The following is a 57,671-nucleotide window of genomic DNA, read 5'->3' on the forward strand; positions in this document are numbered from 1 at the left end:
TTTTTGACACATACACATTTTCTATACTGTGTTTTTATAAATTTATTCCTATGTTTTTGCTGTTTTTCAACAACTTTTCAACTAATTTCTATGCTATACTTAGATTTAAAGCAAAAAGAATGGGGGTTCTACTATGCAATTTAAAACTGAAAAAATTTCAGAACACATTACAAGAATTCATGGATTCTGCACAGAATTTATGTATCTGATTGAAGGCAGCAAAGCAGCTGTCCTAATCGACACTGGATGCGGATTCTATAGTTTAAAAAACTGTATCCATAACCTGACTAACAAGCCATTAAAAGTCCTGATAACCCACGGTCATGTAGATCACGCCATGGGCGCCAATGAATTTGAAGAAATTTATCTGAATCATAAGGATAAATCCGTATATCAGCTTCATTCTGAAAAAGGCTTCCGTCTGGAAGGCGCGAAAGGATTGTGTCCTGAAAAAGGGCTTATCAAAGAAACAGATATGATACCATCTGCTCCATTTGAAAAATTTCATAACCTGCAGGAAAGTGATGTTTTTGAGCTTGGTGGAATTCATGTTGTTATTTATGAATTACCCGGTCATACCCTGGGCAGTGTTGTCATGCTGATTCCGGAAGAGCGGACAATTCTTCTCGGTGATGCCTGCAATCCATTTTTATTCCTGTTTGACAAATTTTCCACGGGACTTGCTTCCTATGAAAAAAATTTACGAGCGCTACAGAAAAAAATTGCCGGAAAATATGACCGAGTCCTGATCTCACATGGAAATGGAGATGCCAAGCCAACCACTTTAGAAGATGTGCTCAAAGTATGTCAGGATATTCGTTCTGGAAATGTTACGGATCGCAATTTTGTTTTTTCTGGTGAAACACATCCTCTCGCAGATAATGGAACTTATACCTTTATCTGCTATGACAAAAAACGAATAGAAGAATAAAATCAGATTACTCTATTATGTTTTTTCAACACTGTTCAATATACAACTGTCTCAATAATTGATGTGTATTAGCTGATAAGCTGTGAATAAATCATAAAAATCCCAGCTTATCAGCTTTTCTTTACTTAATGTCCCATGCACCGTATTATTTCCGGCATTAAATCGGTATTATTTGCCGACATTTTGTGTTGCAAACATCCTGTTCGCACTGCTCTTCATTTAAAATTAAAAGCACATTTTCTTCCTTGGAATTTATCAAAAAGACAGCTGTACACGAAAAAGACATAGGAAATGCAGAAAAAACGCACAAAAAGAGAGAACAGATTTCTCCATTCTCTCTTCAATAAATTTATTTTACTAAAAATTTTTTATTTACCGAAATATCTAGCCAGCAGACCAGCGAATGCTTTTCCGTGTCTAGCTTCGTCTCTTGCCATCTCATGCACGGTGTCATGGATTGCATCAAGATTCAGGCTTTGGCACGTTTTGCAAGATCTGTTTTACCAGCGGTTGCGCCGTTCTCTGCTTCTACACGCATCTGCAGGTTTTTCTTGGTGCTGTCGGTTACAACTTCGCCGAGAAGCTCTGCGAATTTTGCTGCGTGCTCTGCCTCTTCGTAAGCTGCTTTTTCATAGTACAGACCTACTTCCGGATATCCCTCGCGGAATGCTACTCTGGACATTGCCAAGTACATACCAACCTCGGAGCACTCGCCCTCGAAATTGGCTCTCAGGTCTTTTTTGATATCTTCCGGAACATCGGATGCTACGCCAACTACATGCTCTGCTGCCCAGGTCAGATCCTCGCCCTGCTCGATAAATTTCTCTTTCGGTGCTTTACAGATCGGACAGACTTCCGGTGCTTCTGCTCCTTCATAAACATATCCACATACGCTGCATACAAATTTTTTCATAGTCTTTCTTTCCTTTCTTTTTGTTGTGTATTTAATTTTATCATTTCCAATTTTGTGGTTTATAACAGTTTTTTATTTTTGATATTAGTAACTGTTACTGATATTACTTTAACATAAGCTTCCATTTTTGTCAATGCCTATTTTTAATTTTTTCTTTCTTCCTGGGGATGCTATACGTTCCCCGGGTGATTTCTGCAGTTCTCGCAGATGCCGTAAAAATTCACAGAGTAATCTTCGATCGTACCTCTGAAATTTTCCGCTGCTACGTTCTTGATTTCGCTGATGTCACGCATTGTAAGGTCTGTCACGCAGTGACATTTTCTGCAAATGAAATGGTGATGCGTGGAAGTATCTCCATCGAACCGGTCCGGGCCATCTCCTGTTGTAAGACGCTTGATCTCTCCTAATTCAGAAAGAAGAGACAGGTTCCGGTATACTGTGCCAAGACTGATATTGGGAAATTCTTTCCGTACATCGGTATAGAGCATATCTGCGGTCGGGTGATCCTTTCGCCCCTGAAGGCAGACTTTGATGCTTTCTCTTTGTCTGCTATACTTGAGTGTTGACATAGTTTTTTTCCTTTCGTATCTTTCGATAACAGTAATTGTTATTATATTTATACTATAAGGCTGCTTCTCGCAAAAGTCAAGAAAAAGATCACTACCCTGTCTACACAGATTTCCGTCTGTCCCAAGATCAAAAATTCCCCAAAAACGAGGAGTGCCCAGGAACCTCTCGGTGCCTGGGCTATTATTATGAAAAAATCTTAATTGTGTAGTGATTGCATACACGCTGTTCCTTTGGAACTGAGATAACTATACCAATTAATTATGAACAGATTATGAACGTGCAGTGAATCTTCTGTGAATCTGTACATTTTTTAGAATTATTTTATACTTTCTTTGTGTATTTATCACATATTTTATTTCTAATTCTGTCCCTTACTCTCTACTCTGTCTAGAAATCGTTTTTCTCCGTTAATTTTTCTATTCGTATTGCCCATCCCCGATTTTCCCTGTCATTTCTCTCTCATTTATGTTAAGATTGATGTACAGCCAATGCGGCAGAATGGAGGATTTTTTATGAGTACCGGAAATCAGGAATATATACGAGACATGAACCGCGCCCTGGTTCTCGAGGCAATCGCCAACCATCCGCCGCTTTCCCGCGCAGATCTGGCGAAAATGCTGCATCTGACAAAAGCAACCGTATCCACCATCGTCCAGGAACTGCTCGACCGCCAGCTCGTCATAGAACTCGGCAGCGCCGAAAAAACTTCCATGGGTCGAAAACCGATTCTGCTTACTTTTAATAATCGCTGCGGTTCCATCATCGCCGTCGATCTCGGCGTAAAAAAGATCACCATTCTCACCGGAGATCTGAAGGGAAAATCATGTACTGTAAAAGAATACCCGATTGATCCATCCCTCTCACTGGAGGAATACCTGATTTCCCTCCTCCACAAAACCAAATCCGACCTCCACAAGACTCCGTGCGGCCTCGTCGGAATCTCCATCGGAATCTACGGCGTCGTCTGCGACGACCTCGTTTTATTCACACCCTACTACGATCTGAAACACTCCAACCTGAAAAACTACCTCGAAGAAGAATTTCAGGTTCCTGTCATCGTAGAAAATGAAGCCAACCTCTCCGTCATCGGCGAAGCCGCCTGCGCAGAGCACTTTAAAAATATGATCTTCCTGAACATCCACGAAGGCGTCGGCATGGGAATCCTCATTGACGGCGAACTCTACACCGGCCAGAACGGCTACGCCGGCGAATTCGGCCACACCATCCTCTTCCCCGATGGCCGGCCCTGCCCCTGCGGCAACCACGGCTGCCTCGAACAGTACATCTCCGAAGCCGCCGTCCTGAACGATTTTGCCGCCGCCGAAGGCTTAGAAAACGTCTCCGTCGAACGCTTCATCCAGTATTACCAGGAAGGCAACCCCAACGCCCGCAAAGTAATGCAGGATTTCACCCACTACATCGGAATCAGCCTGAACACGGTTCTCCACACCTTCAACCCGGACGTCATCGTCATCAACAGCTCCTTCACCAACTACATCCCAGGTCTGATCGACGAAATCACCTCCGGAATCCAGAACCGCCTCCGCTGGTACCTCCACGTCCTCCCGGCTCACCTGCAGGATGTCTCCGTCCTCATGGGCGGAATCAGCCTCTGCTCCCGGAACTTCCTCGGAATTTCCACCTTTAAGCTGCTGGACCTGTAACTCAGAAATAAGTCCCTGTTCAGAGCCCCATCTCGATTCCGCTGCGCTGCATCTTGATGTGGCTTCTCGCCATATGAAATTTCAGAAAAAAGTGCTCATTCATGCAAGCATGATTCGCAATTTGTTCTGAAATTTCGCATGGCTCTGAATAGTCACAATTTGTTCATGATTTTTTTACAACATGAACACGCTTTCAACATAATTTACCCGTATACTAAAAGCATAAATAATGAATGCCAACATTATTTACACAATTTTCTTTTTCATATTGCCGATTAGAAAATCGGCTCTCCTTCCTTTAAAAATAAAAATGAAAGAAAGCACTGTTTCGCCAACGGTGCTTTTTTTCATGCCTTTTTCTCATTTTCTCCCATCTTCCTCACAACAATCTCACGCCGATCCGCCCATCCGGGCGGATCCAGACCTCCCCTCCCGCCCCCACTACCAGCCTCGCCGCCGCTCGTCCGTCCTTGCGTGATGCGGCATGGCAGCATTGGAAAAGCGGGCAGGAAAAACCAGAAAAAATGGAGGCCTTTCGAGAGACTGAAATCTGGTGCTCAACACCAGATTCAAGGCATTCTGAGCTGGGAAAGCATCAGGCTTTCCTGGCGAATAATGCCGGTGTCTGTCGAAAGACCTCCATTTTTTCTACGTTTTTCCCCCGCTTTTCCACCGCTGCCATGCGCATCACGCAAGGGCGGACGGGCGACGGCGAGGCGTCCCCTCTATTTACACAATTCATCCGTCAACCGCGCAAACTCCTGTAAATTCAATGCCTCCCCACGAATCGTAAGCGGCCAGCCGCAGGCTGTGATTGCAGCCTCAATCTCCTCTTTCGAAAAATGCAGCAGCTCCGAATTTTTCAGTCCGTTCGCCAGCGTCTTCCGTCTCTGATTAAACGACGCCCGAATAATGGAGAACATCAACTTCTCATCCTTCGTCTCCACCGGCATCACCTCATGACGCGTCAGCCGGATCACCGCACTTCCAACCTTCGGCCGCGGCATAAAACAGTTCGGCGGCACATTCGCCACAATATACGGCTCCGCATAATACTGCACCGCCAGCGACAGCGCCCCGTAATCCTTCGATCCCGGCCCCGTCTGCATCCGGTCCGCAACCTCCTTCTGAACCATAACCGTAATCGAATCCACCGGCACATGATTCTCAAATAATCCCATAATAATCGGCGTCGTAATATAATACGGAAGATTCGCCACAACCTTGATCGGCCGTCCGTTGTTCTTCTCCTTCGCCAGCGCCGCCAGATCCACCTTCAAAACATCATTGTTGATAACCTCAACATTATCATAATCCGACAGCGTATCCTCCAGAATCGGGATCAGATTCTTGTCAATTTCCACCGCACACACACTCCGCGCAGCATACGCAAGATACTGCGTCAGCGTACCGATACCAGGTCCGATTTCCACAACAAAATCGTCCGGCCCGATACCTGCAGCGGCTACAATCTTATCCAGCACATGTGGATCGATCAGAAAATTCTGACCATACTTTTTCTGAAATACAAAGCCGTACTTCTGCAGTACGGCTATTGTATTCTGCGGCTCCCCGAGCCACGGTTTTACTTTCTCCATAAATTCTCCATGTATTTAGAACTCAAAGTCTTTCTCGTAAAGAATCACGCGGTCGTCCGCATCGGTATGCTTTCTGGACATGCGTCTTCCGAATTTACGGGTTCCCTTTTCTGCATGGGCGATGGCACGATCCACCATATCTTTGACCTGTGAAATCGTCATCGGCTCGCCCTCCTTCTGATTATTGCCAATTTGTGTATACAGAGCAAGCACACCCATCTCGTCCATCTTGTATCCATTCTCACGCGCATACGTGCGGGCAAACGTAACAAGCTCGTCGTTCGTGAAAACAGGAATCGAAATGACCGTCTCAAACTTCTTCGCAAAATCAGGGTAATTCCGCAGAAGACCTCTCATGCTGACCTTCTCATCCTCGATGATCAGAACCAGACTGTCGGTACGGAAATCCATTGCCTGCGACAGCTTCTCGATCGTCTCCGGGTACATCAGACCGGCACGCTCGATCAGGAGGAAACCTCCCGCCAGCTTTGAAACAATCTGCGCACAGTCCTTTTTGTTCAGAACAGATGCATCCAGACGGGCCATCTTCGTTGCCGGAAGTTTTAAGTCAGCACAGATTGCACGGACGAGATCCTCCGACAGCTTCGTTTTTCCAGTACCGTATCCGCCCATAATGGCAATGTTTCCATGACGGGAAGTACGGTCGCCTGCGTAATGATAAACACCATGCATTGCATCCAGAATCTGGATATCCATGCCTGGAACTTTCGCAAAGTAAGTAAACAGCGCTTTCTGCTCATCACTCAGCTTATCCGGCTGGGTGTCGTTCAGGATGCGGAGTCTTGCCTCCTCCGGCGTCTCCTCGCGGAGCACCTCTTCAATCGATTTCGCAACAGTTCCTTCCGGAATGTTGTCGCGGATCAGCTGAACGGTGGCATCCGTTGTTTTTTCGATGCTCATGTTGATCGTCGCATCGGATACGCGCTCACGCTTTGGCTCGGTCGGAACTTCGATTTCGATTTCCTCCGGGGTAATCTCGATCGGCTGGGTTCCTGCCGGCTCAAACGGATCGGCTGGCTCAGTCTCGGCCGGAGTTTCCGGCTCTGTTTCGCTTTCCGGCTCGTCAGCAGGTTCTGCTTCCGCAGTTTCCGGCTCATCCGGCAGTTCGATTTCCGATGCTTTTTCAGCTTCCTGCACTTCTGCGTTCAGCGCTGCCTGAAGCTCACTAAAATCGATGGTCGGCCGTGTCTCCTCTGCCGGTTTCAGATCCGCGATGACAACCGTTGCATCCATGGACGGTGTCTCCGCCGGTTCTACGGTTTCCTCAATTTCGGCTTCCGCCTGAGCCTTCTCGGCTGCTTCTGTTTCAGCTTCCACTGCTGGTTCTGTAACTTCTGCTTCTTCGATTTCAGCCTCGGCTGCCGGTTCTATAATCTCTTCGATCTCAGCTTCATCCATCGGCTCTGTAGCTTCTTCGGTTTCAGCCTCATCCGCCGGTTCTGTGATCTCTTCGGTTTCCGCTTCATCTGCCGGTTCTGCATCTTCTTCCGGCTCAGCTTCCGCCTGCGGCTCCTCTGCCGTTTCCCGTGCCTCTGTCTCGGACTCCGGATCCATCGGCTGCTCTGCGGTTTCGGCTTCTGCTGCCGGTTCCACTGGCTCTTCTGCTTCTTCCTCCGCAACTTCCTCCGACAGGTTTGCTGCGGTCTCCTGGAACAGTGCTTCGAGGTCCGGCTCTTCGTATTTCTTCTCCGGCTTCGGTGCTTTCGGCATTACCGGCTCGGCTTTTTCCTTCGGTTTTGGCTGCGGTCTTGTCTTGATTGTCGTGTTGGCATCCGGGGATACCTCTACGTTTACATCAAGCTGCTCCGGCTCCAGATCTTTTACTTCGTACTGTACCGGCTCTTCGCTTGTCTCTTCCTCGACTGCCGTCTCTTCCTGTTTCTTTCCGCGGAAGGAGAAGACATCGCGGATGCTCTTTGCAAGCTCTGCGTGAAGATCGATCGTATTTCCAAGGTACGTCGGCGTGCTGTCTGCATACGCCTGCTCTTCCGGAATCTCCTCGATCGGCTCCTCTGTCTGCTGCAGTGCTTCGTACTCCTGCACCTGCTCTGCATCTGCCTCGGCCTGCTGTGTTTTCTCATATGCTTCGTACGGCGAACCGGCTTCTTTTTCTTCTTCACCGGCCACATACTGGCTCATCACACCGCCGTTTACCGGTTTTACTTCCGGCGTCTCTGCCGGCTCTTTCGTCGCAGCCATTTCACCGGCTCCGCTCTCTCCGGCTAACCGCACTTTAAGTGCTTCCGGATCCTCGGACGGCTCTTCATTCTTTTTGTAGTCAAAACGATGCTCGTATTTGATCTGCTGGGACGGTGACAGCGGCTCGTACTTCATTTTCAGATCCATTGCCTTTGTTACATATTTGCCCTCGCTGAACCACAGGATCAGCTCATCACAGGCATCGATGCATTTCTGCGTCTCTCCGGCTTTGCTGTAAAGGTTTGCCAGTTCATATGCCCATCTCTCGGTAAATTCCCGCTCTTTGTATTCCTCCAGAAGGGAAATCTGCTCCTCAAGCGGCGCTTTCTGTCCTCTTAAAATCTTGTATTTCAGCAGATACCGGGAATTATCGTGACGTGCGACTGCTTCAAACTCGTTGTAAAAGTCAATCGCCTCATCAAAGTCTTTCATTTTTATGGAGACCTCTACCAGGCGATACAGAATGCCCTTTCCGATGGAGGAACGGTCATACGCCATCAGCAGAATCTTCTTCGCCTCCGGATATCGTTTGTTCGCCTCATAGACATCCGCTACCATGCCGAGCGTGCGCAGACTCTTGACACGCCGCCAGTCAACGGCTTCTACAACTGCAAGTGCCCCCTCATAGTCCTCTTTTTTTACCAGACTGTTCAGCTCTTCCAGCCGGCTTTGATATTCAGCTTTATCCAATCTTTTCACCTCAATACATTTCAGATTGTTTTAGTTCATAGACACGAACAGTGTACCACACTCCCCGTAGAATGTCAAAAGAATGCCTGTTTTGCAGGCATTTTTCGGGATGCAAATCCTTCCAGCGGGCATCAAAAAAGAACACCCGCCCCTCCGGTTTTTCCCGGAAAAGCAGGTGTCCCCTAACTACTTATATTTGATTCCGATTACTTTCTGACAGTAATCTTGTCCAGATGCCAGATATCATCTACATACTGCTGGATGGTACGGTCGGATGTGAATTTGCCGCTGTGTGCGGTATTCAGGATCGCGCTTCTTGCCCATGCAGAAGTATTTCTGTATTTATCCTCAACACACTCCTGTGCTGCCGCATAGGACTTGAAGTCTGCCAGGGTAAAGTACATATCCGGGCGCGGAGCATTCTTCGGTGTGAGCAGGGAGTCATACAGATCACGGAACATCATGGTGTCGCCGTTTGAGTATCTTCCGCTGATCAGATCCATCACTACGTTGTGGATGTCCTGATCGTGGATGAAGTAGCTCATCGGATCGTAGGTGTAGTTGTTCTCATATTCGATAACCTGATCTGCGGAAAGTCCGAAGATGAAGGCGTTCTCTTTTCCAACTTCCTCAACGATCTCTACGTTTGCACCGTCCATGGTTCCAAGAGTCAGGGCACCGTTCAGCATGAACTTCATGTTACCGGTACCGGAAGCCTCTTTACTTGCGGTGGAAATCTGCTCGGAAACATCAGCAGCGGCAAAGATCAGCTCTGCGTTGCTGACACGATAATCCTCGATAAATACAACTTTGATCTTTCCTTTGATGGTCGGATCGTTATTTACGACATCCCCAACGGAATTGATCAGTTTGATGATTGCTTTTGCACGCTCATAGCCTGCGGAAGCTTTCGCTCCAAAGATGAGGTTCTTGGGTAGAACGGCATATCCGGGTTCTTTTTCAGACGGTCATACAGGTACATAATATGAAGAATGTTCATAAACTGGCGTTTGTACTCATGCAGACGCTTTACCTGAACGTCAAAAATAGAGTTCGGATCTACATCAATGCCGTTATGCTCTTTGATGTATTTTGCCAGGCGAACTTTATTTTTGTGTTTAATCTCCATAAATTCCTTCTGTGCCTGTGTATCATCTGCAAGCTCAGCGATCTTTTTGATCTTCGGAAGATCGGTAATCCAGCCATTTCCTGCATACTCAGTTACCCAGTCAGCCAGGAGCGGATTTCCGTGAAGCAGGAAACGACGCTGTGTGATACCGTTCGTCTTATTGTTGAACTTCTCCGGAGTCATTTCGTAGAAGTCTTTTAAGGTCTGTTTTTTCAGGATCTCGGTATGAAGCTTTGCAACACCGTTGACAGAATATCCGCCTACGATAGCCAGGCGAGCCATATGAACCTGTCCGTCGTAGATCACTGCCATCTGGCGGACTTTCTCTTCATCACCCGGGTACTGCTCTCTTACCTGGATCAGGAAGCGGCGGTTGATCTCTTCTACGATCTGATAGATACGCGGAAGAAGTCTGGAGAACAGGTCAACCGGCCATTTCTCAAGTGCCTCTGCCATAATCGTATGGTTGGTGTATGCGCAGGTCTTGGTCGTAATCTCCCATGCCTCATCCCATCCAAGGCCTTCCACATCCATCAGGATTCGCATCAGTTCCGGAACAGCTACGGTTGGGTGGGTATCATTCAGCTGGAAGGTAACCTTCTCATACAGCTTCGTGATATCATCGTGATGTTTTTTATATTTTGCAACTGCTCTCTGTACGCTTGCAGAAATAAAGAAATACTGCTGTTTCAGACGCAGCTCTTTTCCTTCGTAATGGTTATCGTTCGGATACAGAACCTCTACGATGGTTTTTGCAAGGTTTTCCTGCTCAACAGCTTTGTGGTAATCACCCTTGTCGAAGGAATCCAGTGAGAAGTCCTGAATGGCCTCTGCATCCCAGATAGTCAGTGTGTTTACAACGTCGTTGTCATATCCTACGATCGGCATGTCGTAAGGAATTGCATTGACAGACTGGTAATCCTTCTGTACAAAGTTTACGCGTCCGGTAGCTTCATCGTACTCCTGTGCCACATATCCGCCAAATTTTACCTCTTTTGCATACTCCGGGCGTTTCAGCTCAAATGGATAGCCGTTTTTCAGCCAGTTATCCGGTACTTCTACCTGATAACCGTCGCGGATCTGCTGTTTAAACATACCGTATTTGTAACGGATACCGCAGCCGTACGCCGGATATCCAAGGGTAGCCAGAGAATCCAGAAAGCATGCTGCCAGACGGCCAAGACCGCCGTTTCCAAGAGCCGGATCTCTCTCCTGATCCTCCAGAAGGTTCAGGTTCAGTCCCATTTCCTCGAGAGCTTCCTGTACCTGTTTGTATGCAGTCAGGTTAATCAGGTTATTTCCCAGCGCACGTCCCATCAGGAACTCCATGGACATATAGTACAGAATCTTCGGATCCTGCTCATCCATTGCTTTCTGGGTTTTCAGCCAGTTGTCAATAATAACGTCTTTTACTGCGTAGCAGACTGCCTGGTAAATTTCCTGCTGGGAAGCCTCTTCCAGATTTTTTCTGTACAGCATTTTTACGTTTTCTTTGACACTGTTCTTAAAAGTTTCTTTGTTGAACTCGGCGTTTAACATCTGCGTCCTCCTCAATAGCAGTCTGCGAGCGGAGAGCTTGTCTGCATCCCCGCTCGCAGGCTGATTTTTATATTAACGATCGTCGTGGAAACGCATCCAGAAGTATTCTTAGATACGCTCTACTGCCATGGTAACCTTTTCGGAGTTGATATTCCACTCCTTCTCATAGCCCTTTGTCTCTCCAGTCACGATTTCTTCTGCCAGAACTTCAGATTTAATTTCATCACCATGGTTTTTCATGATGCTTACAATCTTGTCGTTGTCTTTTGCATATACTCTGATCTTGTCCATAACCTCAAAGCCGGCCTCTTTACGCATGGTCTGGATTTTACTTACCAGCTCACGAACAAAACCTTCCTCGATCAGTTCCGGAGTCAGATTGGTATCCAGAACAACGGTGATTGTATGGTCGGATTCGGATACATAGCCTTCCATCTGTGCCATGTCAATTAACAAATCCTCCTCTAATAATACAATTTCCTGTCCATCGATGTCAAGTTTAAGTTCGCCGGTGCTCTTGAGCTCTGCCATAGCCTTGTTTCCATCCAGCTCAGACAGGGTTGTTTTGATCTTGTTCAGGAGTTTTCCGTATTTTGGTCCTACGGTACGCATCTGCGGTTTGAAGCTGTAGCTGATGAAATCTGCGATGTCATCTTTAAATACAACTTCTTTGACATTCAGCTCGTCCTCGATGATCTCTTTGTAGAATTCGGAAAGCTGGAACTCGCTCTTCACGTACATGGTTCCGATCGGCTGACGGTTTTTGATATTGGCAGTATTTCTTGCGGCACGTCCCATAACGACGATCTCCAGCAGGTCTGCCATATCCTCTTCCATCTTCGGATCGATCCAGTTCTCATGTACCTCCGGGAAGTCGCACAGATGGATACTTTCCGGTGCACTTGCATCGATGCTCTTTACGAGGTTCTGATAAATATCCTCTGTCATGAACGGAATCATCGGAGCTGCTGCTTTTGCAACGGTCACCAGTGCGGTGTACAGAGTCATGTAAGCATTGATCTTATCCTGCTCCATGCCTTTTGCCCAGAAACGCTCACGGGAGCGGCGTACATACCAGTTACTCATATCATCACGAAGGACTGCAGTGCTTTTGCTGCCTCCGGGATACGGTAATTTGCCAGGTTGTCGTCTACTGCTTTTACAGTGGATTCCAGACGGGACAGCAGCCATTTATCCATAACAGCCAGTTTGTCATATTCCAGACTGTATTTTGTTGCATCGAAGTTGTCGATGTTTGCATACAGGACAAAGAACGCGTAGGTGTTCCACAGGGTTCCCATGAACTTTCTCTGTCCTTCCACGACCGTCTTGCCTGCGAAACGGCTCGGCAGCCACGGAGCACTGCTGGTGTAGAAGTACCAGCGGATCGCATCGGCACCGTAGGTCTGCAGTGCGTCAAACGGATCTACCGCATTTCCTTTGGATTTACTCATCTTCTGTCCGTTCTCATCCTGTACCAGACCAAGAACGATAACGTTCTCGTACGGTGCTTTGTTGAACAGCAGAGTGGAAATTGCAAGCAGGGAGTAGAACCATCCACGTGTCTGGTCTACAGCCTCGGAAATAAACTGTGCCGGGAACTGTTTCTCGAAGGTTTCTTTGTTCTCGAATGGATAGTGATGCTGTGCGAACGGCATGGAGCCGGAATCGAACCAGCAGTCGATAACCTCCGGTACACGGTGCATCTCTTTACCGCATTTCGGGCACTTGATGGTCACTGCGTCGATGTATGGGCGGTGAAGCTCGATGTCATCCGGGCAGTTGTCGGCTTTTTCTTTCAGCTCTTCGATACTGCCGATGCAGTCCTGATGGCCACATTCACACTGCCATACCGGAAGCGGAGTTCCCCAGTAACGGTTTCTGGAAAGTCCCCAGTCCTGAACATTTTCCAGCCAGTCGCCAAAGCGTCCTTTTCCGATGCTTTCCGGAATCCAGTTAATGGTGTTGTTGTTGCGGATCAGATCCTCTTTTACTGCAGTCATGCGGATGAACCAGGTTTCACGTGCATAGTAGATCAGCGGAGTATCGCATCTCCAGCAGTGCGGGTAGCTGTGCTCGAACAGCGGCGCATCAAACAGAAGGTCTTTATCCTCGAGTGCCTGCAGAACGGCCATATCTGCTTTCTTGCAGAAAGTACCTGCCCACGGAGTTTCCTCGGTCATCTCACCTTTTTCGTTTACTAACTGTACGAAAGGAAGATCGTATCTGTGACCGACCTTGGAGTCGTCCTCACCAAATGCAGGGGCGATATGAACAACACCGGTACCATCGGTCAGTGTTACGTAGGTATCGCAGACTACATAGTATGCTTTTTTGTTTCCGATTCTCTTCTCAGCGTACGGGAACAGCGGCTCGTACTCTTTGAACTCAAGATCTTTGCCCTGATAATGCTCCAGGATTTCAGCGCCCTCACCGAGAACGGTGTCTACCAGAGCGGCTGCCATATAATAGGTATATCCTTTGCTTGTTACTTTTACATAATCCTCATCCGGGTTGACGCAGAGCGCAACGTTGGACGGAAGGGTCCACGGTGTGGTGGTCCATGCCAGGATGTAAGCGTCCTCGCCTTTTACTTTAAAGCGGACAACGGCAGAACGTTCTTTGACATCTTTGTATCCCTGCGCTACTTCGTGAGAAGAAAGCGGGGTACCGCAGCGCGGGCAGTAAGGAACGATTTTGTGTCCTTCGTACAGAAGACCTTTCTTCCAGATCTCTTTTAATGCCCACCACTCGGACTCGATGTAATCGTTATGATACGTAACGTATGGGTTTTTCATATCAGCCCAGAAGCCAACGGTATGGGAGAAGTCTTCCCACATTCCCTCGTATTTCCATACGCTCTCTTTACACTGCTCGATGAATGGCTCTACGCCGTATTTTTCGATCTGGTCTTTTCCGTCCAGACCGAGCTTTTTCTCAACTTCCAGCTCTACCGGCAGTCCGTGGGTATCCCAGCCTGCTTTTCTCGGTACCTGATAGCCTTTCATAGTACGGTATCTCGGAATCATATCCTTGATAACACGGGTCTCTACGTGGCCGATGTGCGGTTTTCCGTTTGCGGTCGGCGGTCCGTCATAGAATACGTAGGACGGATTTCCTTCACGCACTTTCATACTTTTCTCGAAGATCTGATTGTCTTCCCAGAACTTCTCAACCTGTTTTTCTCTCTCGACAAAGTTCATGTCGGTTGAAACTTTCTTGTACATGCTTGTACCTCCTGAAACTTAAGTTTCTCGTTTTATTTGTTCGCGTAAAATAAGAAAAAGCTCCCGCCCTGTAATAGGACGAAAGCTGTACTTATCGTAACCACCTGTTACATACTATCATATGCATTTCCTGTAACGGGGAACAACCGGCAACTTCTTACCACTGCTCTCCGGCTTTCTATATTTTATGCGCCGGACGCGCAGATTCAGAACTGCAACTTGGAAGTGATGTTCACCTGCCGCTACTTGTACCGGACTCCCACCATCCCCGGCTCGCTTTCCACAGACCGTTCACGCGCAGACTACTGTCTTCGTCATCGTTTTTCATGCCTTATTATAACTAGGGGCTGTAAGCGTTGTCAAGAGTGGAAAGCATATTTTATCGGTTCTTTTCCGCGATTTTACGGGATTTTCGGGGGTGTGCGTTGCTATTTGGATGGGGGAATGGTAAAATCGGGGTATAATCAAAAAACGGAAGGGAAGTGAAATCATGGGAAGATTTGTGAATCCGGACAACAGTGCATTTCAGGTTGCTCTCAATTCCGAAATCTATGTGGACAAAACAGGACTTTTATCGTATACCAACAAAGTTCTGGACACCATGCAGGGCTATATCTGCAACAGCCGCCCGCGGCGGTTTGGAAAATCATTTGCTGCAAATATGCTGGCGGCCTATTACAGCAAGGGCTGTGATTCCAGAAAGATGTTTTCTGGCCTTGCGATCAGCCAGACGGCAGACTTTGAGAAGCATCTGAACCAGTACGATGTGATTCATCTGGACATCCAGTGGTTTCTTTCGAATGTCAGCGATCCGGAACAGATTGTGGCCTACATTACAGAATGTACACTGGCCGAGCTGCGTACCATCTATGCAGATCAGCTTCCGCCGGAAGTTTCCACCGTTCCCGACGCTCTGTCCCGGATCAAAGAGGCGACCGGACAGAAATTTGTGATTATTATTGATGAATGGGATGTCCTGATTCGTGATGAGGCCTCCAACCAGAAAATTCAGGATGATTACATTAATTTTCTTCGTGGAATGTTCAAAGGGACGGAACCGACGAAATATATCCAGCTTGCGTTTCTCACGGGTATTCTTCCGATCAAAAAATTGAAAACGCAGTCTGCCTTAAATAATTTTCATCAGTATTCCATGCTGAATCCAGGCCCGCTGGCTTCCTATATTGGATTCACAGAAGATGAAGTTTCCGCTCTCTGTCAGAAATACGGACAAAATTTTGAGGAAGTCAGACGATGGTACGACGGCTATCTGCTTGGAAATTACCATGTATACAATCCAAACGCGGTAACAAGTCTGCTTCTGGATGGGACATTCCAAAGCTATTGGTCGGAGACGAGCACATACGACTCGATGGTTCCTTTTATCAATATGGATTTTGACGGATTGAAAACAGCAATTCTGGAGATGCTTTCCGGCGCCGCAGTTCCCGTACTGGTTACTTCCTTTAAAAATGATATGGTCAGCTTTGTGAATAAAGATGATGTTCTGACGCTGCTGATTCATCTAGGGTATCTTGCCTATAATCAGCAGACGCAGATGGCATACATTCCAAATGAAGAAATCCGCCGGGAATTTCTGACGGCGGTTACTTCCAACCGCTGGAATGAACTTCTTACCTTTCAGCAGGAATCTGCAGAGCTTCTGGATGCTACACTTGCTATGGATGAAAATGCGGTTGCTGCAGGAATTGGAAAGATCCATGAGGAATATACTTCTGTGATTCAGTATCATAATGAAAATTCACTCAGTTGTGTGCTCACGATTGCTTATTTAAGTTCCATACAATATTACTTCAAACCCATTCGTGAACTTCCGACCGGGCGCGGTTTTTCCGATTTTGTCTTTCTGCCAAAGCCGGAATACCGATACGATTTTCCGGCGCTTGTAGTAGAACTGAAATGGAACAAGAATGCGGAAACGGCACTGGATCAGATTAAAAGACAGCATTACCCGGCTTCCATTGCATCTTATACAGGGGATATTCTGCTGGTTGGTGTTAATTATGATAAGAAGACGAAGGTGCATGAGTGTCGGATTGAAAAATATTTGAAATCAGGAGAAAAATGATGAAAGTTGTGATTGCAATTGATTCTTTTAAAGGAAGCCTTTCCTCTCTGCAGGCAGGAACAGCGGCCGCCACCGGGATTTATCGTGTCGATCCGAAGGTGGAGACGGTTGTGCGCCCGCTTGCCGATGGCGGTGAAGGTACCGTTCAGGCACTGACCGAAGGTCTTGGCGGACGGCTTGTCTCCGTTTCGGTGACCGGTCCTGCCGGAAAGCAGGTTATCTGCCCGTATGGCATCATCGACCGAACGCAGACCGCCATTATCGAGATGTCGGGGGCTGCCGGTATTACGCAGGTACACGGCGATGAGAAAAATCCGCTGTACGCCACAACGTACGGTGTCGGTGAGGTTATCTGCGATGCCATCCGCAATGGCTGCCACCGCTTTATCATTGGAATCGGCGGAAGTGCCACAAATGACGGCGGTATTGGTATGCTACAGGCACTCGGTTTCGGACTGCTCGATGCAGAAGGAAAACAGGTTCCTTTTGGTGCTGTCGGACTGGAATCTCTTACCGCGATTACGGCAGATCACGTTCTGCCGGAACTTTCGGAATGCACCTTCCGTATTGCCTGCGATGTAACGAATCCGCTCTGCGGTTCCAACGGCTGCAGCGCCGTTTTCGGACCGCAGAAGGGCGCGGATGCTGTCATGATCAAACGTATGGACACATCGCTTGCCTCCTACGCCGCACTCTGCCGGAAAACATTCCCGAACGTTGACGCGGAATTTCCCGGAACGGGTGCTGCAGGCGGACTTGGATTTGCTTTTCAGACGTTTCTTTCTGCTTCACTGGAACCCGGCATTCAGATCATACTGGATGAAACCCGACTTCGTGATGATGTGAGAGACGCTGATCTTGTCATCACCGGTGAGGGACAGCTCGATGGGCAAACCGTGATGGGAAAAGCGCCGATCGGAGTTGCAAAACTGTCAAAAGAATACGGCAAACCTGTCCTTGCATTCTCAGGCTGTGTTACAAAAGATGCATCCACATGCAACGCCGCCGGAATTGATGCCTTTTTCCCTATTATGCGGAGCGTCGTTTCACTCGAAGAAGCTATGGATGTGAAAAATGCGGCAGAAAATATGGCCGATACGGTAGAACAAGCTTTTCGGCTATTTTTGCTTCAGTAAAGCGGATATTCGCAATCCGCTTCGCTACTTGCTTGATTCGGTTAAAACACAAGACCGTTTTCTCCTGCTTTAATTTTTGCAGGAAGGACAGAAAGCACGCCGCGCTCTCATCGTCTTAATTCCAGCAGATATTCTGTCGTTCCTGCTTCCAGCTGTTTCGTTCCTGCCCACCGAAATCCGTGGCGGTTGTAAAACGCAATGGCACGCGTATTTTTCTCCAATGCCCATAGATGGTCTGCGTCAAACTTTTCAATTGCAAAGGTAATCAGCCCGTGGCCGACTCCGTTGTTCTGCAGACATGGATCTACGTATAGTTTACAGATTTCGGTTCCGTTGATTTCTGTAAAACCTCTTATAATTCCATCATCGTAGACATAGATGCGGTTTAAGATTTCTTCTTTCTTAAAGTACTGGTCGATCATCGGAACTACCTGCATTTCACCGAAGGAATAGGCCTCCTCGTGAAAAATCGGGAAATAATTGATTCGGTTGTTGAACACGAAAATTTCCGCAATTCTGGACAGGTCTTTCAGTTCTGCTTTTCTGATTTTCATATTTTCTCTCATTTTAATTTCCAATCAACACTTTCTTCCCCCGAAACGCAAATCCATAATACCTGATCCGCTCCTTTGCGATTCCTCTGGCAAGCAATTCTGTGTCATACTGTTTTTCCTGAATCTGACGAAGTGCATGCTCCACCGTCTCTTCCAGCGACTTTTCTTTTGATGTGTTCTGAACCTTAAATTCCATTACGATCGCATCCAGGTTTTCTTTCAATGGCTCCATTACTACGTCATACCTTCCGAATCCACTTTCTCTGTTGGAAGTGATTCTGTATTTTCCGGCCAGATCAACAATCAGCCCAAGGACAAATCCATGGTAAAATCTTTCTGGTTCGAGTTCCTCTGATGGTTTTCCGCCCGTGTCGAAACTGCTGAATGTCTGAAGTGCTACCTGATTCATAAACTGGTTCATATAATCCAGATCTCCGGCAAGCAGAGCATCTTTAAAATTGCCATATGCAGAATCTTCTTCTGTAAACCAGTCCTCTATCATTTGTTCAAACATCAGCATTGTCTCATGATTTGTCACTTTCAAATCATACTGGCGCTTTCCTGTTCGGTTATCCATTTCGTACCGATCCACTTTCAGATATCCGCTCGCAAGCATAAGACTCCAGATGGCTCCCCGCTTTCTGCCAAGCTGTTCAAAAATAACCTGCTCATCCAATTCTGTGCAGATCACTCTGCCGTTTAATAAATCTTCCATTTCCGTCTTGATCTTTGCAGGACTTCGACGGATCAGATTGGAGATCAGCATATTTCCGCTGGTGTCTGCCCAGTACGTTCCATATTCTCCCGTGTCCAGATATTTTGTAATGGACCACGGATTGTAAATATCCTTCCGTTTTCCAAAGGAAAATCCATCATACCAATAGCGGACGGTTCCTTTTTCATCGGACAGCCCATTTTCCTCCAGCGCATGAAAGACTTCTTCTTCTGTAAAGCCAAACGAGCCGCTGTACTTTTCCGATGTTGTTGTTACAACTTCAAGATTATTCAGATCGGAAAAGATAGATTCTTTACTGACTCTTGTTATTCCTGTCAGCAGTCCCCGTTCCATATAGGGATTCGTTTTGAATGTGGAATTGAACAGGCTTCTGATAAACGCAGTAAGATTCTCCCAATACCCATGAATATACGATTCCTGCAAAGGAGTATCATACTCATCCAGAAGAATAATCACCTTTTTTCCGTAATAGCGGCTCAGATAATCGGACAGATAATTGACAGCTACTGCTGCCGCATCATCCGACATATTTTCTTCAACGGAATCAAAATAGGCGCGGTCTTTTTCATTTAATACTTTGCTGGATTTGACAAATTCAAAAGTACTATATAATTTTACCAGCTTACGAATTACCGCTCTTCTTGCAGTCTCATATGTGGTTGCCTTGATATCTGCAAAGCTGAGGGAAATCACCGGATACGTTCCCTGCAGCTTACGAAATCTTTCCTCTTTCCAGATGACAAGGTCTTCAAAATATTTGCTGCATTCGGAATGATTTACGGAAAAGAAATATTCGACCATACTCATATTCAGGGTCTTGCCGAATCTTCTTGGGCGTGTGATCAGAGTAACACTGTCCTGATTGTCCCACCATTCCCTGATAAAATCCGTCTTATCGATATAAAAACAGTTATTCTTTCTGATGGATATAAAATCCTGATTTCCAATGGAAATTACTGATTTCATGGGTCTGCTCCTTCCTAAATCCTTTACCACCGACAGGCTTGCAAAAATTTATTTCTGTTTCTATTTTATCATATTTCTCTGGCAGAACAAAGATCATTCCCTGTCCGAAGCAATTATTTTCCATTAGATATTATGTTTTGACAGATGTCACGAACTATGCTTTCTCTGTCCTGATCCGCCGTTATTCTGGTTTCATACAGAACGGATGTATAATCTTTTTCGTTCCACCATCTCTGCATATCTTCTGCACTGAAATCATTGCAGTTCGGCTTTGTTTTGTGGCGCTTCACGGTCTCCTCGAAGGGGATGTCGAAGTAATATGCGTATATATTTTTTCCATATAAAGCTACTGCCAGCTCAAATAATGCACGATACCATTCCGCATTCAGTATTCCTTCCAGAATAACAATCTCGCTGTGTTTTCTTCCATATCGCAGAAGTTCTTCCAGAAGAGGCAGCGCCTTTGTATTTTCTCCGTCTTTGACTTTGAGCATATCTCTTCGGATAACATCCTGCGAGATCAGCATTGTATTATTTCCGAACACTTGCTGTAATTCCTTTGCAATAGTTGTTTTTCCACTGCCGGAATTTCCTCTTAAAATGATTAATTTATTCGTCCGTAAGCAATCGCCCATTGTCATTCCATTCTCCATACATAATTCCCGCTTTCGTATTATCTAAAAGTTTCTGCAAACGGCTCTGAAATATTTCTTTTTCCTCAAACATTGTAATTTTATACACTTTTCGCTATCTGCAGCGCCAGAAACAGCTTGTCCAGATCGTGGTTAGCGGCAGATAATCCATCCGTTTCATAGTTTCCTTCGATCAGCACATCTCCCGCAACAAGAAAATCATACAGTTCAAATCCATAAAAATCACTGATCGCCTGAACGCCTGCGAGTTCCATTTCCACGGCAATGCATCCTTCTTCTTTTCGTTTTCTTACAAGATTTACCGTTTCCCGAAGCATACTGTCTGTCGTCCATACGCGCCCCTGAACGTATGGCAGTTTCCTTTCTTTGAAAAATTCCGCCAGTTTGTCCGTGTTTTTTATTTTTATGTAGTCCTGCGGTTCTGCAAAATAATAGGACAGTCCTTCTCCCCGGTATGCCTCCGTTGGGAGAATAAACTTTCCATCGGTTGCTTCTTTGTCCAGACTGCCGCACGAGCCAAACATGATAAAGACGGATGCTCCTGTTAAATGATTGACTTCGGCAATCGTTCCTGCTGCAAGAGCGGAACCAATTGGTGTCAGGTAGAAAGCAATCGTTTCTTCCTCATATGGCAGAGTCCAAACCGGTATATTTCCATTGCATGCTCTTACTTCTGCAATCTGTCGGCATGGGAATTTTTCAAGCATGTATTCATATATTACTTTTGAAAAAATTACCATACATTTTTTTACCAGATGCTGCTTCTCCCCATAAAAATTCTCCAGCTTTACAATCGGCTCGCTGTTGATATCATAAGAATCAATAATCATTCTGTTTCCTCCATAAATTTTATTTATCTTTACCAAAAAGTCCCATATCCACCACCCTTACTGCGCAGACATGAGACTTCCGTTTTTATTTTTGCATTACTTCAATAACACATTCATGTTTCTTCGTTTTTTTATTATAATTGATACCGGCAAGCATTCGAACCACAGAATCTTTCAGGCCATCCATATCCATTTGAATATAAATTTTTAAGGCCTCATACGTTTCCGTCTGGTTCCAATAGGTTCCGAATTTGTGGCGCAGCATGGCTTCTACCACAGATTTCGGGCTATACATGGAATAAATTTCATCTCCAGTCTGCCGATGCGCAATCAACTGATAACCATCGTACTACGTTTTTGCTTCTTCAAAACTCATCTCATATTTTTCACAGAGGGCAGATATCTCCTGCTCTGTGAAGCCAAAATATTCCGCCAGATCACCGGGATCTGTCATGGAATACTCGGTAAATATATTTAGTGCAGAATGAGAACCATTTTTGTTTGTGAACTTTTCTTTTTTCAGACTTTTCAGCAATACCTTTCGATTATATACATGCGTATTCCACAGTATTTCCATGCTTCTGAATTATTTTCATTAAATCATCAGCCTGCATCCAAACGGTTGCTGTATTATCATTTGGATGAACACCAATTTTATTTCCGACAAATTCCACGTCCATGAAGACTTGAACTCTGTGTTCGGCATCGTTTAGAATACCAAGCGGCGTAACGGCACCGGGTATCAGTTTCATAATATCAAATAATTCCTCCGCAGCTGCAAAAGAAAGTGCACGCAGACCACGTTGCCTGCGAAACGCTTTCAAATCTACTCGCTTGTTCCCTTTCATCGTTATCAAATAATAATTACGTTTTTTATCGTCGCGAACAAATAAATTTTTAGCGCCCCACTCTGGATACGGCAAATCAACAGCATCTGCTTCTTCCATATTGAAAACTGCCTTATGTTCCGTAATTTCATACGCTATATTTTGCCTTTTTAAATAATGATATATCTCTATCTTATCCATACTCTTTTATCTCTGTAAACTGAAATTGAAATATACCCTTATTTTTCATACTTTTCAATCCGGCATTCATGTTCTTTTGTTTTTTCATTGTAGTTAATTCCCACCAGCAAAAGCTCCCCTGCATAGCATGCAACAAACTCCGGATATTTTCCGTCTCTGATCTGATCTAATGCTGCTCTGACGCTTTTGTCCCATTTCAGTTCCACAACAAGCGCCGGGTAATAATTCTGAAACTCCGGCTTTGGAATAAACACAAAGTCTGCAAATCCACGACCCGCGGGAAATTCGCGGATTGGTTTGAAATAGTATTGCATGGAACTCAAATAGGCAATGGACAGAACACTGCTGAGTGAGTTTTCATTGTTATACTGAATCACAGAAGTATATTCCCTGTGAATTTTTTCAATTTCTTTTGCTACTGCGTTTCCATTCATCTGAATTGTATCTTTCAGAAGCTGCTCTGATTCTTTTTGAAATACAATCAACTCATTCCATTTTTTCCTTTTCGTTGCCAGAATCAATTCCTGACGGATTTCCTCATTCGGAATAAAAGCAGTTCTAAATGTCCGATCATAGGCCAGATATCCAAGGTGAATCAGATACGTCAGCACATCGTCTTTATTGGCGAAGCTAACGGTATCGTTCTGAAAAGAGGTAACATCAACCGGAACATGATCTCCTGAAAGCATTTCGATTACGGCACTTTTCAGGCCATCAAAATCCATATTGATCAGCGGAACAATCGCCTCATAGGATGCGGTTCCGGACCAGTAGCTCTGGAATTCGCCTTCGAGCATCAGGTTCACAACGGCATTTGGATTGTATACATGATATTTCCCAATCTGATAACCGTCGTACCATCGTTTGACTTCTTCAAACTTCTGACCATATACTTCACATAGTTTTTGAACTTCTGTTTCTGTAAAACCTACATATGGTGCAATCGGCCCGGCATACAGCATCGAATAATCTTTGAAATTGTTCAGCGCCGACTGTGTCTTTTCTTTTTTTACAGGCAAAATACCTGTCAGATATGCCAGTTGAATATATTTTGTCGGCTCCGTCCCTTTGAACATCGCCCGCAGAAAATTGATATATTCTTCCTGTGTTTTGAGATCCGCCGCCTCGTCACGAATCAGAACATCCCATTCGTCTATAATCACAATAAATTTTGTCCCGGATGCCGCGTTGATCCGCGACAGCGCCTCCGGCAGTGACCGGATTTCTTCTGGAAGGATATGGGGATAATATTCTTTTAACTCCGAAATCGTTTTTTCTGAGATATAAGAAACAATCCGCTCCGGTCCGCCTGCCGGTTCCATACACCATTGGATATCCCAGTGGAGCACATCATACTGATTCAGATGTTTTTCAAAATCCTTTGCCCTGCTGATTTCCAGCCCGGAAAACATTTCTTTCGAACTGCAGCCCTTGCTGTAATACGCGGTGAGCATGTTTGCCGTAATTGATTTTCCAAACCGCCGCGGGCGGCTGTTGCAGATATATCCCTGCAGAGTGTTCATGACTTTATTCGTATAAGTCAGCAGTCCTGTTTTATCAACATAAATCTCAGAATTTAATGCAACCGCAAATGCTTCATTTCCCGGATTCAGATAACTTCCCATGCAAATCCCTCCCGTCAACATTTTATATGACTCATTATACTTGATCCCTCGGACTATCACAAGGACAGGATTTTCCCACGCAGCTTCCGGTTTTTCACTTTCGTCCTCCTGTGAGAATCCCATACAATTCCGGTCTTCTGTTTTTCAGTCCGCATTTTTCCCGCTTTCTGCATTTCCTGCATTTCGTTGATACTAAAATCAGACATGTTATTATCCTTCATCCTCGTAAATAATGATTTGAAAATATTGTAACTATTCAGAGCCATGCGAAATGGAAGAAAAATCGCGAATCATGTTTACATGAATGAGCTATTTTTCTGGAATTTCATATGGCGAGATGGGACTCTGAATAGTTACAAAATATTATACCCTATAAATGCTTCAATGGTAAACTTTCATTTTGCCGCATAAAAAATACGCGCCGCATTTCTCATCAAAATCATGAGTATGCGGTGCGCAGTTTTTATTTTGCTTTTTTCTTCTCTCTTTTCACAAAAAGACAGACACATGCAACAACAAAAACAGCCGTTGCAGCGATCAGTACCGGCCATACCGGCAGTGGACAGACGCTTGCGCTGATCAGTTTCAGTCCCTGGTAAAGTGTGTATACACCGAAAATTGAAAAGATGACAAACGCCAGTGTATTCAGCAGCCCATCCGGTGTCTTGCTCTTTAAGAGATAGCCGACCAGCATTCCGAGAATATCCGCTGCGAACAGTCCGAGAGAACATCCGATCCATACAACGAATGCGGATCCCATACCTTCATTTGCACCAAAGGTGATTGCGGTAAGCTGTGTTTTGTCTCCGAGCTCTGCTACGAAGAACGTACAGAAAACGGCGAGCGGTGCGAACCGAATTTTGGATTTGCCGCCTTCTTCCTCTTCCTCGTCATCATCACCGGAAATGGTGGATGCTGCGAAGTAAAGAAATGCGAGTGCTGCAATCGTCTTAATCAGCCAGTCCGGAATGAATTCGCTGACGAGGCCGCCTGCGAGAACCGCCATTCCATTCAGTACCAGAATCGCGGCTGCGGTTCCCAGGATAATGTCTTTCAGCTTGTACTTCGAAGTAAGCGCAATCAGCATGAGCTGCGTCTTATCGCCCATCTCTGCGATGAACTCGGTAAGAAACACCTTTAGAAATAACACCATTTTCCATTCCCCTTATCTTATAATGATATAAATGGCATATGCGGCATAAAATGCGACCATACAGAAACCTTCAACTCTTCCGATTTTCTTTTTGGTTCCTGCAAAAATCCATACACATACCGTGAATACGATCAATACACACAAATCAATTATATTTTCCGTAATAATGGCCATCGGGCTGATTGCGGATGCAATGCCAAGTACCATAAGAATGTTGAAGATATTGGAACCGATCGCGTTGCCAAGTGCCATATCAACTTCATTCTTTCTGGCAGCAACGATAGAAGTTACGAGTTCCGGAAGGGAAGTTCCGATGGAAACAATGGTCAGTCCGATCAGAGTCTGGCTCATTCCGAGATCGCCCGCGATTCTCGCTGCGGCATCTACGGTCACATCTCCGCCGACTGCAATGGCGACTGCTCCGCCGACGATGAACACGATACTCTTCGGAACGGAAAGCAGCTTAATATCCTCGTCCAAACCGCCTTCAATTTCAACTTTTTTTCCTTCTCGGTTTGCCTTTAATGCAATCTGAACCATGTAGACAATGTAACCTGCAAAGAATCCAATTAAGATCACGCCGTCCAGGTGACCGAGCATCATACCGGATTTATCGCCGAGTCCGCTGATTCCCAAAACCATTAAAAGTCCGGCGCAGATCAGGGACAGCGGGATGTCTCTTTTGATGGTTTCCTTTGCAACTTCTACAGTAGTCAGTACGGCACAGACACCGATGACAACCATCAGGTTAAAGATATTGGAACCGATGACATTACTGACGGCAAGCTCGTTGTTGCCGGTAAGTGAAGCCGATACACTGACCGCGGTCTCCGGAAGTGATGTTCCCATGGCAACAATGGTCAGTCCGATGATGATCGACGGAACGTGCAGTCTCTTTGCTGCGCTTGAGCTTCCTTCTACGAAAAAGTCCGCACCTTTGATCAGCAGGACAAAACCGATGACGAGACAGACAAGCACAAGAGCAAACGGGGCGTTGTTGATGAAATTTTCCATGTTTTCCTCCTTTGTTTTCCAAGCATATATTCCAAAATAGTATCGTTAACAGAAGCAGGTTTTACTCATTATCCGCAAAAAAAGACTCATGTATATCAAGGAACATCCGATATGCGATACACCGGTGATTCATCGATATACATGAGTCTCATTATTTAAGATTTGCCAGATTATACTCTTTTCTTATAATCAGAATGTTGACAAATCACACATTCGTGCTAACTACTCCCTCATGGAATATTACATTACTTGATAAATACTATCAAATGTCTTCGGGGTTGTCAACAAAATTTGACTTTTTTATCCGAAAGATTTCAGCCCCGCTTACGAATGCATACCAGTCATGGGTGCAGAATACTTTACAAAATATAACAAACCGAATATCCTAAAACGAGAAAAACTTCATTTTCATGATAGTCCATTTTTAGACTGATCTATCTTTTCTATGGTACTCACCTCTCTATTCGTCCTGTGTTTCCATCTCTTCGAGTTCCAGTTCCGTTTCCATCATGCGTTCCAGCAGGGATTCCTGTGTCTGATTTTCTTCGTCTATTTTCGTCTGAAGCTCCATCAGCCGTTCGTAATCTGCGGAAAGTTCCGGGTCCATCATTTCCAGTTGAAGTTCTGACATTCTGCTCTCACTCTCCGCAAGCTGCTCCTCGTATTTTTCGAGCTGCCGTTTTAAGCGGGACAGAATTTTTCCCGGGTTATAATATTTCTTTTTGTCAAACACATCATCCAGCGTCGGAACGTCGGCCGGTTTTCGTACAGCTCCTCCCGCATTTCCCGTTTCTCTGCCCGGCGTCTGCCGTTTGATTTCTTCGAGATACTGTGCATAATTCATTTCGTAAAATTGTACGTCGCTCTCGCCGAACTCCAGAATACCGGTTGCCACCTGGTTGATGAAATAACGGTCGTGCGATACGAACAAAACGGTTCCCTCGTAGCTGGTCAGCATTTTTTCCAGCGCTTCTTTTCCCGCCAGATCCATGTGATTCGTCGGCTCGTCCAGGATCAGGAAATTCGGTTTCGTATGGAAAATCCGGCAGAGCTCCAGCCGCACTTTTTCACCGCCGGAGAGCTGCCCCATTTTCTTTTCGACATCCTCACCGGAAAACAGAAAGGCTCCCAGTGCGCTTCGGACATCGTTGCGAAGCAGGTTCGGATAAAGACTCCAGAAATAGTCGAGCACCGTCTGCTCCGGGTCGAATTTCTGGTTGACTGCTTTGTGCTGATCGAAGTAGGCAAAATCCACGCGGTTTCCAAATTGATAACTTCCGCCCAGTGGATTGATTTCGCCCACAACGGTTTTCAGAAGCGTCGATTTTCCTTTTCCGTTTTCTCCGATGATCACAATCCGTTCTGCTTTTTTGATGACGGCCGAAACCTCGCTCAGGACGGTATCGTATCCGATTTTCAGTTTCTTCATCGTGAGCACATCCGTATAGCTTTCGCGTACCGGATGGAATAAGGCGTGGAATGTCCTCGTGTCAAACCGCCGCGGTTTCTCAATTTTTACCATGTGCTCGATCGCCATTCGTTTCGAACGGGTGGCCGCAACTTTTGTCGGTGTATTTTTCCATTTTTCAATCCACGCCGTCAGACGCTCGATTTCCTTCTGCTGCGCTTCATAGTCTTTTTCCTGTTTGATCTGTGCTTCTTCTTTTTGTTTCACAAATGCCGAATAATTTCCCGGATACCGTTTGATGTCACCGTATTCGATTTCATACGTCACATCAATCACGCGGTCCAGAAACATGCGGTCATGTGATACAATGATAACGGCATTTTCGTAGCTTTTCAGATAATTTTCCAACCACTCCACTGCAGCGATGTCGAGGTGGTTGGTCGGCTCGTCCAGAAGCAGGATGTCCGGGCGCTGTAAGAGGAGCTGAATTAGGGCAATTTTTGTCTGCTGTCCGCCCGAAAATTCACCGATCGGTTTTTCCAGATCTTCGAGCGCAAAACCAAATTTCTGGAACATCGTTTCCATATCTTTTTTCCAGCTGTACCCGTGCAGACTCTCGATTCTCCGCTCCAGAAAATCGTACTCCGCCAGCAGCTTTTTGTGATCTTCCGTCTCGGCGAGCAGCTTTTCGATTTCCTTTTTTCGTGCCTCGCACGCAAAGACTTCTGAGAAAGCCTTCTCCAGCTCCTCTTTTACCGGCACATCTCCATCGGTAAAATTAATCTGGCGCAGAAAACCGATGTTCTGTTTTCCGCTCATTGTAATCCCGCAGGTCTCGTCGCTGTCCAGATTACTCATCTCAATATCCCCAGCAATCAGCCGCAGCAGCGTCGTTTTTCCACAGCCGTTTCTACCGACAATTGCAATTTTTTCTGTATCGTGAATTTCGAAATTCACACTGTTTAAAATCGTATCCGCGCCAAACTGTACTTTTGCATTTCTGATCTGATATCTCATGTTTTATACCTTTTCTGTTGTGTGAACCTCACAGTCGGTATTTTCACGGAGTCTGACATGTCGAAAATAGTTCGACTGTGACTTACCTCATGTCAGTGGAGGATACCGATTTCTCTCCGCCCGCCACTGCTGTTATGTTTCTTTTAACAATTCATCCCACCGCTTTAGAAGCGGGGGACTTCTTGTCTACTGATGTTAAAATTCTGCTTCCATTATACCGTCTCCGCCCTTCGTTCTCAATGCCAAAAATTTTTCGAATCAAATTTGGTACGCCTGCGGCATAAAAATATCTCTGTTTTACTGATTTGCTCCAGTAACAGAGATATTTAACTTCCTATATATTCCGAAAGTCCCTTACGCAAAAATACTACTCATGAGTAGTATATAATATTCTTCTCTTTTTTTCAATGCTGTCTCTTAACAGATTTTCCCAACCAGCACTACAATCCCAGCTGTCACAAGTGCAATGATCAGATACAGAATCGTCGCCAGGCCTCGTTTTGTCAGCACGGTTTTCCATGGTTTTATGTACGGAATCCCTTCCATTCCTTTGATCTCCCATATTTTACTGTGTCCAACCCACACCCGGTCAAGCATAATTCCGTCGAACCAGTTCATCACCACAAGGAAGAGGTAGGATTGGAGATATGCCGTCTTGAAATCGGTGACTTTATTCCAGACAAAAATGATCGCGATCAGCACCACGAACAAAATGATGCAAAATGGAATCATAACCTGCTTTCCTTTTTTCATGACCGCATCTTTGTCGATCAGTCCACGTTTATCGGCTTCTTCTATATATTCCTTTGGGTAAAAATAAACACAGTTCATTCCATCATTTCTTACCAGACACTTTACCATCAGAATAAACAGAAGACAGTATAATATGTTTTGCAACAACAGCATCTCACATTCCTCCTCAGACTACCGTTTATGTTTCTTATAGCTTCATGTTAGTTCAGGCTAATCACATTGTCAAGAGGACTTGCTGTTTTTACATTAACACTGCCGCAATGGATAAATCATAATCGTTTATAAAGCAAAAAAAGAAACGAGCAAGTCCTGTCAGGCATAAACCTTACCCAGTGAAAACCCATTTCTTTTTTAGACAATGTCAAAGATACCATACTTCTTTCTCCCATCGAACTTTCTTTACACTCGTCCCTCATTTATTTTACAATTTCTATTTCAGATTGCAAAACTCATCCGCCGTCAGCTCATAGTCGACAGAAGATTCCATTTCCCCCAGCTGATTTTTCCAGGAATTGTAATGGACTGCGGTTTTGCGGAAGCCGAGTTTTTCGTAGACATGCTGTGCTCTTGTGTTTTTGAGGTTGGTATCAAGAAAAATAACGTTGGCTCCCATGCGGAACAATTCTTCTATGAGCATGCTCAGTACAACTCTTCCAATGCCTTTTTCCTGGTAATCGGATTCGCAGATTTTGATTCCGATTTCATATCGATGATTTTCGAATACATAGAAACTCATTTCGCCGATTCGCACATCGTTGTATTCTATGATGAGTCTTCGTCTTGTTTCATCGCTGTCGTCGGCAATCTGTTTTTCAATTTCCGCTGCGCTTGTCCCAAGCCCGTTTGGAAATCCGGCGTGGGCCATGACGGTTCCATCGTTCCACCAGACGGCTAATTGTTCACAATCTTTCTTTTCGGCATTTCTAATGCACAGCTGATTGTATTTTATGTTCATTTCTTCTCTCTTTCTCTGCAATCACTTACAGCTTAGACTCATACCATTCCTCCGCCGTTTTCTCAAATCCGACCGACTGGAACATGCGCTGGCTTTGTCCATTAAAAGAATAAATATTGGCTTTTACCCGCTCCATTCCCTTTTCTCTTGCAAGCTTCAGCATCTCCAGAACGCACCGTCTTCCGATATGCTGATTCTGGTATTCTTTACAGACAACGACAGCGATTTCACTATTCTCTCTCAGCGAAACATCTCCCACCAGCACGCCCTTATATTCTATATAATAGCAGTCACCGTGCGCGGTAAGATAATCATACATCCGATGCAACAGCTCCACATCATACGGCTCCTCCCGGTTGTCCACCTGCTTACACACGTCCAGATCCTGATACCACGGAAGAGAGGCCTCGTCATTCCTGTAATATGGGATCAGCCGGAGTTCATTGTCTATGATTCGTTCGGTCATTTTGGTTTGGCTCCTTGTTTTTTGATCTTAAAGTGCTGCAATTTCCTCTGTAATTTCACAGACACTCTTATTACTCGTATCAATTTTTACCGTATCAAGTACCTGATACATCTGAATTCGTGCAATGCTTTTGTCCATAATCTCTTCCGTACGAATCTTATTTGCGATGTCGGATAATAACCGCTTCCGCAAATTTGCTTCATCCACAATCAGCGAAATTTTAATCACTCTGCATTCTTCCGTGTCCAGCTTACTGACGATTTCATCAACAATACTCTGCTCATGCATCACCCAGCAGAAAATAACGTTTTCATAAGCGCTGCAGTGCAGAAAGTTATTCAGCAGATAACAGATGTTGTCCATCACCATCGCTTTCGTCTCATCCGTCACCTGAAACGGATCGGCATCCCAGCACCAGTCTCCGTCAAGAAAAACGCTGTTCGTCAGCTCTTTTTTCAGTTGCTGGCTTACTGTCGTTTTGCCAACGCCCATCGTTCCGCCGATCAAATATAATGTTTTCATTTTTCTCTCCCCATAACACGAATATCCGAAAAAATATCGTTTTCAAAAAGGATTTCAAATCCATCTGCCGGCTGAAATCTGCCATTCAGGATTTCTTTTCCATGGAAGGATATTTTTCTTACTTTGTTTTCCGCATCTTTCACTTCAATTTCACAGTAAGAAAGCAAATATGCACAGATCGCCGTCGCATGAGAAACCACGAGTGCTGTTTCTCCTTCTTCCATCTGTCCGACGATAGAATCGATCGCGGTTTTCATCCGCACCTTCACTTGATTTAACGATTCCCCGCCCGGATTGCGAAAATCGTGATCTTCATACTGTTTCAGCCAGAAATCCTCCCTGGCATCCCCGATCGTTCTTTCATGCAGCTCCTTCACAATGACCGGGTGATCTGCGATGAATTCAGCCGTTTCCATTGCTCTCCGATAAGGTGAAGAAAAGCATCTGTCCACATTTGAAAATATATTTCTTTTTGATACAGCAAGCGCTTTTCCCTCTTCCGATAGAGGAATCTGCTCATTCGGCATATCCCCTTTTTCCGGGATGGAATGCCTCATTAAAAATATTTTTTTCATTTCACTCTCCCCTGCTGTTATTCCTAAAGTTTTTTAATCAAAAACATCTCCATCGGCTTTTTTCCATATCCTTTTTCTGATGTTCCCCAGCGATAAAAAGCATGGTGCAAAACGGAGTATTATCCCAGAAAAGATTATATTGCAGCAATCAAATGTTTCCAGCGGACCTGCTCTTGTGGATATTCTTGATAAACTGATACGAATGGATGTTGTTGCAAAAGAAGCTCCTATTAACGATGAAAATGATGTGTCGCACGGACGGAAGCTTCCCACAGTTCCACCAGCGTTTCCATCCGCGGCATTCTCTCCTGTACTTCATATATTGTTATCTTACTCATCTTCCTTCCACAGCTTTCCTTCTTTATAATGTTTCCTGCAAAGCGCCACATAACTCTCGTTCGATCCAAGGAAAATCTGCGCGCCTTCCCGAACGATTTTTCCGTCTGCGTATCTCGTATTGCACTGCGCCCGTCTTCCGCACCAGCAGACCGTTGGGACTTCCTCGATGATGTCAGCGATTTCCATCAATCTTCTCGAACCCGGAAACAGATGTGTCTGGAAGTCCGCACGCAGACCGTAGCAGAGAACCGGAATCCCATAAAAATCCACGATGTCCGAAAGCGTATCAACTTCCTCCGGAGAAAGAAACTGCGCCTCGTCGATCAGAACCGCATCCACTTTCTTTCCGTGATACCGGTATTCCCCGCTGTCTGTACTCCAGGTCTCTGAAATTTCTTTTAAAAATTCATCCACATATTCCGCCGGTGCCTCCAGCCCGATGCGGGACTTGATTTCATGTTCTCCGTCGCGGTTGTCCGTCCGCGGCTTCAACAGGACAGCATACTGCCCGCGCTCCTCATAATTATAGCGAACCATCAAAATATTAGCAGATTTCGAACTGCCCATCGCGCCGTAGCGGAAATATAATTTTGCCATTGTTTTTCGTCCTTTTGTCTTTTCTTATTCTTTCAGTTCTTTCCGTAAAAACGGCTCCTCATCAAGCTCTGCGTTTTCAAAGCTGTGATAAAATTTATCTGCATTTGGATTTGTCGCCCGAATCAGATAATATTGGTTAATCCCATGTTTCCTGCAGTCTTTTTCCATCTCCTGAAACAGCCCCTGCGCAACGCCTTTATGTCTGGCTTCCGGCAGCACATAAACCCAATCCACATACGCCATCCGATAACCGTCCTGCATACATCCGTAAAAATGATACTCAATTCGCCCAAGAACCTGATCATTCTCCATAGCAAGAATGGATGTTGTATTCTGATAGAAGGGATCTTTTACTCTTCTTCGCAGCCCTTCCCGATCCACCGCTTCCACATGCATCATCTCCGGCTCTGCCCCCATTTCTTTTCTATAACAGAAAACTACCGACAAACCTGCTTTTATCGATAGTTTCTTCAATTTTTATTATAACCGATCCCGCTCTGTTTTCCAATTAAAAAGGCAGAAGAAATGAAACCTTTTATCCCGTTTCCATTTCCTCTGCCTTTCTTACATTTCTTTCCTCTTCTGATTCCTCTTCTTCCGCAGGTTCTCTTTCTTCTGCCGGATTTCCCCCGCCTCCTGTTCGCTGCTGATGCGGATGGTTTTCACGACGAAGAGTTTTCCTTCATCCGAATGTTTCATGCGGGCTTTGCCTTTCAAATATCCGTGCTCCGGGCACCAGGCTACGCAGTAGTAGTTTTTCCCGCCGGCCGAAAACCAGCGTAAGCGTTTTCTTGCCGTTTTCCCGCAGATGCAGCAGTGCGTGCTGCAGACCTCGCGGTCGTGCATGGCTTCTTCTTTTGTGTCGAATTCGCGGGAGATGAATTTCGTGTAGCCATTATAGACGGCGTGGATCTCCTCTTTTTTCGATTTCGGGTTCTGATATACGTCGATCGAGTCGTACGCCAGCACAACATCCATATCGATGCGCGCAAAAATGTCGGCCGTATATTTTGCATCCGAAAGCGCCTGATGAAAATGCTCGTCCTTCGGGAGATGGAGGAAGTCGGCGGCGTACTCGAGCGCCCGGCGGCTCTTCATCGTTTCGTACTGGATCGCGAACAGTTTCTGTACATCGTAAAAATGAATCGGCCCGCGGATCAGCGACAGGAGGTTATAAAATTTCATGTTCCGCTGGAGCTCCGTCAGGTCTCCCGGTCCCCAGGTGCCGAACATGCACGCACCGCCGGAGAATGCAAAAAATTCCTGCACGGCCTGCGCAAATGGGATTCCGTTCTGCAGATCCTCTTCTGTCAGTCCGACGACCTCGCGCGTCCGGTGATGGAGATGCTGGTAGACCACCGGTTTTACAATCCGGTGAAACGTTCCCAGCACATTCCGCTCACCATCCATCTTCACCGCGCCGATCTCAATAATCTCAAATGGCAGCTTCGGGTTCTCTTTTCCTTTTCCATAGGGACACTGGTTCCATTCCAGGTCAAAAATCACATAGTCCATTGTATTGTCAATCCTTCATTCTGTGTCGTCTGTCCCTATTATAAATGATTTTGATATAATGAGCAACTATCTGGCAATTCCATTCTCCGCCCATTCTGGCAATTTTCTTCTTATGCATTACATTTCCCATTCATTTCATCCCGTTCTCTTTCAAACTTAACGCTTCTTTTATTGAAATCCCAGGGTAAATCCGATATAATATTTTTAACTCCGGCCTTCGTTTTTACTCAAAAAAATCACCTGAAAAAGCCGGAAATATTACGAATTTAGATGAGCATCCGATATGAAAACAAAATTAACGCAAAAACAGATTCGATTTCAGGCGCTTCTGCTGTTTTTTATTACATTTTTTCTTGTCGAGCTCTGCGCCGTTTTTCTGTATCAGAATCAGTTAAAGGAAGCAAAGCTGAAAGCTGACTATACCGCACAGACGACCATCGGCCGCGTGAAATCGCAGTTAAACCATTATCTTGCCGAATCCAATCTGATGAAACACATGATTGAAGCCGGTTATACCGTCAATGACGAAGAGTTTTCCGTCCTCTCCTCGCTGATGCAGGACGACCAGAATGTCATCAAAGCACATGAGCTTGCAAAGGACGGCATTGTCACACTGATTTATCCGATGAGCGGAAACGAAGCCGCACTCGGACTTAACATGCTCGAGCATCCTGCCCGGAAACAGGAGGCACGCCTTGCCAAAGAGAGCGGCGAATACACGATTGCAGGACCGTTTGAGCTGCAGCAGGGCGACATCGGAGCACTGCTCTTTGACCCGATTTATACCACCGATGCCAACGGTGACCAGACCTTCTGGGGCTTTTCGATTCTCGTTCTCGACTGGGAATCGTTTCTGAACGAAATTGAACTGGATACACTGGAAGAAGCCGGCTACACCTACGAACTCTGGAAAATTTCTCCGGCCACCGGCGAACACGTTTCCATCGCACACTCCGGCAATTCCCGGCGTTCCGATGCCATCGAAGTTCTCTGCACCGTGCCGAACGACACCTGGCATTTTGAAATTGTACCGAAAAACGGCTGGCTCAGTCCGCTGCAGGTTTTTGTTTCCTTTGCACTCGGACTCATCCTTTCCCTGCTTGCCTCTATTGGTTTTCTGCAGTTCCAGATGCGCCGCTATAAAGACGAGATTCACGCAGCAGAACTGGAAAAAGCCGTACAGGAAGCACAGTCTGCCAACGAAGCAAAAACACGTTTTCTGTTCAACATGAGCCACGACATCCGAACCCCGATGAATGCCATCATCGGTTTCTCGGATCTGCTGGAAAAGCACATCGACGAGAAGGACCGCGCGGTCGACTACATTGCAAAAATCAAGTCCTCCAGCAGTTTTCTGCTCTCCCTGATCAACTACGTGCTTGAGATGGCGCGCATTGAGAGCGGTAAGGCCTCGCTGAAAATCGAGCTCGGCAGCTACAGCGAGCTGATCAATTCCCTGAATGCAGTGTTTGAGCCTTCGTTAAAAAGCAAAAATCTTTCCTATCTCTGTTACAACACGGTGGAACACGATGCCATCCTCTGCGACCGGACAAAAATACGGGAGATTCTGCTGAATATCATCAGCAACTCCATCAAGTATACGCCGGAGGGCGGAAAAATTTCCGTAAAAATCGAAGAGACACCGGCACCAAGGAAGGGCTTTGCCTCCTACCGCATCACCGTGAAGGACAACGGCATCGGCATGAGCAAAGAGTATCTGCCGCATATTTTTGAAGAATTTACAAGAGAACATTCCTCCACCGAAAGCCACATCACCGGAACCGGCCTCGGCCTTCCGATCGTCAAATCCCTCGTGAATCTGATGGGCGGAACGATCGATGTGGAAAGCGAACTCGGTGCCGGAACAATAACTACGGTCTGCCTCACGTTTGGACTTCCGACCGAAGAACAGCTTGCGGCTCACCAGCATAAAGACGAGATTCTCGAGCAGTCCCTGCAGACGCTTTCCGAAAAACGCGTGCTGCTTGCCGAGGATAATGACCTGAATGCAGAAATTGTACTCACCGTTCTGGAAGAAAACGGCATTCACGCCGAGCACGTAAAAGACGGCGCCCTCTGCTTAAAAGCAGTCCAGAACGCACCAGAAGATTATTACAATGTTATTCTGATGGATATTCAGATGCCGAACATGAACGGCTATCAGGCCGCAGAAGCGATCCGTGCACTCCCGGGAAAACGCGGGGAAATCCCGATTGTCGCCATGACGGCAAACGCGTTTGAAGAGGACCGCCGAAAAGCACTGGAATCCGGCATGAACGCCCATATCGCGAAACCCGTTGACGTTTCGGTTCTTCTCGAAACACTTTCCAGGTTTTCATGACCTTTACAGATCCCGATGCACCGCGCTTCTTCTATGGAATTTTAACTTCCATCGACGATCAGAAACCCAAAAACAAATAATATGCATGAAAAAAGGAGCGTTTCCGTAAAGAGAACAGCTCCTTTTTTCATGCGCCGCAGCGGACGCTTTTATTTCTCGTTTTTCAGCAGCTCCAGGTTTTTGGAGATCAGCTCGCATCTCTGTTTTACGCAGTCCGGGGATCTGTGCGGATCCTGCGGTGTGTTGAACAGATAGTCCTCGAGTTTGTCGATTGTGGTAGTTGCTACATGCATTCTTGTATCGCAGGATGCATAGTAGATGTAAACCTCTCCGTTCTCACGCGCAATCGCGCCGTTTGTAAATACAACGTTGGAAACGTCTCCGACTCTCTCTTTTCCAAGCGGAACCAGGAATACACCGGACGGCTCTGCAATGACTTTGGACGGATCGTTCAGATCGGTACCGAAGACATACAGAACGTAGCGAAGGCCTGCTGCTGTATTTCTTACACCGTGTGCAATGTTGATCCAGCATTTCTTACCTCGGATCGGCACTGCTCCAGCACCGTTTTTGGACTCGGTCAGGGTATGATAAATACGTTTGCTGATGATCTTCTCCTCGTCGATGACAGCGTGTGTGATATCATCGCAGAGTCCGAAGCCGATTCCTCCGCCGCTTCCGGTCTCAATGAAACCATCCATCGGACGGGTGTAGAAGGCATATTTTCCGTCTACGAACTCCGGATGCAGAACAACGTTTCTCTGCTGCGGAGAACGTAAGGTTTTCAGGTTGTCCAGACGCTCCCAGGTCTTCAGGTCTTTCGTTCTTACGATACCAGCCTCAGCAACAGCCGCGGACAGATCCGGATCGTTTTTGTCCTTGCTCTCAGAGCAGAACACTCCGTAAATCCAGCCGTCCTCGTGCTGGGTCAGACGCATGTCATAAACGTTGGTTTCCTCTGCGCAGGTATCCGGCAGCACAACCGGGTAATCCCAGAAATGGAATCCGTCGATACCAGTATCACTCTCTGCAACAGCAAAGAAAGATTTTCTGTCATTGCCCTCCACGCGGACAACGAGATAATACTTTCCATTCAGATAAATCGCGCCGGAGTTCATCACAGCGTTGATGCCGAGACGCTCCATAAAGTACGGATTCGTCTCCTCATCCAGATCATATCTCCAGTGAACCGGAGCGAACTCTCTTGTCAGCACCGGATACTCATAGCGGTCATAAATACCGTTGTAAAAATCTGCTTTTGTGTTCTTTCTTGCCACAAGGCGGTCTACCTTGGCTTTTTCCACATAATACTGTTTATTCAGCATCTTTTAACCTCCCAATTACTTCCATACACATACGTCCATTGTGATACGGGCATTTCCACGGTTCTACAATCGGCTCATGAATCGGGCTTCCGTCTGCATTCACGCACCAGAACCACTCAGACCCCTCTCGTTTGTCGATCACATATTCCTTGATGTAGCCCCAGATGTCTTTTGCCGCATCGAGATACTTTGTTTCCTCCGGTTTTTTCTGCCATGCATTTAAAAATCCAACGACTGCTTCTGCCTGTACCCACCAGACTCTTGTGGTATCATCCACACCGCGCTCGCACTCATTCATCAGCGAATGATTTTTGTATGCCGTGTTGTAGATATTTTCCGCAATCTCTCCGGTGATCGGCAGCAGTTTTTCCCGGTAAGCCGGATCGCCGAGCACTTCTGTACCCCGGTCGATCAGCCAGGAAGTCTCGATATCATGGCCATAAGAATACAGATCAATCAGCGTATTCCATGTCCGGTCGAAGAATACTTCCTGACGGCCTTTTTCTTTGTTATATACTTTATCCGCGAAGAGATCCATCATAAAGCGGAGACGGTCACCGGTAAACGGATCCTTTGTCACGCGGTACAGCTCGGTATATGCTTCGAAAACATGCAGCAGCGTATTCATGGTCTTCTCTGCCATGACGCCGTTCTCCGAGAGCTTTTCATTGCTCTCCGGCTTGAAATCGCGGGTAAATGCCTCGAGATAACCGTACTCGTCGGTGCAGTGTGTCTCGATGATCTGCTGCAGCGATTTTGCCAGCTCCAGCGCCTCGGTGTCGCCCGTCGCATCAAAATACGTAGACAGCGCATAAATTGCAAATGCCTGATTGTACGTATGCTTTGTCGTATCGAGCGGTTTTCCGTCGTAGGTGACAGACCAGAACACGCCACCGTACTCGCGGTCCACACACGCCTGTTTCATAAAGCGGTACGCATGCTCCGCATCGGCGCGCAGCTTCTCGTCCTTTAAGGTCAGGTACGCATTCGAGAAAAACCAGAGAATTCTGCTGTTTAAGATGCAGCCCTTCTCATACGTTTTCTGCACGTTCAGATCAAAGTCCTGATAGCCGTAAAATCCGCCGTATTCCTCATCTCTTAAGCCCTCCCAGAACGGAACGATCCGTCCAGTAAGCTCCTGCTTTACTTCCTTTGCCAAAGACTGCATCTTTTCTTTCCTTCTTTCTTATCTTCTTCCAATTTCGGTGTCAGACTCGCGTACGACACTGTTTTTCTTGATATAATCTACAATCAGATCTACGGTTGTGAATGCCAGTCCTACATACGTATCGGCTGCGCCGTAGTAGATCGCGATCTTTCCGGTCTCTGCATCGTGAATGGTTGCGCACGGGAAGGTTACGTTCGGAACGAAGCCTCTCTCCTCATACCACTCTTCCGGTGTCAGAAGGAAGTTCTGGCAGCGGTATTTTACGATGGACGGATTCTCTTTGTCGAGGATTGCGCCGCCGATGCTGTATACATAGCCATTGCAGGTGCCGCTTACACCGTGGTAGAACAGCAGCCATCCTTCGTTGGTCTCAATCGGAGCTGCGCCGCCGCCGATCTTTAAGGACTCCCACCACTCCGGGCTCTTGCTCATGACGTGGCGGTGTTTGCCCCAGTACAGCATATCCGGGCTCTCGGACAGGAAGATGTCACCGAACGGTGTGTGGCCGCTGTCGCTTGGACGGGACAGCATCACGAAGTTGCCGTTGATTTTTCTCGGGAAGAGAACGGCATTTCTGTTGAATGGAAGGAATGGATTCTCCACACGTACGAAGGTTTCAAAATCTTTTGTTTTTGCCATTCCGATGGCTGCACCGTAGAAGTCCTGGCACCAGATGATGTAGTAGGTATCTTCTACTTTTACAAGACGCGGGTCATATGCGTAAACCGGCATGAACGGTTTGCCTTCTTCGTCAACGAACTGGATTTTGTTCTCATCGAAATTCCAGTGGATCGCATCTTTGCTTCTTCCAAGGTAGATGTACGGGATTCCGTTTGTCTGCTCACCACGGAATACTCCGATGAACTCGTCGCCGTACGGCATAACGGCGCTGTTGAAGATTCTTGCTACTTCCTTCACCGGATTTCTTCCGATGATCGGATTCTCGCTGTATCTCCATACCGGTGCACCGGAAAACTCAGCCGGGCCTTCCTGCCATGGCATATTTTTGACAGCATCTCCAATAATTTTAACTTCGCTCATTTTTTGAAACCTCCATGAAAAATATTGTTTGTTTATGAGTTGTACTTTGTTTTTTTAAGTTTCTGTTAGTGGACAGAATCTTGTTTTTTCATTCTTTTTTCTCCGAACCGCCGTGTTTTATCACCCTCACGCCCAGTCCTTTAGCTTAATTTTAACATAGATGATTAATTTTTCAACTGGAAATTACTTAAAAAATAAGTTCCGTTAGATACTGTCAATTTTTAAGTGACTTTGTTGTGTAATATGTACAAAAACGGGGCATTTCAAAATGCCCCGTTTCTTAATTTATAATTCAGTTATAAAAATCAAAGCTTTACGCTCTCTTTCGGCACCAGCTGTCCGGAGACAATTTCCATATTTTTGCCGGATGCCGCGCCGCGGATCTGCTTCAGCGCTTTTTCGAGCGCTACTTTTACCATCGCCTTCGTATTGATCTCATACGAAGTGATCTTGAGATCCGGGAAACCCGGATACAGGTAATTATCGAAGCCGACAACGGAAACGTCCTCCGGCACGGAGATGCCGCGTTTTTCCAGCTCGAGCATCAGAAGGCCGGCGGTCAGGTCGCAGTTGCAGACGAACGCTTCCGGCATCTGTTCCGGGAGATGAATTTCGATCTGGCCCCGCTCATCACGGTCCTCCAGAATCCATTCCGCCGGTGTCACATCGCGGTGTTCCAGAACAGCCTTAGAAAAACCGCAGTACCGATCCATGATACTGCTGGAAAAATGAATCGAACCGACAAAAGCCAGCTTGGTAAGGCCATGCTCATACAGGTATTCCGTCATCAGATACATTCCGTGAAAGTTATCTGCGATCACGGCATCTTTTGCCAGCTCATTGTCGTAGAAATCCAGAAATACGATCGGAAGATCCACGTTTTTCTTCAGATAGTGGATGTAATCGCGGCTCGTGTCTCCCATAAGGATCAGTGCATCGACGGTCTGCTCCTTGGCGATGCACGGCACGATCATCTCATCTTCCATCTCCTGTTTCAGGATCTCCACGGTCACCATACAGCTCTTTTCCGTCGCCGCCAGTGCCATCTCCTGATACATTTTCCAGTAAAATGTCGTATACTCTGCCAGATACCGTTCCGGAATCACCACTCCGATGCAGCGCAGGCTTTTTCCCTGTGTATTTCTCGCTCCGCTTCCCGGCTGGCGGTACCCCATTTCCTTTGCAATTTCCAGAATCCGGGCGCGCATCTCATCGCTGACCCCTTTCTGTCCTGTAATCGCGTTATGCACGGTGACGGCGCTGACGCCCGCCACCTTTGCAATATCTGCCAATCTTACTTTTGCCATATCCGTTGCTCCTTAGTCTACTGCAACAAAGTGATACAGTCTGCTGACGAAATCACCCCAGAAATCTTTCATCCGGAAACCGGCATTCATCAGCATCTCGCCGCTGTAAACCTCATCGGTTCCCTCCAGACGATATTTTTTCGCCGGATCAAAGCCGCGCAGGCGAACCTTGCGGGACGGCATATTTGCCTGTGCCAGCACCTGTACGTAGGTCACAAGCACTTCGCTTTTATCCTCCGATGCTACTGCCCAGCAGTCGGATCTGTGGTTTTCACGGCTGGAAAGAATACGGTAATACTCTCCCTCGCGGATCAGTTCATGATATTTGTGATACATTGCGGTCTGCTCCGGAATCAGCTTTCTCTCTTCTTCCGGCAGTTTTGTGATATCAAGCTCATAGCCGAACGTTCCGGCCAGTGCCACATGGCCTCTCGTTGTAAACGGAGTTACACGGCCAACCGTGTGGTTCGGGCATACGCTGACGTGTGCACCCATTGAGCAGAGCGGGTAAATGAGGGCTGTTCCCTCCTGGATTTCCAGACGCTCAATCGCATCGGTGTCGTCGGAGCACCAGATCTGCGGACTGTAGTAAAGCATTCCAGGATCGAAACGTGCACCGCCGCCGGAGCAGTTCTCCAGAAGCAGATCCGGGAACTCCTGTATCAGACGCTCCTGCATCGCATACATACCGAGCACGTAGCGGTGGAACAGCTCCTGCTGGGAATCTTTGTCCAGGTAGGTGCTTCCCAGGTCGCTTAACTGACGGTTCATATCCCATTTCACGTATTTGATGTTTGCACTGCGCAGGATTTTTGCCACACATTCATACGCATAATCCTGCACTTCCGGGCGGGAGAGATCCAGCACGTACTGGCAGCGGATCTCAGTCGCTTCTCTTCCCGGAATCTGAATCGCCCATTCCGGGTGCTCTCTGTAGAGATCAGAGTCCGGGGAGATCATCTCCGGCTCGAACCAGATACCGAATTCAAGACCGATTTCATTCACTTTGTCAACCAGATTTTTCAGGCCGCCTTTGATCTTCTCTTCGTTGACAACCCAGTCACCGAGGGAAGAATCGTCTTTATTTCGTTTTCCGAACCAGCCGTCATCCATAACAAGCATCTCGATGCCGTCTTTTTTTGCCTCTCTTGCGATATCGAGGAGTTTATCGGTATCAAAATCAAAGTAAGTTGCTTCCCAGTTGTTAATCAGAATCGGGCGTTTTTTGTGGTTGTACGGGCTGCGGATCATATGTCTGCGATAAAATGCATGGTAGGAACGCGTCATTTTGCCAAGTCCCTCGGCAGAGTAGACCATAACAACCTCCGGCGCCTGGAATTCATCGCCGGCTTTTAAATTCCAGCAGAACTCCTCCTGGTTGATACCCATGACCATACGAACGGTATCAAACTGGCATCTTTCCACCTGTCCGATAAAGTTGCCGGAATATACGAAGTGCATTGCGTAAACCTCGCCGCGCTCCTGATCCGTTCCCGGTGTCACCAGGGCCACAAACGGGTGCTCCTGATGGCTGGACTCTCCTTTTCCGGAGGAAACGAGCTGTTTTCCGTAACGGAGCGCACCCTGCTGGATGTGGCGTTCTCTTCCCCAGGATCCATGAAGAGAAAGCATCTCAAAGTCTTCGTTGTCCATATCGAGGCAGGCACTGTAGATTTTCTCTACCTTCAGCGCTTCACTGCCTTCATTTTTCACGCGGACACTTCGGGTGATAACGTTTTCTTTTGTAAAAACAGAGTAGGAAAGGACAACAACAAGATCAAGAACAGGATCTTTGCAGGTGATTTCCAGAGTTTCTACTTCGTCCTCGGTTCCAAAAGAAGCTGGAAGACCGGTCAGCGGGCGTTTTCCTTTGAAAATTTCATAGGAATCAAAGAAAATCTCACATCCCATACGGCCCTGTGCATTTCTTATATTCAGACAGCTCTCACGGTAATCGCCGACTCCTCCGGTCGGGTATTCCATTGGAAAACGGTCGAGGAACGAAGATTTCTCTCTCTTATTGACGGACGGGGTGAACGGCGGCTCATCCATGCGGAGCGGATACAGATCCGGCTCTCCGTGCAGAAGGGGTCCATAGTAAACATGTCCGACGTAGCCTTCCGGGCTCAGGCCGATCACATACGTCGTATTCTCTGTATTTAACTGAAAAAGCTTTTTCTCATCATAATATAAAATCGCCATTTTCTTCTCCTTATTTCAGGTAAGCTTGATCCGCCGGGCCGATTTTTGTACAAAAAGACCTCACCCGCCGGGCTGAGGCCTTTTTTTTGTTTCTATATCACACAGCGTTTAAGCAGTTACCATTGCATTTTTTAATTTTTCCAGTTTCTCGGCTGCATCTTCAAGGGATGTGCCTTTTACGCCGAAATAGAATTTGATCTTCGGCTCAGTACCGGATGGGCGCACACAGCACCATGCGTTGTTTTCCAGCTCATAGTAAAGAACGTTGGAGGACGGAAGTCCGGTCGCGCTCTTCTCTCCGCTTACGAGATCCTGGCGTACATCTGCTTTGTAATCGCGTACGGCAAGAACCTGGAAACCGCCCAGCTCTTTTGGCGGGTTCTCACGGAAGTTGGTCATCATGGTCTGGATCTCTTTTGCACCGTCGATACCTTTTAAGGTCATCGTTGCAAGACCCTCTTTGTAGTAGCCGTACTCCTCGTACATATCCACCATGGCATCCCACAGTGTTTTGCCCTGCTGTTTGTAGTATGCAGCAACCTCGCAGAGCATCATAACTGCCACGCAGGCATCTTTATCTCTTGCATATGTTCCGGCCAGGCAGCCATAGCTCTCTTCCAGACCAAATACATAATTGTGTGCACCGCTCTGCTCAAAAAATTTGATCTGCTCGCCGATGTATTTGAATCCGGTCAGAACCTCGATCAGTGCCACGTTATAAGCTTTTGCGATTGCTTTTGCCATATCGGTCGTAACAATCGTCTCAACGAGTGCCGGGTTCTCCGGCATGGTTCCGTTCTTGGTGCGCTCACGCAGAATATACTCTGCGATCAGCATACCGGACATGTTTCCGGTGAAGCTTACGTACTCGCCGGTCTTGCTGTCTTTTGCATAAACGCCGAGACGATCTGCATCAGGGTCGGTTGCAAGGATGATGTCAGCGTCTACTTCTTTTGCCAGTTTCAGCGCCAGTGTCCATGCTTTCTCGTCTTCCGGGTTCGGGTAAGCCACCGTCGGGAAGTTTCCGTCCGGCACTTTCTGCTCTTTTACAACGTAAACCTGATTAAAGCCAAGCTCGCGCAGAACGCGGCGTACCGGCACATTTCCGGTTCCGTGAAGCGGTGTGTAGACGATCTTCATATCTTTTGCCGCATCTTTGATGATTTCCGGATGAATGCTCTGCTCTTTTAATTTTGCAACGTAACGGTCATCAAAATCGGTTCCGATGACCTGGAACAGGCCTTCTGCTCTTGCATCATCTTCTTCCATCGTTTTAACGGCAGAAAACTCGGTTACTTTTGCTACCTCTGCGAGAATGTTTTTGTCGTGCGGCGGTGTAATCTGTGCGCCGTCCTCCCAGTATACTTTGTATCCGTTGTACTCTCTCGGGTTGTGGCTTGCGGTAATGACGATACCGGAAATACAGCCGAATTCACGGACAGCAAAAGAAAGCTCCGGTGTCGGACGCAGGGACTCGAACAGATACGTTTTGATTCCGTTTGCATTCAGGCAGAGTGCTGCTTCGCGTGCGAATTCCGGAGACATTCTTCTGGAATCGTGTGCGATGGCTACGCCTTTTTCCTGTCCGTTCTGGGAAATAATGTAGTTGGCAAGGCCCTGGGTTGCCTGGCGTACGGTGTAGATGTTCATGCGGTTGGTACCCGCTCCGATGACACCGCGGAGTCCGCCGGTACCGAACTCAAGCTGACGGTAGAAACGGTCTTCGATTTCTGCCTCATTTCCTTCGAGTGCTTTCAGCTCTTCTCTGGATGCCTCATCAAAATATGGATCATTGCACCATTTTTCATATACTTCTCTGTAACTCATGTTTGTTATCCTCCCTGTCTGTTGTACTTTATTTAACTTAAGACAGCAGACTTTTTCTGGATTTAAGCTCGTTTCATCACAGCTTAAAGTTACTATTTGTTTAGTCTGCTGTCAACTTAAAAATTAATTTATTTTTTCTAATTCTCTTGGTTCCTGATAAAGCTCTTTTAGATCACTGAGAACCTGTACTTTTCCTTTGCGGTCTGCGGTGCTCCAGGCTTTTCGTCAGTTCCATGACAGCCTTCATATAGCAGGCATGATCCTCTCTTAACCGGCCATACCTTCCGCAGCGTTCCGCGCAGACGGTACATCATATTTTTCAGTGCTCCGTACGGATTTTCACTCTTCTCATCCGTCCAGAGTGCTTCGGTTAACTGTTCCAGTGTTACGATATGGTTTTTGTTGCAGATCATATAAACCAGCAGCTTTGTGATCATCGGGGAATGAATCGCTTCCTCGTTGAGGCAGCGTGTTTCATCGTACATGCGGAATCTTCCAGGCAGCTGTACGCGAATCATAAAACATCGTCTCCTTCTAAGAACTCAAGCTCTTTTTCGGTCTGAATTGCCGGCAGTGCACTGTATTTCAGATTCTTTGCCCAGCCTTTTTTCTCCTCGGAGAAGCGCTCGCTGATTCTCTTGTAGACGAGTTCGCATCCTCTCTGGCTGCCGCCCTGCAGCAGAATCACATACTGGGACGGGCTGTATTTTGCAAAGAAATCGGAATGACGCAGGCTGCGTTTCATTACCTCAAGCAGCTTTTCGGACATACGGTCAAGGCGCGGACCGCCTTTTGCCGGGTAACCTTTTCCGTCTGTAATGGTGCACAGCATCAGCCACGGCATCTGTCCGTTCAGCTCGGACATACGGTAAACAAGTCGGTAGCAGTCACGGAATCCGGCGAGGGAACAGAAGAATGCTCCGCCCTTTTCTCCCGGGCTCTCCTGAAGATCTGCCTGTACCTCTTCGATCACGCGGTGTCTGCTGCCCATGCGGCTTCCCAGATAGCGGTACTGCTCCACCAGTTTCTCGCTCGGTGTAACGCCAAGCTCTTCAAAGTAATGTTTCGAGGTCTGCTCGTACAGTTTCATGGCCTCTTTGTATCTCTCCAGGCCGATCAGCGCCTGCATCTGGACTGCCTGCCACTCGTCGAACGGATACAGTTCGGAAGCAACAGAAGTCAGTTTCTGCAGCTCATCGAACTCCTCGTTTTTCAGAAGATACTCACTTACTTCTTTCAGTGCATCGGAATATACTTTTTTCAGCTGCGCGCGCTCCGCCTGTACCCACTCTTCCTCGCCGAAATCTGCAAGGAACTCTCCGGTGTACAGCTCCAGTGCTTCGATCATCTGATCCATGCGCGCTTTCTCGTCCGTCTCTTTTCCTGCTTCCAGGATCTTATTTTTGATATCAATCGCATCTACCTCGACCGGCATCGGGCTGGTCCAGTGGTAAACGCCTTTCTGTGTATAAATGTACTCAAACTGCGGAAGTCCTGCCTCGACAAGGCTTCTTTTCAGGCGATGTACGCCGACACGCAGGCTGTTTGCCGCGTCCGCCACATCTTCTCTTCCGTATGTGCTCTCCAACAGTCTTCCTCTGGAAATTCCATTGTCCTTGTTATAGAGGAAAATCTGCAGAAGTCTCATCGATTTTGTTGCCATTGTTTTCCGGAAGGAAATCGGCTGGTCGCCGTACTCCAGGAAAAAACTTCCCATCATGTGTACTTTTAAAAGCGGTAACTGTTCTGTTTGGTTTTTCATTTCTTCGTTCATACTAACTCCTGTATTGCCTGTTGTGCTCTAATCTCTGTGGTCGGTTGCGCTGCGCTCCGCAATCGGCTGCGGTAACGGGCCGGCGGTTCCCTGTTCGTTCATTTCAAAAACAATTACGGACGCCGGATTTCTGTTTTCTATTTTACATCATTTTAATCAAAAATCCTACTATAAAATGTATAAAATATTAACTTTAACACCGAAAAATTCCTGCTTTTTCTTCTTTTGTCTTGTTATCTTTTTGTCAATCCCATCTCATCCGTAAATTGCCCGCATGATTTTAGCCATCAGCCGCCCTGCAGGCGCCGAGAGCACCAGTACTACAGCAAGAGATACCATGCCGCACCCGAGCAGTGCGCGGTTCACAAGTCCCCGTGCTGAGCAGAATCCGAGGCAGAATCCCTTCTTCCAGGGCCAGAACAGCTTTTCCGGTTTCCGGTTGAAAAAATCGAGCACCAGATGGGACAGAAAGCCCACGGCAAAATAAGCGGACGCATCCGGGTAGATGATGTCCACGCACGCCGTCAGCAATGCCAGCGCCGCAAATGAATGCATGAAGGAGCGGTGCGGCTGCTGTTTCCCATAGGCGCAGATCAGCAAAAATGCTGCCGTTCCGGTGAGGAGACGCAGCACGCTGCTGTCGCTTGTGAGGCGGCGGTAAATTCCAAGATTCAGTTTATACTCCGCAAGAATTGTGAGCACCGCAACTGCAACTGTTGCCGTAATAATCTTATCGGCATCGCGGTGCGCCTGTGAAGTGCCGACATCAATGTCACTGATCAAACCGCCGATCGCGGCAGCCCCGGCACCGGCCACAAGCGCGGGAACCGTCTGCGGCTGTAAAACAGCAAGTGCCGCTGCTGTTCCAATAAAAAAATGTGTTCTTCCAAGCATTTGTCTGTTTTTTCCTTTCGTAAAATTTCCTTTATCATAGCACATTCCCGCCCTTTTATGCAACCATTTGTTCGATTCTTTTACGACCGTATGGTCCTATCAGGATCAAAAAAAGAACCTCCTGCGACCGTTTATCGCCGCAGGAGGTTCTCCTCTGTTTCTGCCTTTATTCCATACTATTTCCAGGTTATCTTATTTCACGTTTTTCCCTTCATTGTATGAATTTTCATTTGACATTTATCGCTCATTTGAGTTATATCTTTATGCTTCATATACCAGTTCACCAGCAAGATACGTCCGGCACACCGGAATGTCTTTGATCGTGCTCTCATCCACCTCAAACGGATTCTGACCCAGTACGACGAAGTCTGCCATCATGCCTTCTGCGATCTGGCCTTTCACGTTCTCCTCGAAACTTGCCTCGGCACTGCGGATCGTGTAACTGTCGAGTGCTTCCTGTACGGTGAATTTCTGATCCGGCAGGTACGGGCCGACATGGTCGCGCAGCGTTGTTCTTGTGACAGCGCACTGCATGCAGGCGAGGGCATCCGGCAGCTCTACCGGGCAGTCAGTTCCGTTGCTGACGGAGACGCCGTTATTCATCAGCGTCTTCCAGCTGTAGCTTGTGCTCGCAAGCTCTTTGCCGACGCGCTCCTCTACGATATGGTTATCGTAATCGAGGAAGATGCTCTGTGCGTAAACGTGAAGATGCATTTTCGCGATTTTTTCAAGCTGATCGGCTCTTGTGATCTGGCAGTGCACGATGCCGTGGCGGTGATCTTCTCTCGGGTTTTCAGCAAGGGCTTTTTCATAGGCACTTAACACGCGGTCGAGGCACGCATCACCGATCGTGTGAACTGCAGCCTGCATGCCGTGTGCATTGGCGTAGCCGATCATCTCATCCATGGTTTCCTGGGTGAATACCGGGATTCCGCAGGTGGACGGGTCGTCTGCGTATGGGCGACTGAGGAATGCTGTTCTCGCACCGAGTGCGCCGTCGCCGAGCATTTTCAGCGGTCCGATTTTAAAGCGGTCTGTGCCGATGCCGGTCACATTTCCAGCCTCAACGAAACCTTTTAAGGATTCCAGATCGGTAAAGTTGCTCTGCTCGTAAACGCGGACGGTCAGCTCGCCGGAATCCTCGAGTTCTTTGTATGCTTCGTTGACGGTCTGCCACGGAACGGCGCGGTAAACGCAGTAATCATCACTCTGGCTGCTGGTGACGCCGTAGCTGTTCAGGGCTTTGCAGGCGCTGCGGATCATATCTTTGATTTCCTCTTTGCTCGGCACCGGAATGCTGTCGTAAACCGGTTCCATTGCATTGTCGAAGAATCTTCCGTCCGGCTCACCGTTTTCCATACCGATCTCTCCGCCCTCCGGCTGCGGGGTATCTGCGGTGACGCCGAGGAGTTCCAGTGCTTTGCTGTTGACTACGAGGCAGTGGCCGCACGCTCTCGTCGCGCAGATCGGAACTTCAGTTGATACGCGGTCAAGATCGTAGCGGTTCGGCATGCGGTCCACGTCCGTGAAGTAATCCTGATTCCAGCCGCGGCCCATCAGCCATGCGCCGTCTTTTCGCGGATGCTCTTTCTGGAAGGTGTCGAGGCAGGCGAGCATATCTTCCAGGCTTTCGGTATGTGCGGCAAGCTGCGCTTTCAGCAGGGAGCTTCCGTAATTTAAAAGGTGCATATGGCTGTCGTTAAAACCGCTGCAGACGAATTTTCCGCCGAGGTCTACAACTTTGTCGCCGGCTGCTGCAAGGGCATCTGCCTCTGCGCTGCTTCCGGCGAAAACAAATTTGCCGTCTTCTACTGCAAACGCTTCGACAAGCGGCAGTTTTCCGGTGTAGACAGCTCCGTTTTTGTAAATTGTTTTCATATCATTATCCTCCTACTGTCATCTAAATTTGATTCTATTCTTTTCTGCCCATTTGCGCAATATACAAATTCAGACACGCTATTCTCTTGCGTGTCTGGATTCGCTTTTGAATATTTTTTATTTCGTTTTCTCTTCGTAGAACAGGCAGGCGTTCTTGTCTACCGTGCCCTGGCCGAAGTTTCTTGCTTTGTAGTCTTTCAGCAGTTTGAAATACTGGTTCGAGAGAATCAGGATCACTGCTACGTTGACGAAGGTCGGGATCGCAGATGTGATATCAACGACAGTCCAGATAAAGCCCTGGTTGTTGGTCTTTACCAGATAGATCGTCCACAGTACGCCCGGCAGAGCGCGGACTGCGTAGAAGATTTTCATGACGATATCTTTCATCTTGCCTTCTTTTTTATACAGATGCTCCAGAATTGCCAGATAGTAGGTGAACCATCCGCCGGAAGTCGTTACAGTGAAAATGACCATGATGACTGCCAGAAGGATGCTTCCAAATTTGCCGAATCCGCTTGCAAATGCACTTAAAGCAAGTGTTCCGCCGTTCGTTCCGTCGGTCCAGTTTCCGCTTAAGATAACGGAAAGTGCGGTGATCGTACAGATAACCATGGTATCAAAGAATACCTCGAAAGATCCCCACAGACCCTGCTCTACCGGATGCGGTGTTTTTGCGGAAGCATGGATCATTGGAGAAGTACCCCATCCAGCCTCATTGGAGTATACGGAACGCGCCATACCCACACGGATAATCTCGCTGACTGCGCAGCCGGCAAAACCGCCGATCGCTGCTGTTCCGGTAAATGCGTTTGTTACGATGGCTGCAAATACGCCAGGAACGCGGTTGATGTTGATGATGATCATGCCAATTCCCATCAAGATATAAAGAACGCTCATAAATGGAACGAGCTTGCTGAACAGACTTGCGATTTTCTTCGTACCGCCGCTTGTAACGACATAGGTCAGAATGCAGAGCAGAACGCCCATCACGATAACGCCTTCTACTTTGAAGCTTCCAAGATTGATATTCTCAATACCGAACGCACCGGCTACGACCTGAGATGCGGTCAGGTTGGAAGAGGTTACGAAGAAGGTGGAGAAAATACCGATGCCGAAGATGAGCGCCGGGATCAGCCACAGCTTGCCCCAGTGGCGCTCCTCGCCAAGTCCGCACTCCATGTAGTAAGTCGGACCGCCGTAGTACTCACCTTTTTCGTTGGTGTGACGGTAGTAGCAGCCGAGGGTAACCTCAACCTGTTTTAATATCATACCAAGCAGAGACGAAAGCCACATCCACATAATGGCTCCCGGGCCGCCTGCTGCAACTGCAGTTGCAACACCGGCGATATTACCGAATCCTACGGTACCGCCGATAGCGGTCGAAATCGCCTCAAACGAGGAAAGCATACCCTTTCCTTCACTTGCTTTGTCTTCTTTCTGGAACAGTTTTCCGCCGGTTCTCTTCATAATCCAGCCAAAGTGACGGAACTGGAAAAATCCAGAACGAACGGTAAAGTACAGACCGGTCAGAATCATCAGCGCGATCAGCGGCACGCCCCAAAGGACACCGTCCAGCCAGTTAAGAAATGCTATCATGTCAAAATCCTCCCTTTTTTCTTTTCCGGCAACAGTTTTCTTCAGACGTATCCTGTAACACCCGTTTCGTCTTTCGTTCTCCAACCAAACAGATTTCCACCCCTGGAACCTTTTGTCACGGTTCCAACTGCAGTACAATAAAAAGAGCAGCGGTCTTCACCACTGCTCCATTAAATCTACGTTCATGAAGCAATAGCTCCTCCACCAGTACGGTGAGAGTGCACAGCCTGTTCGACTGTACCCCAACGCAGACAGTTTTTCGGGAACTGCCCCGTTTCGGCGAATGCTCCTTTCCCTGCCCGTCCCAGACCCCGTTGTCTCAGGACAGCTACTCTTAGCCTTCGCGCCTCTATTGCCGAATATGTATATTGACAGGTATTATCATATGTTTCTTTTCGCTACTTGTCAATCGTTTTTTCGACATTATTTTACAAAAATTTTATATTTTCGAAATTTGTCCTGATTTATTTGACTTTCTTGTCTCCCTCTGACGGCTTCAGCTGGTTGAACTTCCACAGACGCTCCATATAGCCGGACTGCTCTTTGGCCAGCTCTTCCACATTCGGGTTGTAAATGATTCCTTTTACCATTCATTCTCTGTCTGTCATACTGTCCTCCTGTCTGCTGTAGGATCTAAATAAGTATCCCTTCCAGATGATCCATCTCATGCTGGCAGATCTGGGCTGGCCAGCCGGTGAATTTCTGGCGTTGTTTTTTCCAGTTCCAGTCGTAGTATTCGATTTCGATGTTCTGGTACCGCTTTGTTTTCCGCACGCCTGGCAGGGAAAGGCAGCCTTCTTCTGTTTCGTAGGGGCCGCTTTTGCGGACGATCACCGGGTTGAACATGATGATGTCGCGGAATCCGGCGTTTACGATGATGATGCGTTTTTTCACGCCGATCATATTTGCCGCCATGCCGACGCATGCCTCGCGGTTTGCTGCCAGTGTGTCCTGCAGATCTCTTCCCACCTGCAGATCTTCCTCTGTCGCCGGGATGGATTTCTGTCCGAGGAAGAGAACGTCTCTCATAATTGGTTTTACCATTTGTGTTTCCTTTCTCTTTCGGCCTTAAAGGCCGAAATCGTTTAATTTTCTATTTGAATCCGCATATCGCACGATGTGCATCCGATCACGGTTTTTCCGCCTTCCTGCTCCAGTCGTTCTACTGTTCCGCTGCAGAACGGACAGATCCAGTCAATCTGTTTTCCGGCTTTGACGGCCTGCATCATGTTGACGAATTTTGTCGTATCTACATTTTTCGAATTGCAATTCTGCGTCCAATCACCGGAGAGTACTTTTCGCAATTCGCCGTTTTCATTCAGAATAACGGTGTCGCCCTCCTCGATGTTCCAGTCATACAGCATCTGATCCTCCTGGCGGATGCGCGATTCTGTTCCGTTTTCATCTTTCAAAACAACAACTGCCATGACAGGCTCGTCGGCACCGCGCTCCTCACAGCCGAAATCAAGGTCTTCCTCAATTCGCATTACCTGATATTTCATAAAAACGCCCTTTCTTCAAATATAATTCATGCTTTTTTGTATTCCACACGGTTTTTGCTGTTACAAAACTTTTTATTCCTGAATCGTAAAAATCACAACCCGCTCCCGGCTGTCCCCGCCCGGAAACAGATCCATACAGTCGATCTCATCGAGAAATTCCAGTTCCGGCACCGTCATCAGATACGAGATATAAGCATCCGACGGGTAATAGAAAAACAACTGGATCTCCCGCGGATTTTCGTAGTACGATTCCAGCAGTCTTGTCATCGCTTTTCTTAAGATTTCAAGCGAAAACGGGTTAAAAAAATACACCCGGTCCACTTCCGCAGGAACGGGAAAATTTTCGGCGCTCTCCAGCACAAACTCTGTCCGCGCGCCGGAGACCGCCGCTTTTTTATTTTCCACCGCCTTCGCATAAATCCGGTCATCATACTCCACACCGATGGACCGGCACCGGGTCTGCGCCGATAAGAAGAAATCCACGCGGCCCTTTCCGCATCCGTAATCGAGCAGCGTATTTCCCTTTCGGATCATCCCTGTGTTTGCCATCCGTTCCAGCACGCAGTATGGGGTCGGCTCATACGGATACCGGTACAGATCCGACCGGCTGTCGTCCCGCCCCATTGTGTGGATCTGAAGCAATCTGTCCCAGCGGTTCTCGTTTTTATCTTCTCTCATCGCCCGTCTCCCGATACTGATACTGTTCAAATAATTCCAGATATTCTTTCTCCACTGCATCAAACGGCCGCACCGCGTAGTCCAGCGTGATGTGAAGCTTCGGTGCATCCCCCTCCTGCGGCTCCTCCAGCAGATTCGTCAAATCGTACCACAGCAGATCATTGTCGATCTGTTTCATCATCCGCTGCTCCTCCGCCCTCAGATCACTGCCAAGATATTTCTCATAAATCACCGAAAGCAGATGGTCCTCAATCTCGCGGTACCGCGGCATCTCCTGCTTTAATGGCCGCGGCACGTCCGACATGTAGCACTCGCTTGCGTCATGCAGAAGACACGCCAGCACCAGCCGCCGGGAATAGCCGCGCGCGGCAGCCTCTTTCGCACAGCAGATGCAGTGCTCTCCCACTGACCAAAACGTCGTCACATGGCCGTTTCCGCGGCAGATCATCGGCAGCGCATGCGCAAAATCTTCCACACAGAGCAGCCCCGGATCAGGATGTACGGGATCGAAGTGTTTTCTTGTATACGTCGTTATCGTACTCATTCTTTAACCTCGCTGTACGGCTTTACTGCCGGCTGTCCCGCGTGCGGCTCGCCGATGATTTTTTCCATCCAGACCATATCGTACCAGCGGTCGAATTTGTAGCCGCAGTTGTGGAAGGTTCCCACGAGTTCGAATCCGAGATGCGCATGGAACTCGGCGCTGTTTTTCGTCAGATATTCATCCTCGACCTGCGGATAGCCGATGCAGGCGTAGAGGTTCAGAATGCCCATTTTTTCAGGCGGTCCGCCAGCTCTTCATACAGTCTCCGGCCAAGACCTCCTTTTCTTGCATTGGGATCGAGATAAATGGTCAGCTCGCTCGACCAGTCGTATGCGGCGCGGCCGACAAAGGCATGTGCGTATGCATAACCTTCGATTTTTCCATCCTGCTCGATGACGAGGTATGGATATTTTTTCATGATATCACGCATGCGGTTCTCAAATTCTTCCAGAGACGGCACGTCCCACTCGAAAGAAATGACGGTGTATTCTACATAATAAGCATAAATCTCCAGAATGCGTGCGGCATCCTCTATTTTTGCATCTCTGACAGTAATTGTACTCATAATAAACTCCTCCTCTGACCGTACTGCTTGCGTTTTCTGAACTTTATCTTATCACTCCGCTGAAAAATGGACAACATGATTTCCAGATTTCCTTTTTTTCTAAATTTTTCTGTGCTCTTTGCTTTCTTTCCTGTATAATAAAAGAAACAAGACGGATCACTATTTTTCTTCTTAATGAAAGAAAGGAACGTGCCTATGAAAATTTTAAATCTCGAAAACGAAAACCGGAAATTCACCAAATCCATCGAAAATTTCCACGTCATGGAATATCTCCAGGATTCCAGCGTCTCGCCGATGACTGCCATGGAGGAGTATTACATGAGCAAAATGAATGTGCGCCGCCGCCAGGTTGTCATTGAACTGGACAAGGAGCACTCCGCGATTATCCAGTCCGGTGCGATGCAGTGGATGGGCGGCCATGTACAGGCGACCGCCGGAATCAAAGGGATCGGCGACCTGTTCGGAAAGGCCATCAAAGGCGCCATGACAAAGGAATCTGCCGTAAAACCGGAGTACGTCGGCGACGGATATCTCGTGCTGGAACCGACCTACAAATACATCATTCTTGTGGATGTCGAGAAATGGGGCTCCTCCGGAATGACGATTGAGGACGGCATGTTCCTCGCCTGCGACGGCAGAGTCAAAACCAAACTGACCGCCCGCAAGAGCATTTCCTCCGCTGTCCTCGGCGGCGAAGGCTTCTTCAATCTGAGCCTCGTCGGCAGAGGCGCCGTTGCCCTCGAAAGCAACGTACCTGAGGACGAGCTGATCGAAGTCGAACTCGAAAACGACGAACTGAAAATCGATGGAAACCTCGCCGTCTGCTGGTCCTCCAACCTTGATTTCACCGTAGAGCGCTCCACCGGAACCCTCGTCGGCTCCGCCGTCAGCGGTGAAGGCCTCGTCAACGTCTACCGCGGAACCGGCCGCGTCCTCATGAGCCCGGTCGCCCCGACAGATTCCCTGCTGACTGCAACCAACACGACCCAGGTGAACCCCGCTGTGAAGAACAACCTTCCGCCGGAAAATTAAATTCGAATCCTCTCCGCCCCTATGCCTAATACGCATAGAAAAAAGTCAAATTAAACCTCGTTTTTGATTGACACTTTCTTCAAAGCATGTTAGCGTAAAATACGCACTTATCTTTACATTCTTAAGAAAAACCATACGATAAAATACATGTTCTGGAGAAAATGATGAATAGAATAAACTGGACTGAACTGAAACCGCAGATTCAGCAGGTCGGGCGATTAAGTCTGCCTGCGATTCTTACACAGATTACTACGATTGCGATGCAATACATTGATTCCGCGATGGTCGGCGCGCTTGGGGCGAATGCTTCGGCGGCGATCGGGCTGGTTTCGTCGACGACGTGGCTCCTCAGCGGTGCGATTTATGCGGTTTCAGCCGGTTTTTCTGTTCAGGTAGCGCATCAGATCGGGGGAAATCATGACAAGAAGGCAAGGGATGTTGTGCGGCATGGCATCGCGTCCGCGCTTGTTGTGTCGGCTGTTTTGTGCCTGATCGGGCTTCTGATCAGTCATCCGCTGCCGGGGTGGCTCGGCGGTGCGCAGGAGATCCGGCGGAATGCCACGCTCTATTTTATGATGTTTGCCATCATGCTTCCGTTTTCCCAGCTCAACTCGCTGATGTCGTCCTTCCTGCAGTGCAGCGGTGATATGGTGACGCCCAGTATTTTAAATGCCGTCATGTGCGTGCTCGATGTCATTTTCAATGCTCTTTTGATTCCGGTTTTCGGTGTCATGGGTGCCGGTATGGGAACGATGCTGGCCTGCGCCGTCATCAGCCTCACGGGTGCCTGGTTCTGTTGTGTCCGCAATCCGCGGCTGCGTCTCCGCCGGAAGGAAAAAACGGTTTTCGATGCGAAAATTCTGAAAACTGCATTCAAAATCGGTGTGCCGGTTGCCGTACAGGAAATCGCGATGAACAGCGCCATGGTTGCTGCCACCATGCTGATTGCCCCGCTCGGCTCCATTGCGATTGCGGCCAATTCGTTCGCCGTCACCGCCGAAGGCCTCTGCTACATGCCAGGCTACGGCATCGGTTCCGCCGCGACAACGCTCGTCGGCAGAAGCTACGGCGCCGGAAATTACAAGCTGGCGAAACGCTACGGAAATATCTGCATTGCCATGGGCGCAGTCCTGATGGCCATCACTGGAGGTCTGATGATGATCTTCTGTCCGTTCGTCTTTAGCATTCTGACTCCTGACCCGCAGGTTCGCTCGTTTGCCGCCGAGGTACTCCGCATCGAACTGCTCGCCGAGCCGTTTTTCGGCGCTTCCATCGTTGCCGCCGGAGCCCTCCGCGGAACAGGCGATACGTTTGTGCCGAGCCTTCTGAACCTTGGCAGCATCTGGGTCATCCGCCTCGGTCTCGCGGTGCTTCTCATCACCCCGCTCGGCCTGCGCGGCATGTGGATCGCCATGGCTATCGAGCTCTGCATCCGCGGACTGCTGCTGCTTTACCGCCAGCATACATCGAAATATTATAAAATATCATAAACGCCATACAAAAAAGAGGTGATCTGCCGGCACAGAGCAGATCATCTCTTTTTTTGCATCCTGCTTATTTTTTGTTTTTCATTCCAAAGTTTTTC

47 protein-coding genes, 3 pseudogenes and 1 riboswitch (1 of these 51 running past the window's edge) are annotated in these 57,671 nt (G+C 47.3%); of the genes and pseudogenes, 7 read left to right on the forward strand and 43 right to left on the reverse strand.

From position 1 onward, the window contains the following. Nucleotides 1–133 precede the first annotated feature (133 nt). Nucleotides 134–931, forward strand: coding sequence for an MBL fold metallo-hydrolase (locus tag DXA55_RS12590; RefSeq protein WP_117814366.1), 798 nt, complete (start codon nucleotides 134–136; stop codon nucleotides 929–931). 368 nt (nucleotides 932–1,299) lie between these two features. Here the strand turns inward: DXA55_RS12590 and DXA55_RS12595 are convergent. Both DXA55_RS12595 and DXA55_RS12600 read right to left on the reverse strand, forming a co-directional pair. Beyond that, nucleotides 1,300–1,844 (reverse strand): annotated as a pseudogene (locus DXA55_RS12595) (NADH peroxidase). A 170-nt stretch (nucleotides 1,845–2,014) separates the two neighbouring features. Then, complete coding sequence (locus DXA55_RS12600) at nucleotides 2,015–2,413, reverse strand: Fur family transcriptional regulator (RefSeq protein WP_117814367.1); 399 nt, start codon at nucleotides 2,411–2,413, stop codon at nucleotides 2,015–2,017. 513 nt (nucleotides 2,414–2,926) lie between these two features. On the opposite strand from DXA55_RS12600, the gene DXA55_RS12605 reads away from it, so the two are divergent. Beyond that, nucleotides 2,927–4,078: an ROK family transcriptional regulator gene (locus DXA55_RS12605; RefSeq protein WP_117814368.1), complete on the forward strand. Its 1,152-nt coding sequence runs from the start codon at nucleotides 2,927–2,929 to the stop codon at nucleotides 4,076–4,078. Between the two features lie 725 nt (nucleotides 4,079–4,803). Here DXA55_RS12605 and rsmA read toward each other — a convergent pair. The 4 genes and pseudogenes from rsmA to ileS form a co-directional block, all read right to left on the reverse strand. Beyond that, nucleotides 4,804–5,676, reverse strand: a complete 873-nt coding sequence (rsmA, locus tag DXA55_RS12610) for a 16S rRNA (adenine(1518)-N(6)/adenine(1519)-N(6))-dimethyltransferase RsmA (RefSeq protein ID WP_022461748.1) — start codon at nucleotides 5,674–5,676, stop codon at nucleotides 4,804–4,806. Nucleotides 5,677–5,691: 15 nt separating this feature from the next. After that, nucleotides 5,692–8,595: a hypothetical protein gene (locus DXA55_RS12615; RefSeq protein WP_442857664.1), complete on the reverse strand. Its 2,904-nt coding sequence runs from the start codon at nucleotides 8,593–8,595 to the stop codon at nucleotides 5,692–5,694. A gap of 197 nt (nucleotides 8,596–8,792) precedes the next feature. Next, nucleotides 8,793–11,254: pseudogene (locus tag DXA55_RS12620) on the reverse strand (glycogen/starch/alpha-glucan phosphorylase). A gap of 108 nt (nucleotides 11,255–11,362) precedes the next feature. Continuing rightward, nucleotides 11,363–14,481 (reverse strand): annotated as a pseudogene (gene ileS / locus DXA55_RS12625) (isoleucine--tRNA ligase). A gap of 490 nt (nucleotides 14,482–14,971) precedes the next feature. Between ileS and DXA55_RS12630 the strand changes: the two are divergent. Together DXA55_RS12630 and DXA55_RS12635 are read left to right on the forward strand one after the other, a co-directional pair. Beyond that, complete coding sequence (locus tag DXA55_RS12630; protein WP_117814370.1) at nucleotides 14,972–16,570, forward strand: AAA family ATPase; 1,599 nt, start codon at nucleotides 14,972–14,974, stop codon at nucleotides 16,568–16,570. After that, nucleotides 16,570–17,706 carry a glycerate kinase family protein gene (locus tag DXA55_RS12635; RefSeq protein ID WP_117814371.1) on the forward strand — a complete coding sequence of 379 codons (1,137 nt, stop codon included), beginning with the start codon at nucleotides 16,570–16,572 and terminating at the stop codon, nucleotides 17,704–17,706. Before DXA55_RS12630 ends, DXA55_RS12635 begins: the two co-directional genes overlap by 1 nt. A 107-nt stretch (nucleotides 17,707–17,813) precedes the next feature. On the opposite strand, the gene DXA55_RS12640 is transcribed toward DXA55_RS12635, so the two are convergent. The 18 genes from DXA55_RS12640 to DXA55_RS12735 form a co-directional block, all read right to left on the reverse strand. Further along, nucleotides 17,814–18,260 carry a GNAT family N-acetyltransferase gene (locus DXA55_RS12640; RefSeq protein ID WP_117814384.1) on the reverse strand — a complete coding sequence of 149 codons (447 nt, stop codon included), beginning with the start codon at nucleotides 18,258–18,260 and terminating at the stop codon, nucleotides 17,814–17,816. Nucleotides 18,261–18,273: 13 nt separating this feature from the next. After that, nucleotides 18,274–19,962: an AAA family ATPase gene (locus DXA55_RS12645; RefSeq protein WP_055225796.1), complete on the reverse strand. Its 1,689-nt coding sequence runs from the start codon at nucleotides 19,960–19,962 to the stop codon at nucleotides 18,274–18,276. A 113-nt stretch (nucleotides 19,963–20,075) separates the two neighbouring features. Continuing rightward, complete coding sequence (locus tag DXA55_RS12650) at nucleotides 20,076–20,615, reverse strand: kinase (RefSeq protein WP_226906354.1); 540 nt, start codon at nucleotides 20,613–20,615, stop codon at nucleotides 20,076–20,078. A gap of 80 nt (nucleotides 20,616–20,695) precedes the next feature. Continuing rightward, entirely contained in the window at nucleotides 20,696–21,445 is a 750-nt protein-coding gene (locus DXA55_RS12660) for a nucleoside phosphorylase (RefSeq protein ID WP_055225800.1), read from the reverse strand. 85 nt (nucleotides 21,446–21,530) lie between these two features. Next, complete coding sequence (locus tag DXA55_RS19615; RefSeq protein WP_055225802.1) at nucleotides 21,531–21,740, reverse strand: hypothetical protein; 210 nt, start codon at nucleotides 21,738–21,740, stop codon at nucleotides 21,531–21,533. Between the two features lie 250 nt (nucleotides 21,741–21,990). Further along, nucleotides 21,991–22,473 (reverse strand): prolyl-tRNA synthetase associated domain-containing protein, encoded by a 483-nt coding sequence (locus DXA55_RS12670; RefSeq protein WP_055268132.1) that lies wholly within the window; start codon nucleotides 22,471–22,473, stop codon nucleotides 21,991–21,993. A gap of 38 nt (nucleotides 22,474–22,511) precedes the next feature. Further along, nucleotides 22,512–24,098 carry an AAA family ATPase gene (locus DXA55_RS12675; RefSeq protein WP_117814372.1) on the reverse strand — a complete coding sequence of 529 codons (1,587 nt, stop codon included), beginning with the start codon at nucleotides 24,096–24,098 and terminating at the stop codon, nucleotides 22,512–22,514. 463 nt (nucleotides 24,099–24,561) lie between these two features. Continuing rightward, nucleotides 24,562–25,251 carry a TMEM165/GDT1 family protein gene (locus DXA55_RS12680; RefSeq protein WP_055225810.1) on the reverse strand — a complete coding sequence of 230 codons (690 nt, stop codon included), beginning with the start codon at nucleotides 25,249–25,251 and terminating at the stop codon, nucleotides 24,562–24,564. Nucleotides 25,252–25,263: 12 nt separating this feature from the next. After that, on the reverse strand, nucleotides 25,264–26,265 hold the full coding sequence (locus DXA55_RS12685; protein ID WP_117814373.1) for a calcium/sodium antiporter: 1,002 nt from the start codon (nucleotides 26,263–26,265) through the stop codon (nucleotides 25,264–25,266). Nucleotides 26,266–26,725: 460 nt separating this feature from the next. Further along, nucleotides 26,726–28,690, reverse strand: coding sequence for an ABC-F family ATP-binding cassette domain-containing protein (locus tag DXA55_RS12690; RefSeq protein WP_117814374.1), 1,965 nt, complete (start codon nucleotides 28,688–28,690; stop codon nucleotides 26,726–26,728). A gap of 417 nt (nucleotides 28,691–29,107) precedes the next feature. Next, nucleotides 29,108–29,596: a hypothetical protein gene (locus DXA55_RS12695; RefSeq protein WP_117510553.1), complete on the reverse strand. Its 489-nt coding sequence runs from the start codon at nucleotides 29,594–29,596 to the stop codon at nucleotides 29,108–29,110. Nucleotides 29,597–29,873: 277 nt separating this feature from the next. Then, nucleotides 29,874–30,398 (reverse strand): GNAT family N-acetyltransferase, encoded by a 525-nt coding sequence (locus tag DXA55_RS12700; protein WP_055225836.1) that lies wholly within the window; start codon nucleotides 30,396–30,398, stop codon nucleotides 29,874–29,876. A gap of 25 nt (nucleotides 30,399–30,423) precedes the next feature. Next, complete coding sequence (locus DXA55_RS12705; RefSeq protein ID WP_117814375.1) at nucleotides 30,424–30,864, reverse strand: GNAT family N-acetyltransferase; 441 nt, start codon at nucleotides 30,862–30,864, stop codon at nucleotides 30,424–30,426. Nucleotides 30,865–30,891: 27 nt separating this feature from the next. After that, entirely contained in the window at nucleotides 30,892–31,386 is a 495-nt protein-coding gene (locus tag DXA55_RS12710) for an AAA family ATPase (protein WP_117814376.1), read from the reverse strand. Then, nucleotides 31,383–31,961, reverse strand: coding sequence for a histidine phosphatase family protein (locus DXA55_RS12715; protein WP_117510547.1), 579 nt, complete (start codon nucleotides 31,959–31,961; stop codon nucleotides 31,383–31,385). The genes DXA55_RS12710 and DXA55_RS12715 overlap by 4 nt, the downstream gene beginning before the upstream one ends. Before the next feature lie 330 nt (nucleotides 31,962–32,291). Further along, entirely contained in the window at nucleotides 32,292–32,897 is a 606-nt protein-coding gene (locus DXA55_RS12725; protein WP_117802704.1) for a thymidine kinase, read from the reverse strand. 24 nt (nucleotides 32,898–32,921) lie between these two features. Beyond that, nucleotides 32,922–33,296: a GNAT family N-acetyltransferase gene (locus tag DXA55_RS12730; protein WP_242998531.1), complete on the reverse strand. Its 375-nt coding sequence runs from the start codon at nucleotides 33,294–33,296 to the stop codon at nucleotides 32,922–32,924. 165 nt (nucleotides 33,297–33,461) lie between these two features. Then, a complete protein-coding gene (locus tag DXA55_RS12735; protein ID WP_117761367.1) occupies nucleotides 33,462–34,412 on the reverse strand; it encodes a 3'-5' exonuclease in 951 nt (316 codons plus the stop codon). Between the two features lie 283 nt (nucleotides 34,413–34,695). Between DXA55_RS12735 and DXA55_RS12740 the strand changes: the two genes are divergently transcribed. Then, nucleotides 34,696–36,753: an ATP-binding protein gene (locus tag DXA55_RS12740; protein WP_117761368.1), complete on the forward strand. Its 2,058-nt coding sequence runs from the start codon at nucleotides 34,696–34,698 to the stop codon at nucleotides 36,751–36,753. Between the two features lie 149 nt (nucleotides 36,754–36,902). On the opposite strand, the gene DXA55_RS12745 is transcribed toward DXA55_RS12740, so the two are convergent. From DXA55_RS12745 to DXA55_RS18900, 18 genes are all read right to left on the reverse strand, one after another. Then, nucleotides 36,903–38,078 (reverse strand): glycoside hydrolase family 130 protein, encoded by a 1,176-nt coding sequence (locus DXA55_RS12745; protein WP_022461807.1) that lies wholly within the window; start codon nucleotides 38,076–38,078, stop codon nucleotides 36,903–36,905. Then, nucleotides 38,068–39,246 carry an AGE family epimerase/isomerase gene (locus tag DXA55_RS12750; RefSeq protein WP_055221154.1) on the reverse strand — a complete coding sequence of 393 codons (1,179 nt, stop codon included), beginning with the start codon at nucleotides 39,244–39,246 and terminating at the stop codon, nucleotides 38,068–38,070. The genes DXA55_RS12745 and DXA55_RS12750 overlap by 11 nt, the downstream gene beginning before the upstream one ends. An 18-nt stretch (nucleotides 39,247–39,264) precedes the next feature. Next, on the reverse strand, nucleotides 39,265–40,287 hold the full coding sequence (locus tag DXA55_RS12755; protein WP_117510535.1) for a glycoside hydrolase family 130 protein: 1,023 nt from the start codon (nucleotides 40,285–40,287) through the stop codon (nucleotides 39,265–39,267). Between the two features lie 305 nt (nucleotides 40,288–40,592). Next, entirely contained in the window at nucleotides 40,593–41,594 is a 1,002-nt protein-coding gene (locus tag DXA55_RS12760; protein WP_055266843.1) for a substrate-binding domain-containing protein, read from the reverse strand. A 12-nt stretch (nucleotides 41,595–41,606) separates the two neighbouring features. Continuing rightward, nucleotides 41,607–43,796 (reverse strand): alpha-galactosidase, encoded by a 2,190-nt coding sequence (locus DXA55_RS12765; RefSeq protein WP_117761369.1) that lies wholly within the window; start codon nucleotides 43,794–43,796, stop codon nucleotides 41,607–41,609. A 108-nt stretch (nucleotides 43,797–43,904) separates the two neighbouring features. Next, nucleotides 43,905–45,623 carry a phospho-sugar mutase gene (locus DXA55_RS12770; RefSeq protein WP_055225852.1) on the reverse strand — a complete coding sequence of 573 codons (1,719 nt, stop codon included), beginning with the start codon at nucleotides 45,621–45,623 and terminating at the stop codon, nucleotides 43,905–43,907. A 167-nt stretch (nucleotides 45,624–45,790) separates the two neighbouring features. After that, entirely contained in the window at nucleotides 45,791–46,141 is a 351-nt protein-coding gene (locus tag DXA55_RS12775; RefSeq protein WP_055266839.1) for a helix-turn-helix domain-containing protein, read from the reverse strand. Then, on the reverse strand, nucleotides 46,138–47,397 hold the full coding sequence (locus DXA55_RS12780; RefSeq protein WP_055266837.1) for an AfsR/SARP family transcriptional regulator: 1,260 nt from the start codon (nucleotides 47,395–47,397) through the stop codon (nucleotides 46,138–46,140). The genes DXA55_RS12775 and DXA55_RS12780 overlap by 4 nt, the downstream gene beginning before the upstream one ends. Before the next feature lie 255 nt (nucleotides 47,398–47,652). Further along, on the reverse strand, nucleotides 47,653–48,291 hold the full coding sequence (locus tag DXA55_RS12785; RefSeq protein WP_070103710.1) for a metal-dependent hydrolase: 639 nt from the start codon (nucleotides 48,289–48,291) through the stop codon (nucleotides 47,653–47,655). Nucleotides 48,292–48,552: 261 nt separating this feature from the next. Further along, nucleotides 48,553–50,169 carry an amidohydrolase gene (locus DXA55_RS12790; protein ID WP_117805124.1) on the reverse strand — a complete coding sequence of 539 codons (1,617 nt, stop codon included), beginning with the start codon at nucleotides 50,167–50,169 and terminating at the stop codon, nucleotides 48,553–48,555. A 117-nt stretch (nucleotides 50,170–50,286) separates the two neighbouring features. After that, complete coding sequence (locus DXA55_RS12795) at nucleotides 50,287–51,765, reverse strand: alanine/glycine:cation symporter family protein (protein WP_117510525.1); 1,479 nt, start codon at nucleotides 51,763–51,765, stop codon at nucleotides 50,287–50,289. A 185-nt stretch (nucleotides 51,766–51,950) separates the two neighbouring features. Continuing rightward, a riboswitch (Lysine riboswitch) is annotated at nucleotides 51,951–52,125 on the reverse strand. A gap of 104 nt (nucleotides 52,126–52,229) precedes the next feature. Next, the gene (locus tag DXA55_RS12800) at nucleotides 52,230–52,355 is read right to left on the reverse strand and encodes a maltose acetyltransferase domain-containing protein (RefSeq protein ID WP_117510523.1); all 126 of its coding nucleotides are present in this window, start codon (nucleotides 52,353–52,355) and stop codon (nucleotides 52,230–52,232) included. Between the two features lie 43 nt (nucleotides 52,356–52,398). After that, complete coding sequence (locus DXA55_RS12805; protein ID WP_022461821.1) at nucleotides 52,399–52,809, reverse strand: peptide deformylase; 411 nt, start codon at nucleotides 52,807–52,809, stop codon at nucleotides 52,399–52,401. A gap of 41 nt (nucleotides 52,810–52,850) precedes the next feature. Continuing rightward, on the reverse strand, nucleotides 52,851–53,267 hold the full coding sequence (locus DXA55_RS17340; RefSeq protein ID WP_199605820.1) for a hypothetical protein: 417 nt from the start codon (nucleotides 53,265–53,267) through the stop codon (nucleotides 52,851–52,853). Between the two features lie 72 nt (nucleotides 53,268–53,339). Continuing rightward, the gene (locus DXA55_RS12815) at nucleotides 53,340–53,945 is read right to left on the reverse strand and encodes an SAM-dependent methyltransferase (RefSeq protein ID WP_117814378.1); all 606 of its coding nucleotides are present in this window, start codon (nucleotides 53,943–53,945) and stop codon (nucleotides 53,340–53,342) included. Continuing rightward, nucleotides 53,932–54,489, reverse strand: a complete 558-nt coding sequence (locus DXA55_RS12820) for a hypothetical protein (protein ID WP_117814379.1) — start codon at nucleotides 54,487–54,489, stop codon at nucleotides 53,932–53,934. The genes DXA55_RS12815 and DXA55_RS12820 overlap by 14 nt, the downstream gene beginning before the upstream one ends. Beyond that, nucleotides 54,486–54,719 (reverse strand): GNAT family N-acetyltransferase, encoded by a 234-nt coding sequence (locus DXA55_RS18895; RefSeq protein WP_330415274.1) that lies wholly within the window; start codon nucleotides 54,717–54,719, stop codon nucleotides 54,486–54,488. Before DXA55_RS18895 ends, DXA55_RS12820 begins: the two co-directional genes overlap by 4 nt. Continuing rightward, entirely contained in the window at nucleotides 54,707–55,054 is a 348-nt protein-coding gene (locus tag DXA55_RS18900; RefSeq protein ID WP_330415275.1) for a GNAT family N-acetyltransferase, read from the reverse strand. The genes DXA55_RS18895 and DXA55_RS18900 overlap by 13 nt, the downstream gene beginning before the upstream one ends. Before the next feature lie 195 nt (nucleotides 55,055–55,249). On the opposite strand from DXA55_RS18900, the gene DXA55_RS12830 reads away from it, so the two are divergent. Both DXA55_RS12830 and DXA55_RS12835 read left to right on the forward strand, forming a co-directional pair. Further along, complete coding sequence (locus DXA55_RS12830; RefSeq protein WP_117814380.1) at nucleotides 55,250–56,086, forward strand: AIM24 family protein; 837 nt, start codon at nucleotides 55,250–55,252, stop codon at nucleotides 56,084–56,086. Between the two features lie 164 nt (nucleotides 56,087–56,250). Continuing rightward, nucleotides 56,251–57,576 (forward strand): MATE family efflux transporter, encoded by a 1,326-nt coding sequence (locus DXA55_RS12835; protein ID WP_242998534.1) that lies wholly within the window; start codon nucleotides 56,251–56,253, stop codon nucleotides 57,574–57,576. A 64-nt stretch (nucleotides 57,577–57,640) separates the two neighbouring features. Here DXA55_RS12835 and DXA55_RS12840 read toward each other — a convergent pair whose 3' ends face one another. Further along, nucleotides 57,641–57,671 carry the 3' portion of an FUSC family protein gene (locus DXA55_RS12840; protein ID WP_022461591.1) on the reverse strand. 644 nt of this gene lie beyond the right edge of the window, so the window shows 31 of its 675 coding nt (coding positions 645–675); the start codon falls outside the window, past its right edge; the stop codon is at nucleotides 57,641–57,643.

Source organism: Blautia sp. OF03-13, from assembly GCF_003460685.1.
Taxonomy (GTDB): Bacteria; Bacillota; Clostridia; order Lachnospirales; family Lachnospiraceae; genus Fusicatenibacter; species Fusicatenibacter saccharivorans.

Bases quoted from the DNA above. Each gene is read 5' to 3' on its own strand.
- DXA55_RS12750 (WP_055221154.1), bottom strand. From the start codon at position 39,246: ATGCAGTCTTTGGCAAAGGAAGTAAAGCAGGAGCTTACTGGACGGATC.
- DXA55_RS12755 (WP_117510535.1), bottom strand. From the start codon at position 40,287: ATGAGCGAAGTTAAAATTATTGGAGATGCTGTCAAAAATATGCCATGG.
- DXA55_RS12795 (WP_117510525.1), bottom strand. From the start codon at position 51,765: ATGATAGCATTTCTTAACTGGCTGGACGGTGTCCTTTGGGGCGTGCCG.
- DXA55_RS12640 (WP_117814384.1), bottom strand. From the start codon at position 18,260: ATGAAAATCAGAAAAGCAGAACTGAAAGACCTGTCCAGAATTGCGGAA.
- DXA55_RS12760 (WP_055266843.1), bottom strand. From the start codon at position 41,594: ATGGCAAAAGTAAGATTGGCAGATATTGCAAAGGTGGCGGGCGTCAGC.
- DXA55_RS12820 (WP_117814379.1), bottom strand. From the start codon at position 54,489: ATGAGTACGATAACGACGTATACAAGAAAACACTTCGATCCCGTACAT.
- DXA55_RS12730 (WP_242998531.1), bottom strand. From the start codon at position 33,296: ATGATGCATGTGGAAGCGGTGGATCGGGAAGGGCTGCGAAGAAGAGTA.
- DXA55_RS12790 (WP_117805124.1), bottom strand. From the start codon at position 50,169: ATGAAAACAATTTACAAAAACGGAGCTGTCTACACCGGAAAACTGCCG.
- DXA55_RS12650 (WP_226906354.1), bottom strand. From the start codon at position 20,615: ATGGAGAATGGAATGACAATGGGCGATTGCTTACGGACGAATAAATTA.
- DXA55_RS12735 (WP_117761367.1), bottom strand. From the start codon at position 34,412: ATGGACTATGTGATTTTTGACCTGGAATGGAACCAGTGTCCCTATGGA.
- DXA55_RS12725 (WP_117802704.1), bottom strand. From the start codon at position 32,897: ATGGCAAAATTATATTTCCGCTACGGCGCGATGGGCAGTTCGAAATCT.
- DXA55_RS12700 (WP_055225836.1), bottom strand. From the start codon at position 30,398: ATGAACATAAAATACAATCAGCTGTGCATTAGAAATGCCGAAAAGAAA.
- DXA55_RS12670 (WP_055268132.1), bottom strand. From the start codon at position 22,473: ATGGATAAGATAGAGATATATCATTATTTAAAAAGGCAAAATATAGCG.
- DXA55_RS12745 (WP_022461807.1), bottom strand. From the start codon at position 38,078: ATGCTGAATAAACAGTATTATGTGGAAAAAGCCAAGGTAGACCGCCTT.
- DXA55_RS12710 (WP_117814376.1), bottom strand. From the start codon at position 31,386: ATGAAAACATTATATTTGATCGGCGGAACGATGGGCGTTGGCAAAACG.
- DXA55_RS12830 (WP_117814380.1), top strand. From the start codon at position 55,250: ATGAAAATTTTAAATCTCGAAAACGAAAACCGGAAATTCACCAAATCC.
- DXA55_RS18900 (WP_330415275.1), bottom strand. From the start codon at position 55,054: ATGAGTACAATTACTGTCAGAGATGCAAAAATAGAGGATGCCGCACGC.
- DXA55_RS12685 (WP_117814373.1), bottom strand. From the start codon at position 26,265: ATGGAAAATTTCATCAACAACGCCCCGTTTGCTCTTGTGCTTGTCTGT.
- DXA55_RS12715 (WP_117510547.1), bottom strand. From the start codon at position 31,961: ATGAAAAAAATATTTTTAATGAGGCATTCCATCCCGGAAAAAGGGGAT.
- DXA55_RS12815 (WP_117814378.1), bottom strand. From the start codon at position 53,945: ATGAGAGAAGATAAAAACGAGAACCGCTGGGACAGATTGCTTCAGATC.
- DXA55_RS17340 (WP_199605820.1), bottom strand. From the start codon at position 53,267: ATGAAATATCAGGTAATGCGAATTGAGGAAGACCTTGATTTCGGCTGT.
- DXA55_RS12690 (WP_117814374.1), bottom strand. From the start codon at position 28,690: ATGAGATATCAGATCAGAAATGCAAAAGTACAGTTTGGCGCGGATACG.
- DXA55_RS12785 (WP_070103710.1), bottom strand. From the start codon at position 48,291: ATGCTTGGAAGAACACATTTTTTTATTGGAACAGCAGCGGCACTTGCT.
- DXA55_RS12770 (WP_055225852.1), bottom strand. From the start codon at position 45,623: ATGAGTTACAGAGAAGTATATGAAAAATGGTGCAATGATCCATATTTT.
- DXA55_RS12645 (WP_055225796.1), bottom strand. From the start codon at position 19,962: ATGAAATCAGTAATTTCCATTGGAAATCAGGATTTTATATCCATCAGA.
- DXA55_RS12805 (WP_022461821.1), bottom strand. From the start codon at position 52,809: ATGGTAAAACCAATTATGAGAGACGTTCTCTTCCTCGGACAGAAATCC.
- DXA55_RS12605 (WP_117814368.1), top strand. From the start codon at position 2,927: ATGAGTACCGGAAATCAGGAATATATACGAGACATGAACCGCGCCCTG.
- DXA55_RS12765 (WP_117761369.1), bottom strand. From the start codon at position 43,796: ATGGCGATTTTATATTATGATGAGAAAAAGCTTTTTCAGTTAAATACA.
- DXA55_RS12675 (WP_117814372.1), bottom strand. From the start codon at position 24,098: ATGGGAAGTTATCTGAATCCGGGAAATGAAGCATTTGCGGTTGCATTA.
- DXA55_RS12635 (WP_117814371.1), top strand. From the start codon at position 16,570: ATGAAAGTTGTGATTGCAATTGATTCTTTTAAAGGAAGCCTTTCCTCT.
- DXA55_RS12660 (WP_055225800.1), bottom strand. From the start codon at position 21,445: ATGATTATTGATTCTTATGATATCAACAGCGAGCCGATTGTAAAGCTG.
- DXA55_RS12630 (WP_117814370.1), top strand. From the start codon at position 14,972: ATGGGAAGATTTGTGAATCCGGACAACAGTGCATTTCAGGTTGCTCTC.
- DXA55_RS18895 (WP_330415274.1), bottom strand. From the start codon at position 54,719: ATGGGCATTCTGAACCTCTACGCCTGCATCGGCTATCCGCAGGTCGAG.
- DXA55_RS12695 (WP_117510553.1), bottom strand. From the start codon at position 29,596: ATGCTGTTGTTGCAAAACATATTATACTGTCTTCTGTTTATTCTGATG.
- DXA55_RS12740 (WP_117761368.1), top strand. From the start codon at position 34,696: ATGAAAACAAAATTAACGCAAAAACAGATTCGATTTCAGGCGCTTCTG.
- DXA55_RS12680 (WP_055225810.1), bottom strand. From the start codon at position 25,251: ATGGTGTTATTTCTAAAGGTGTTTCTTACCGAGTTCATCGCAGAGATG.
- rsmA (WP_022461748.1), bottom strand. From the start codon at position 5,676: ATGGAGAAAGTAAAACCGTGGCTCGGGGAGCCGCAGAATACAATAGCC.
- DXA55_RS12780 (WP_055266837.1), bottom strand. From the start codon at position 47,397: ATGAACGAAGAAATGAAAAACCAAACAGAACAGTTACCGCTTTTAAAA.
- DXA55_RS12590 (WP_117814366.1), top strand. From the start codon at position 134: ATGCAATTTAAAACTGAAAAAATTTCAGAACACATTACAAGAATTCAT.
- DXA55_RS12600 (WP_117814367.1), bottom strand. From the start codon at position 2,413: ATGTCAACACTCAAGTATAGCAGACAAAGAGAAAGCATCAAAGTCTGC.
- DXA55_RS19615 (WP_055225802.1), bottom strand. From the start codon at position 21,740: ATGTATAGCCCGAAATCTGTGGTAGAAGCCATGCTGCGCCACAAATTC.
- DXA55_RS12835 (WP_242998534.1), top strand. From the start codon at position 56,251: ATGAATAGAATAAACTGGACTGAACTGAAACCGCAGATTCAGCAGGTC.
- DXA55_RS12705 (WP_117814375.1), bottom strand. From the start codon at position 30,864: ATGACCGAACGAATCATAGACAATGAACTCCGGCTGATCCCATATTAC.
- DXA55_RS12800 (WP_117510523.1), bottom strand. From the start codon at position 52,355: ATGGTAAAAGGAATCATTTACAACCCGAATGTGGAAGAGCTGGCCAAA.
- DXA55_RS12775 (WP_055266839.1), bottom strand. From the start codon at position 46,141: ATGATTCGCGTACAGCTGCCTGGAAGATTCCGCATGTACGATGAAACA.